General features: G+C 64.1%; 52 protein-coding genes and 1 pseudogene (2 of these 53 only partly in view). 26 read left to right on the forward strand and 27 right to left on the reverse strand.

All coding sequences use genetic code 11. The annotated features are described in order from the left end of the window. Both O7A05_RS21455 and ybaL read left to right on the forward strand, forming a co-directional pair. Positions 1-394 carry the 3' portion of a host attachment family protein gene (locus tag O7A05_RS21455; RefSeq protein WP_337094956.1) on the forward strand. 47 nt of this gene lie to the left of the window's left edge, so only the last 394 of its 441 coding nucleotides appear in the window; its start codon lies off the left edge, out of view; the stop codon is at positions 392-394. A gap of 216 nt (positions 395-610) precedes the next feature. Continuing rightward, positions 611-2,410 (forward strand): YbaL family putative K(+) efflux transporter, encoded by a 1,800-nt coding sequence (gene ybaL / locus O7A05_RS21460; RefSeq protein ID WP_337094957.1) that lies wholly within the window; start codon positions 611-613, stop codon positions 2,408-2,410. Positions 2,411-2,416: 6 nt separating this feature from the next. On the opposite strand, the pseudogene O7A05_RS21465 reads toward ybaL, so the two are convergent. Next, a pseudogene (locus O7A05_RS21465) lies at positions 2,417-3,222 on the reverse strand (AraC family transcriptional regulator). 124 nt (positions 3,223-3,346) lie between these two features. On the opposite strand from O7A05_RS21465, the gene O7A05_RS21470 reads away from it, so the two are divergent. Both O7A05_RS21470 and O7A05_RS21475 read left to right on the forward strand, forming a co-directional pair. Further along, positions 3,347-3,601, forward strand: a complete 255-nt coding sequence (locus O7A05_RS21470; protein WP_337094958.1) for an alcohol dehydrogenase catalytic domain-containing protein — start codon at positions 3,347-3,349, stop codon at positions 3,599-3,601. A gap of 18 nt (positions 3,602-3,619) precedes the next feature. Beyond that, positions 3,620-4,267 carry a zinc-binding dehydrogenase gene (locus O7A05_RS21475; protein ID WP_337094959.1) on the forward strand — a complete coding sequence of 216 codons (648 nt, stop codon included), beginning with the start codon at positions 3,620-3,622 and terminating at the stop codon, positions 4,265-4,267. A gap of 23 nt (positions 4,268-4,290) precedes the next feature. Here the strand turns inward: O7A05_RS21475 and O7A05_RS21480 are convergent, their stop codons facing one another. From O7A05_RS21480 to O7A05_RS21510, 7 genes are all read right to left on the reverse strand, one after another. Continuing rightward, complete coding sequence (locus O7A05_RS21480; RefSeq protein WP_337094960.1) at positions 4,291-5,040, reverse strand: SDR family NAD(P)-dependent oxidoreductase; 750 nt, start codon at positions 5,038-5,040, stop codon at positions 4,291-4,293. 430 nt (positions 5,041-5,470) lie between these two features. Further along, entirely contained in the window at positions 5,471-7,750 is a 2,280-nt protein-coding gene (locus O7A05_RS21485) for a transglycosylase domain-containing protein (RefSeq protein WP_337094961.1), read from the reverse strand. Between the two features lie 199 nt (positions 7,751-7,949). Further along, a complete protein-coding gene (locus O7A05_RS21490; RefSeq protein WP_337094962.1) occupies positions 7,950-9,917 on the reverse strand; it encodes an acyltransferase family protein in 1,968 nt (655 codons plus the stop codon). 48 nt (positions 9,918-9,965) lie between these two features. Then, the gene (locus tag O7A05_RS21495) at positions 9,966-10,112 is read right to left on the reverse strand and encodes a hypothetical protein (RefSeq protein ID WP_140836137.1); all 147 of its coding nucleotides are present in this window, start codon (positions 10,110-10,112) and stop codon (positions 9,966-9,968) included. 48 nt (positions 10,113-10,160) lie between these two features. Next, positions 10,161-10,361, reverse strand: a complete 201-nt coding sequence (locus O7A05_RS21500) for a hypothetical protein (protein WP_337094963.1) — start codon at positions 10,359-10,361, stop codon at positions 10,161-10,163. A 52-nt stretch (positions 10,362-10,413) separates the two neighbouring features. Further along, positions 10,414-11,034: a ribonuclease D gene (locus tag O7A05_RS21505; protein ID WP_140644596.1), complete on the reverse strand. Its 621-nt coding sequence runs from the start codon at positions 11,032-11,034 to the stop codon at positions 10,414-10,416. A gap of 121 nt (positions 11,035-11,155) precedes the next feature. Continuing rightward, the gene (locus tag O7A05_RS21510) at positions 11,156-12,541 is read right to left on the reverse strand and encodes a M20/M25/M40 family metallo-hydrolase (protein ID WP_337094964.1); all 1,386 of its coding nucleotides are present in this window, start codon (positions 12,539-12,541) and stop codon (positions 11,156-11,158) included. Positions 12,542-12,965: 424 nt separating this feature from the next. Between O7A05_RS21510 and polA the strand changes: the two genes are divergently transcribed. Further along, complete coding sequence (gene polA / locus O7A05_RS21515; RefSeq protein ID WP_337094965.1) at positions 12,966-15,926, forward strand: DNA polymerase I; 2,961 nt, start codon at positions 12,966-12,968, stop codon at positions 15,924-15,926. A gap of 155 nt (positions 15,927-16,081) precedes the next feature. Here polA and O7A05_RS21520 read toward each other — a convergent pair whose 3' ends face one another. The 8 genes from O7A05_RS21520 to O7A05_RS21555 all read right to left on the reverse strand — a co-directional run bounded on the left by O7A05_RS21520 (position 16,082) and on the right by O7A05_RS21555 (position 23,965). Continuing rightward, positions 16,082-16,486 (reverse strand): Fur family transcriptional regulator, encoded by a 405-nt coding sequence (locus tag O7A05_RS21520; RefSeq protein WP_127874887.1) that lies wholly within the window; start codon positions 16,484-16,486, stop codon positions 16,082-16,084. Between the two features lie 146 nt (positions 16,487-16,632). After that, the gene (mgrA, locus tag O7A05_RS21525) at positions 16,633-17,679 is read right to left on the reverse strand and encodes an L-glyceraldehyde 3-phosphate reductase (protein ID WP_337094966.1); all 1,047 of its coding nucleotides are present in this window, start codon (positions 17,677-17,679) and stop codon (positions 16,633-16,635) included. 112 nt (positions 17,680-17,791) lie between these two features. Further along, positions 17,792-18,934 carry a Gfo/Idh/MocA family protein gene (locus O7A05_RS21530; RefSeq protein ID WP_337094967.1) on the reverse strand — a complete coding sequence of 381 codons (1,143 nt, stop codon included), beginning with the start codon at positions 18,932-18,934 and terminating at the stop codon, positions 17,792-17,794. A gap of 11 nt (positions 18,935-18,945) precedes the next feature. Then, positions 18,946-19,692: a sugar phosphate isomerase/epimerase family protein gene (locus tag O7A05_RS21535; RefSeq protein ID WP_337094968.1), complete on the reverse strand. Its 747-nt coding sequence runs from the start codon at positions 19,690-19,692 to the stop codon at positions 18,946-18,948. Positions 19,693-19,722: 30 nt separating this feature from the next. After that, positions 19,723-20,823 carry an ABC transporter ATP-binding protein gene (locus O7A05_RS21540; RefSeq protein ID WP_337094969.1) on the reverse strand — a complete coding sequence of 367 codons (1,101 nt, stop codon included), beginning with the start codon at positions 20,821-20,823 and terminating at the stop codon, positions 19,723-19,725. 2 nt (positions 20,824-20,825) lie between these two features. Continuing rightward, positions 20,826-21,758: a carbohydrate ABC transporter permease gene (locus O7A05_RS21545; RefSeq protein ID WP_337094970.1), complete on the reverse strand. Its 933-nt coding sequence runs from the start codon at positions 21,756-21,758 to the stop codon at positions 20,826-20,828. Further along, positions 21,751-22,647, reverse strand: a complete 897-nt coding sequence (locus O7A05_RS21550; RefSeq protein ID WP_337094971.1) for a carbohydrate ABC transporter permease — start codon at positions 22,645-22,647, stop codon at positions 21,751-21,753. Before O7A05_RS21550 ends, O7A05_RS21545 begins: the two co-directional genes overlap by 8 nt. 79 nt (positions 22,648-22,726) lie before the next feature. Next, positions 22,727-23,965, reverse strand: a complete 1,239-nt coding sequence (locus O7A05_RS21555) for an ABC transporter substrate-binding protein (protein ID WP_337094972.1) — start codon at positions 23,963-23,965, stop codon at positions 22,727-22,729. 385 nt (positions 23,966-24,350) lie between these two features. On the opposite strand from O7A05_RS21555, the gene O7A05_RS21560 reads away from it, so the two are divergent. Further along, positions 24,351-25,394, forward strand: a complete 1,044-nt coding sequence (locus tag O7A05_RS21560) for a LacI family transcriptional regulator (RefSeq protein ID WP_337094973.1) — start codon at positions 24,351-24,353, stop codon at positions 25,392-25,394. Here the strand turns inward: O7A05_RS21560 and gndA are convergent. The 6 genes from gndA to O7A05_RS21590 all read right to left on the reverse strand — a co-directional run bounded on the left by gndA (position 25,391) and on the right by O7A05_RS21590 (position 31,294). Beyond that, on the reverse strand, positions 25,391-26,881 hold the full coding sequence (gene gndA / locus O7A05_RS21565) for an NADP-dependent phosphogluconate dehydrogenase (RefSeq protein WP_337095048.1): 1,491 nt from the start codon (positions 26,879-26,881) through the stop codon (positions 25,391-25,393). The genes O7A05_RS21560 and gndA overlap by 4 nt on opposite strands. A 57-nt stretch (positions 26,882-26,938) precedes the next feature. After that, positions 26,939-28,501, reverse strand: a complete 1,563-nt coding sequence (locus tag O7A05_RS21570) for a copper resistance CopC/CopD family protein (RefSeq protein WP_415927039.1) — start codon at positions 28,499-28,501, stop codon at positions 26,939-26,941. A gap of 117 nt (positions 28,502-28,618) precedes the next feature. After that, positions 28,619-29,137, reverse strand: coding sequence for a YcnI family copper-binding membrane protein (locus O7A05_RS21575; protein WP_337094975.1), 519 nt, complete (start codon positions 29,135-29,137; stop codon positions 28,619-28,621). A 30-nt stretch (positions 29,138-29,167) separates the two neighbouring features. After that, complete coding sequence (locus tag O7A05_RS21580; protein ID WP_337094976.1) at positions 29,168-29,725, reverse strand: copper chaperone PCu(A)C; 558 nt, start codon at positions 29,723-29,725, stop codon at positions 29,168-29,170. 88 nt (positions 29,726-29,813) lie between these two features. Further along, positions 29,814-30,161 (reverse strand): hypothetical protein, encoded by a 348-nt coding sequence (locus tag O7A05_RS21585; protein WP_337094977.1) that lies wholly within the window; start codon positions 30,159-30,161, stop codon positions 29,814-29,816. A gap of 230 nt (positions 30,162-30,391) precedes the next feature. Continuing rightward, complete coding sequence (locus tag O7A05_RS21590; RefSeq protein ID WP_337094978.1) at positions 30,392-31,294, reverse strand: GntR family transcriptional regulator; 903 nt, start codon at positions 31,292-31,294, stop codon at positions 30,392-30,394. 254 nt (positions 31,295-31,548) lie between these two features. Between O7A05_RS21590 and O7A05_RS21595 the strand changes: the two genes are divergently transcribed. From O7A05_RS21595 to O7A05_RS21615, 5 genes are all read left to right on the forward strand, one after another. Beyond that, positions 31,549-33,054, forward strand: a complete 1,506-nt coding sequence (locus O7A05_RS21595; protein ID WP_337094979.1) for a UxaA family hydrolase — start codon at positions 31,549-31,551, stop codon at positions 33,052-33,054. A 372-nt stretch (positions 33,055-33,426) separates the two neighbouring features. Beyond that, the gene (locus O7A05_RS21600) at positions 33,427-34,422 is read left to right on the forward strand and encodes an ABC transporter substrate-binding protein (RefSeq protein WP_337094980.1); all 996 of its coding nucleotides are present in this window, start codon (positions 33,427-33,429) and stop codon (positions 34,420-34,422) included. Between the two features lie 157 nt (positions 34,423-34,579). Beyond that, positions 34,580-36,133 carry a sugar ABC transporter ATP-binding protein gene (locus O7A05_RS21605; RefSeq protein WP_337094981.1) on the forward strand — a complete coding sequence of 518 codons (1,554 nt, stop codon included), beginning with the start codon at positions 34,580-34,582 and terminating at the stop codon, positions 36,131-36,133. Beyond that, positions 36,130-37,095, forward strand: a complete 966-nt coding sequence (locus tag O7A05_RS21610) for an ABC transporter permease (RefSeq protein WP_224532065.1) — start codon at positions 36,130-36,132, stop codon at positions 37,093-37,095. Before O7A05_RS21605 ends, O7A05_RS21610 begins: the two co-directional genes overlap by 4 nt. A gap of 69 nt (positions 37,096-37,164) precedes the next feature. Then, positions 37,165-38,181: a zinc-binding alcohol dehydrogenase family protein gene (locus O7A05_RS21615; RefSeq protein WP_337094982.1), complete on the forward strand. Its 1,017-nt coding sequence runs from the start codon at positions 37,165-37,167 to the stop codon at positions 38,179-38,181. A 332-nt stretch (positions 38,182-38,513) separates the two neighbouring features. Here the strand turns inward: O7A05_RS21615 and phnF are convergent, their stop codons facing one another. After that, positions 38,514-39,248, reverse strand: coding sequence for a phosphonate metabolism transcriptional regulator PhnF (gene phnF / locus O7A05_RS21620; protein WP_337095049.1), 735 nt, complete (start codon positions 39,246-39,248; stop codon positions 38,514-38,516). A gap of 134 nt (positions 39,249-39,382) precedes the next feature. Here phnF and phnG point away from each other — a divergent pair, with 134 nt between their 5' ends. The 3 genes from phnG to O7A05_RS21635 are packed head-to-tail and all read left to right on the forward strand — an operon-like array spanning position 39,383 to position 41,572. Further along, a complete protein-coding gene (gene phnG / locus O7A05_RS21625) occupies positions 39,383-39,844 on the forward strand; it encodes a phosphonate C-P lyase system protein PhnG (protein ID WP_337094983.1) in 462 nt (153 codons plus the stop codon). After that, positions 39,844-40,455, forward strand: coding sequence for a phosphonate C-P lyase system protein PhnH (gene phnH / locus O7A05_RS21630; RefSeq protein ID WP_337094984.1), 612 nt, complete (start codon positions 39,844-39,846; stop codon positions 40,453-40,455). Before phnG ends, phnH begins: the two co-directional genes overlap by 1 nt. A gap of 1 nt (position 40,456) precedes the next feature. Next, positions 40,457-41,572, forward strand: coding sequence for a carbon-phosphorus lyase complex subunit (locus tag O7A05_RS21635; protein WP_337094985.1), 1,116 nt, complete (start codon positions 40,457-40,459; stop codon positions 41,570-41,572). A 2-nt stretch (positions 41,573-41,574) separates the two neighbouring features. On the opposite strand, the gene O7A05_RS21640 is transcribed toward O7A05_RS21635, so the two are convergent. Further along, positions 41,575-41,757, reverse strand: a complete 183-nt coding sequence (locus O7A05_RS21640) for a hypothetical protein (RefSeq protein ID WP_224532070.1) — start codon at positions 41,755-41,757, stop codon at positions 41,575-41,577. A 59-nt stretch (positions 41,758-41,816) separates the two neighbouring features. On the opposite strand from O7A05_RS21640, the gene O7A05_RS21645 reads away from it, so the two are divergent. The 9 genes from O7A05_RS21645 (at position 41,817) to phnE (O7A05_RS21685) (ending at position 50,193) form a co-directional block, all read left to right on the forward strand. Further along, complete coding sequence (locus O7A05_RS21645; RefSeq protein ID WP_337094986.1) at positions 41,817-42,785, forward strand: alpha-D-ribose 1-methylphosphonate 5-phosphate C-P-lyase PhnJ; 969 nt, start codon at positions 41,817-41,819, stop codon at positions 42,783-42,785. Then, positions 42,782-43,558, forward strand: coding sequence for a phosphonate C-P lyase system protein PhnK (gene phnK / locus O7A05_RS21650; RefSeq protein WP_337094987.1), 777 nt, complete (start codon positions 42,782-42,784; stop codon positions 43,556-43,558). Before O7A05_RS21645 ends, phnK begins: the two co-directional genes overlap by 4 nt. 2 nt (positions 43,559-43,560) lie before the next feature. Next, positions 43,561-44,268, forward strand: coding sequence for a phosphonate C-P lyase system protein PhnL (gene phnL / locus O7A05_RS21655; protein WP_337094988.1), 708 nt, complete (start codon positions 43,561-43,563; stop codon positions 44,266-44,268). After that, positions 44,265-44,879 (forward strand): DapH/DapD/GlmU-related protein, encoded by a 615-nt coding sequence (locus O7A05_RS21660; RefSeq protein ID WP_337094989.1) that lies wholly within the window; start codon positions 44,265-44,267, stop codon positions 44,877-44,879. Before phnL ends, O7A05_RS21660 begins: the two co-directional genes overlap by 4 nt. 119 nt (positions 44,880-44,998) lie before the next feature. After that, complete coding sequence (locus O7A05_RS21665; protein WP_337094990.1) at positions 44,999-45,709, forward strand: DUF1868 domain-containing protein; 711 nt, start codon at positions 44,999-45,001, stop codon at positions 45,707-45,709. 116 nt (positions 45,710-45,825) lie between these two features. Further along, positions 45,826-46,683 (forward strand): phosphonate ABC transporter ATP-binding protein, encoded by an 858-nt coding sequence (gene phnC / locus O7A05_RS21670; RefSeq protein ID WP_337094991.1) that lies wholly within the window; start codon positions 45,826-45,828, stop codon positions 46,681-46,683. Between the two features lie 140 nt (positions 46,684-46,823). Next, complete coding sequence (phnD, locus tag O7A05_RS21675; protein ID WP_337094992.1) at positions 46,824-47,732, forward strand: phosphonate ABC transporter substrate-binding protein; 909 nt, start codon at positions 46,824-46,826, stop codon at positions 47,730-47,732. 56 nt (positions 47,733-47,788) lie between these two features. Further along, positions 47,789-48,742 carry a phosphonate ABC transporter, permease protein PhnE gene (gene phnE / locus O7A05_RS21680; protein ID WP_337094993.1) on the forward strand — a complete coding sequence of 318 codons (954 nt, stop codon included), beginning with the start codon at positions 47,789-47,791 and terminating at the stop codon, positions 48,740-48,742. A gap of 86 nt (positions 48,743-48,828) precedes the next feature. After that, positions 48,829-50,193: a phosphonate ABC transporter, permease protein PhnE gene (gene phnE, locus O7A05_RS21685; RefSeq protein ID WP_337094994.1), complete on the forward strand. Its 1,365-nt coding sequence runs from the start codon at positions 48,829-48,831 to the stop codon at positions 50,191-50,193. A gap of 309 nt (positions 50,194-50,502) precedes the next feature. On the opposite strand, the gene O7A05_RS21690 is transcribed toward phnE (O7A05_RS21685), so the two are convergent. The 3 genes from O7A05_RS21690 to O7A05_RS21700 all read right to left on the reverse strand — a co-directional run bounded on the left by O7A05_RS21690 (position 50,503) and on the right by O7A05_RS21700 (position 53,956). Beyond that, complete coding sequence (locus tag O7A05_RS21690; protein ID WP_337094995.1) at positions 50,503-51,354, reverse strand: sugar phosphate isomerase/epimerase family protein; 852 nt, start codon at positions 51,352-51,354, stop codon at positions 50,503-50,505. Positions 51,355-51,555: 201 nt separating this feature from the next. Next, on the reverse strand, positions 51,556-52,743 hold the full coding sequence (locus O7A05_RS21695) for a Gfo/Idh/MocA family protein (protein ID WP_337094996.1): 1,188 nt from the start codon (positions 52,741-52,743) through the stop codon (positions 51,556-51,558). Positions 52,744-52,900: 157 nt separating this feature from the next. After that, entirely contained in the window at positions 52,901-53,956 is a 1,056-nt protein-coding gene (locus O7A05_RS21700) for a sugar phosphate isomerase/epimerase family protein (RefSeq protein WP_337094997.1), read from the reverse strand. Between the two features lie 401 nt (positions 53,957-54,357). On the opposite strand from O7A05_RS21700, the gene O7A05_RS21705 reads away from it, so the two are divergent. The 3 genes in view from O7A05_RS21705 to O7A05_RS21715 are tightly spaced (at most 56 nt apart) and all read left to right on the forward strand, a layout consistent with a single transcriptional unit that may run on beyond the window. Beyond that, positions 54,358-55,245 (forward strand): sugar phosphate isomerase/epimerase family protein, encoded by an 888-nt coding sequence (locus O7A05_RS21705; RefSeq protein WP_140644632.1) that lies wholly within the window; start codon positions 54,358-54,360, stop codon positions 55,243-55,245. A 56-nt stretch (positions 55,246-55,301) separates the two neighbouring features. Then, positions 55,302-56,471, forward strand: a complete 1,170-nt coding sequence (locus O7A05_RS21710; RefSeq protein ID WP_337094998.1) for a mandelate racemase/muconate lactonizing enzyme family protein — start codon at positions 55,302-55,304, stop codon at positions 56,469-56,471. 2 nt (positions 56,472-56,473) lie between these two features. Beyond that, positions 56,474-56,592 carry the 5' portion of a FadR/GntR family transcriptional regulator gene (locus O7A05_RS21715; protein ID WP_337094999.1) on the forward strand. It continues 598 nt past the right edge of the window, so only the first 119 of its 717 coding nucleotides appear in the window; it begins with the start codon at positions 56,474-56,476; its stop codon lies beyond the right edge, outside the window.

Here is a 56,592-nt window from a genome sequence, read left to right on the forward strand (position 1 = left end):
CGAAAAGGCGCTCTTCCTGCGCAACCAGGGCGACAACAAGTTCCCGAACCTGGAGGTGGTGCATGAGATGGAGCAGGAGAACCCCCCGACGCGCGAACAAGGCAGCGACAAGCCGGGCCGCCAGAGCAACGAGGGTCCCCGCAGCGCCGTCGAAGAAACCGATTGGCACCGTCTCGGCAAGGAGCGCTTCGCCGTTGAGATCGCCGACCGGCTCTACAAGCTTGCGCATCGCGGCGCGTTCGACGCGGTCGTGCTGATTGCGCCGCCGCAGGTGCTTGGTGAGATGCGCCAGAAACTGCACAAGGAGGTGGGCGAGAAGGTGCAAGCGGAAATCCCCAAGACGCTCACCAACCACACGATTTCCGACATCGAGAACCTGTTGCAGGCGGCATAAGGCGACGAAAAGAGAGCGGCTGCGAGGCTGGATCGCGTCCCGAAGCCGTCTCTTTGTCGGCGCGGCGCCGATTTTCCGGTGCGCGCCGCCTTCAGCGTCGAATTCTGCGCGGCGGCGGTTGCATCATCGCCGCTCCGTCCACCATATTGCCGAAGGCGACGGCCTCGGCGGGCGCCCATCCGACATCGTGAATTTTCGAAAGGCGCTCCATAGACAATGCCGCATGACACGCCCCTTATCGCCACCATCGTCGCCGGTCTGGGGCTTGCATTCGTCTTCGGGGCGTTAGCCAACCGTTTCCGCATCCCGCCGCTCGTCGGCTATCTTGTCGCCGGCGTCCTTGTCGGTCCGAACACGCCCGGCTTCGTCGCCGACGCCAGCCTCGCCAACGAGCTCGCGGAAATCGGCGTCATCCTTTTGATGTTCGGCGTCGGCCTGCATTTTTCGCTGAAGGACCTTCTGTCCGTCCGCGCCATCGCGGTGCCGGGCGCCATCGTGCAGATCGGCTTTGCAACCTTGCTCGGCGTGGGACTTGCCTGGCTGCTCGGCTGGTCGCTGGGCGCCGGCCTGGTCTTTGGCCTCGCGCTTTCGGTCGCCTCGACCGTGGTGCTTTTGCGCGCCATGCAGGAGCGGCGGCTGATCGAGACCGAACGCGGCCGCATCGCCGTCGGCTGGCTGATCGTCGAGGACCTCGCCATGGTGCTGGCGCTGGTGCTGTTGCCGGCACTCGCGGGCGTGCTCGGCGGCCAGCCCCAGATCGAAGACCATGCGAGCGTGCTCTCGCTGCCCGCCAGCTACGGCATTTGGGGCGTGGTCGGCGTCACGCTCGCCAAGGTCGCCGCCTTCGTCGTCGTCATGCTGGTGGTCGGCCGCAGGGTTATTCCGTGGATCCTGCATTACGTCGCTCACACCGGCTCCCGGGAATTGTTCCGGCTCGCGGTGCTGGCCATTGCGCTCGGCGTCGCCTTCGGCGCGGCGAAGCTGTTCGGCGTCTCGCTGGCGCTCGGCGCCTTCTTCGCCGGCATGATCATGAGCGAATCCGAGCTCAGCCACCGCGCGGCGGAAGAATCGCTGCCGCTGCGCGACGCCTTCTCGGTGCTGTTCTTCGTCTCGGTCGGCATGCTGTTCGACTCGTTCAGCCTGATCAGCAACGGGCTGCCGATCCTCGCCACTTTGGCCATCATCGTCATCGGCAAGTCGATCGCCGCTTTCGTCATCGTCATTGTCTTCCGCTATCCGATCGCGACCGCGCTGATGATTTCGGCGAGCCTTGCCCAGATCGGCGAATTTTCCTTCATCCTGGCCGAGCTTGGCGTCGGCCTGAAGCTGTTGCCCGAGCAGGGCCGCGACCTGATCCTGGCTGGCGCGATCCTCTCGATCCTGCTCAATCCGCTGATGTTCCTCGTTGTCGACTGGATGAAGCCGTGGCTGGAAAAGCGCGCCGGCAAGGCCACGCCGGTCGACGAGCAAAGGCCGATCGGCCCGGCGACCGAGCCCGGCCAGGTCGCTTCTGTGTTGGCGGCTCCAGAAAAGGAAGACGGTCCGCCGCCGAAAACGGCGCTTGCCGGCCATTCCATCCTCATCGGCTATGGCCGCGTCGGCAGCCTGGTGGGCGCGGCGTTGAAAGAAGCCGCCCTGCCCTTCCTGGTCATCGAGGATGCCGACAAGACGCTGGCCAAGCTGCGCGACGACGGCGTCGAGACCGTCGCCGGCAATGCCGCCAATGCGGACGTCTTCGCAGCCGCAAATCCGGAGGGCGCCAAGCGGCTGATCCTCGCTATCCCCAACGCTTTCGAGGCGGGGCAGGTTGTGCTCAGGGCTCGCGCGGCCAATCCGGCGATCGATGTCATCGCCCGCGCCCATTCCGACGCCGAGGTCGAGCACCTCAAAGGGCTCGGCGCCGACATCGTGATCATGGGCGAGCGCGAGATTGCCCGCGCCATCGTCGAGGTGGTGACCGGCACGGCCACGCATCCGGCCGGGCGTGCCTTGGAGATCAACCCGCAGCCCGCTTGATGGATGTCAGGCCAGGAATGCGGAACCGCCATTCTGCACGATATCGCTGAGATATTTCGCCGGCGGCTTGCCCAGCGCCTTCTTGAACATGGTGATGAAGGCAGTCACGGATTCATAGCCGAGATCGCCCGACACCTGCTGCACGCTGGCGCCGGCGGACAACTCCCTGAGTGCTACGATCAAATGCAGTTGCTGGCGCCAGCGCCCGAAACTTAAGCCTTTCTCCTTCACGACGAGGCGCGCCAGGCTGCTCTCGCTGAGCGCCAGGCGGTCGGCCCACTCCGCCAGCGTGCTGCGATCGGCGGGTCGTCGGCCAGCGCTTCGGCGATCCGCCGCAACCGCGGCTCGGCCGAGATCGGCAAATGCAATTGCTGAACCGGCATACGCGGCAGTTCCGCGAGCAGCACGCTTCCCAGGAAGTTGCCGCGCGCATCGTCCGGCGCGCAGTCCGACAGTTCGATGATCAGCTCGCGCAGCAGCGGCGAGATCGAAAGCGTGCAGCACCGATCCGGCAGGTCGGCGGCGCCCGGCTCGATATAGACGAAGAAAATCCGCGCATTGGCCGTTGCGATGTTGCTGTGTTCCATGCGGCTCGGCACCCACACGCCGCAATGCGGCGGCACCATCCAAAGCCCGCTCGGAACGCGGCAGGTGACGCCGCCGCCGAAGGCGAAGACGAGCTGCCCCTTGCGATGCCAATGCTCGCGCACCTCGGCTCTGGTCTCGGTGACATCGACGCCAATAGCGATCGCCGGCGCAGCCACGTCATCGACGTCGAAATCCAGCCAGGGCCAACGGAGTGGCTGTCTCATATCTGATGTCTTTTAGCGATTATCTGGCTTTATCTCTAAATTCTTCGAGATCGAAAGTCGATAGGCTCCAGCCGTTCTGTCAATCGATCGCGCCTCCCAAAGCCGATTTCAAGAGGAGGGGCCTGTGCTCGCTCTCGCCATTTCTTCCGACAGCCCCAACCGGCTGAAGCTCACCAGAGCCGAGGAGCCAAGCTGCAATGGAAGTGAAGCATTGGTGGCTGTTCATGCAACATCGTTGAATCGTGGTGAACTGCGCCTGCTCGGCATACGTCCCGACGGCTGGATACCCGGCCAGGACATCGTCGGCATTGTCGAGCGCGCGGCCGCCGATGGTTCAGGCCCGGCCTCGGGCACGCGCGTTGCTGCCTTGGTCGACTAGGCCGGCTGGGCCGAGCGCGTGGCCGTTCCGACCGATCGTCTCGCCATCATGCCGGACGCGGTCAGCTTCGCGTCCGCGGCCACGCTCCCGGTGGCGGGCACGACGGCGCTGAGAACCTTGCGCCATGGCGGCGATCTCGCCGGACAGCGGGTCCTGATCACCGGCGCGAGCGGCGCGGTCGGCCGCTTCCAGATCCAGATCGCCCGCGAACAAGGCGCTTCGGTGACAGCGGTCGCTTCGGCCCGGCACCACGATGATCTTCGCGATCTGGGCGCCGGGCAGCTCGTCGAGTCGATCGAACTGGCCGAGGGATCGTTTTCATTGATCACCGAGTCGGTGGGCGGCAAAAGCCTTGCCGACGCGATCGAACATGTCGCGCCCGGCGGGACTATCGTCATGCTCGGCTCGAGCAGCGGCGAGCTCACGCCGATTGGCTTCCGCCAGTTCGTTCCGGGCCACGAAGGCGCGAGGCTTCAGACCTTCGCCTATTACACGTCCGGTTCAGCCATCGGCGCCGACATCGCCGCGCTGCTCGATCTCGTCGCAGCCGGCAGGCTCGAAACGCGCGTGGCCATGACCGTGCCTTGGACGGACATCGGCCGGGCCCTGGACGCGCTGCGGCAACGCAGCTTCAGCGGCAAGGCCATTGTGACCATGGCCGGATGAGCGGGGTCCTTGGCGCCAGCCGCTCAGACGTGCTGGCCGCCATTGATGTGGATTTCCGAGCCGGTCACGTAGGACGCCTGGCCCGAACACAGGAAGAAGATGATGTCGGCGACTTCCGAGGTGGCGCCGAGGCGCCTGAGGGGGATTGTCTCGACGATCTTGTCGGTGCCGGGCGACAGGATCGCCGTGTCGATCTCGCCCGGCGCGATGGCGTTGACGCGGATGCCGTGCGGGCCGAAGTCATGCGCCATCTCGCGCGTCAGCGAGCCCAGCGCCGCCTTGGATGTGGCATAGGCCGTGCCGGCGAACGGATGCACCCTGGTGCCGGCGATCGAGGTGACGTTGACGATCGAGCCCTTGGCAGCGGCGAGCTCCTTGAACAGACCTCTCGCCAGCATGATCGGCGCGAAGAAATTGACCTGGAACACGTCGCGCCAGACATGCATCGGCGTGTCGATCGAGTTCATCCGGCTGCCGTCCTTCAGCTTCGGCGAGATGCCGGCATTGTTGACCAGCGCGTGCAGCTGTCCGCCATGCGCCTCCAGCCGGTGACGGATTTCCGAAACGGCGATACCGACATCCTCCTGGTCGGCGAGATCGACCTTGATGTGATCCTCGGGGCCGGCCGGCCACGGGCAATCCTCGGAAAAGGCCTGGCGCGAGCACGTGATGACGCGCCAGCCTTCGCGCGAAAACCGCTTCACCGTCGCATGGCCGATGCCCCGGCTGGCGCCGGTGAGCACAATGGTTTTTCTGCTGTCGGTCTCGGCCATGTCGCGGTCTCCGGCGCGTGATCTAGCCGAATATGGTTACAATGACGAGAGGCCGCTAGGAGATCGCAAGATCGGCCGGCAATCGCCATTCAATAGCAAGTCGGGCACGCCGCACGCAGGCCGAGATTGAGAAGAAAAACCAGACCCGACAACGTCCAGAGCACCGCTAGAAAAGTTCCCCGCGACCGTCTGGCTAGGCGCGCAATGCCCCAGGCCAATCCATAAGGCAACAAAACCCCAGGATGACGGAGCCGTATATCGCCCCGACTCTTTCCTGATCGAGGTATCGAGGATCGGGGTAATAGAGATATGGCAGGTGTCGAATGGCCACGACACTGACCGTCATCCCGGCCAGCAAGAGCCACTGCCACGTGCTTAGACGCTTGTATCCTTTCCCATCAGTCGACTCGGCCGGTTCGCCTGCCATTGTCTAACCCCCGCTCAATATATCGAGGATTGAAGTCTGGCGCTTTTTCGTCGGGCCGCCGACATTGCCGGGCGGCACCGGATGCTTGATCGAGGCGGTTTCGCCGCTGTCGCTCGGTATGCCGAAGCCGGCGGCATCGACGGTCTCGGCAGGTCGCGCGGTCCGCACCTGACGCGCGGGCGCCTGGGCGACAGGCTGCGATGGAGTAGCAGGCTGTGACTGGCCGACAGCCGCGGGCGGCACAGGCGGCGTCTGCGAGGCGTCCGCCGACGGGATCTCGTCCGGCACGATCGTATCGGACGGCGTCGACTTCCAGGTGCCGGGCAGCGGCCGCACCGGCACGCCTTCATGCGCGGCCACCATGAATTCATGCCAGGCCTGCGCCGGCAAGGCGCCGCCGGTGACCTTCTTCATCGGGCTGCCGTCGTCATTGCCGAACCACACGCCGGTGGTGAGATTGGCGGTGTAGCCGACGAACCAGGCATCGCGCGAGTTCTGGCTGGTGCCGGTCTTGCCGGCCGAAGGCCAGTTGAACGCCGCCTTCTTGGCGGTGCCGACCTCGACGGTCCCGGTCATCATCGAGTTCATCATGCCGACGATATCGGCCTTGATGACGCGCGGCGCGCTGCCGGTGCTGCCCTCGTAGAGCACCTTGCCGTTGGCTGTCGTGATGCGCTGGATGAAATGGATATCCGGCTTGTAGCCGCCATTGGCGAACGGCACATAGGCCGAGGTCAATTCCAGCGGCGTCACCTCCGACGTGCCGAGCGCGATCGAGGTGTTGGCCTGCAGGTCGGACTGGATGCCCATGCGATGCGCGGCTTCGACCACAGCGTCGGGTCCGACCTCCATGGTGAGCTGTGCCGCGACCGAATTGAGCGACTTGGCAAGAGCCGTGGCCAGCGTGACCTTGCCGTAATATTTGCCGCCGTAATTGTCGGGCGTCCATTTGCCGATTTTGATCGGCGCGTCGTTGCGGATGCTGTCCGGCGTGCGGCCTGCCTCCAGAGCCGCCATGTAGACGAAGGGCTTGAAGGCCGAGCCTGGCTGGCGGCGCGCTTCAGAGGCGCGGTCGAATTGGCTGGTCGAATAATCATAGCCGCCGACCATGGCGCGCACCGCGCCGGAATCGTCGATCGACACCAGCGCGCCTTGGCTGACGTTTAGCTTCTTGCCGCTTTCGTCGATCAGCCGGCGGATCGACTGTTCGGCAATCTTCTGCAGGTTGAGGTCGACGGTGGTGTTGATGACGATGTCGCCGCGCACGTCGCCGATGAGGTCGGGAAGTTCGTCCATCACCGTGTCGGCGACATAGTTTTCAGAGCCGGTCCAGTAGGACGGCGCGCGCGTTGCCGGCGCGCTCAGCGCGGTCTTGTATTCCTTGTCGCTGATCTTGCCTGTCTCGCGCATGGCGGCGAGCACGAGCTGCGCCCGCTCCTCGGCCGCTTTGGGATCGCGCGCCGGCGACAGCTTGGACGGCGCCTTGAGCAAACCCGCAAGGAGCGCAGCTTCCGAAAGCGTCACGTCGCGCGCGCTCTTGCCGAAATAGCGCCGCGAGGCCGCCTCGACACCATAGGCGCCCGAGCCGAAATAGACCCGGTTGAGGTACATTTCGAGGATCTGGTCCTTCGTGTGCTTGTGTTCGAGCCAGAGCGCCAAGAGCACTTCCTGGACCTTGCGTTCCAGCGTGCGGTCCGGGGTCAGGAAAAGGTTCTTGGCCAGCTGCTGCGTCAGCGTCGAGCCGCCTTGGGAGAAATGGCCGCCGACGAGGTTGGTGACCATGGCGCGCGACAGGCCGATCGGGTCGATGCCGAAATGCGAATAGAAGCGGCGGTCCTCGATGGAGACGACGGCCTCCGGGATATAGGGTGACATTTCGTGCAGGCCGACGGCCTCGCCGCCCGACGTGCCGCGATTGGCGATCAGCGCGCCATCGACCGACACGATCTTGATGTTGGGCGCGCGGTCCGGGACCGACCATGTCGTCGCCGCCGGCATCTTGGCGCCGTAATAGACGACGATGCCCGCTGCCGCGATGCCGCCCCAGATGCACAGCACGAAGCACCAGTAGACCAGACGGGTGGCGATGCCGAGCAAGCCCCGCCGGCTGCGGTCGCGGCCGCGACCGCGTGATTTCACCTTTGCGGATCTGCCCTTCGCAGCGGATTTACGGGTGCGCGGCACGACGCGATCCTCCTCGCTCACCGAAAAGCCCTCGGAAGATTTCGCGCGCGGCGATCCCTCGAAGCTCGGTTCGATGCGACTGTCCCTGCGGTTCGCCATGTGCTCTTGCTTGTCTGTCCCCGATGCCGATGGCGTTCGGGTTGCAGAGTAGATGCGGCGGTTTAAGGGCGGGTTAAAGCAGGGTTTATGCAGCGTTTTGAAAACCCTTAGGATTTTCTGAATCCAACGGCATCGCACCGTCCTTCGCTGTCGAATCCATCGCCTGCGGGACGCCGTATTATCGCGGGTGGACGGTTGCTCAAAGTCCCGCTGCCTTGGCCAGGTAGGGAGCCAGCGCCAGCGCGTAGGTTGCCGTGAGATGATGGTTGTCGCGCAGCACGACGATGTTGCCGACCACCGCCGGGCAACTGTCCTTGCCGCAGAGCGCATCGTTCATGTCGACCAAGGTCACCCCCGCGACGGACTGGGCAGCGAGCGCGTAGATGTTTTCCCGTTCGACCTCGCTGCGCGGATTGACGCATTTGCCGGGATCGGTTCCCAGGCAACTGCGTGGATCGAACAGGCTGAAAGGTGTGTTGCGGATGGCGATGACGCGCACGCCCTCACTTTTGAGCTCGCTCCAGACGCTTCGCAATCCCGCAATCATCGCATCTTGCGCAACGCCAGTGTAGTTGCTCTGGCTGGTGATCACGACGTCGGGCTTCAATTTGGCGATTTCGGCGAGAACTTTCTCCCGCCACTGCGCGCATTGCTGATACGGCTTGCCGTCGTCAAGGATGGTGACCCGGGTTACCGGGCATGCCGCCTTGGTGAAGGTGACGAGCTTCCATTTTCTGTCTTTGGCGATTTTGTCGACGGCCGGCACCCATTGCGCCGCGTGGGAATCGCCCATCACGACGATGGTCCTTGTCCCCGCCGGGTCACCAAGCAGGCAACCGGTCGCGTCGGTTCCCTTCTGCTCCTGATGACACTTCATCCTGTAGATGACGGGCACGTCGCTGCCGATCTTGCTCAAGGGCGGCAACGACTTGACGCCCTGGGGGACGACAGCGTTCGCCAGCAAGGCCGCAGGTCCCGGATAATTCGGCGTCCCGATCAAGCTGGTGTCGATGGGCTGCCGATCGACGGCATAGACGAGTCCGCCTGCCACCGCCACGCACACTCCCACCGCCACGGTGCCGTCGATCAGCGGGCGCCATGCCACGGACGAGCGCGAACGGCGATAGGGCTGTTCGACGAAGCGATAGGAGAGTTCGGAAACCAGCAGCGTAGAGATGATCAGCAGAAGACCATCGGCAAGGCCGATCGCGCCGCGCTGCGCGGCGTAAAAAATGATCAGCGGCCAATGCCACAGATAGATCGAATAGGAGCGATCGCCGATATAGCGCAGCGCCGCGACATCCAGGCCGCGGAAGCCGCCCATGCGTACGCTGCCGGCCCCAATGATCAGAGCCGCGCCGAGCGTCGGCAATAGCGCCTTGAAGCCTGGAAAATCGGTCGACCTTGAAAACAGCATCGCCGATGCAAGCGCCGCCAACATGCCCGCGACAGCCATCGCTGTCCGCGCGCGCCTGTTCGGCTGGAACCGGTCCAAAGTCAGCGCCAGCAGCCCGCCGAGGGCCAGCTCCCAAACTCGCGTGTGGGTGACGAAATAGGCCCATGCCGGATCGGATCGGGTGAGAACGACGGAAGTGCCGAGCGAGCCCGCCATGACCACGCCGAGCACGACGATGAGCATTTGCACGGGCGAGTGCCCGCGACGCCTGGCCCACCACAGCGCCGCCATCATCAGCAACGGCCAGACGATGTAGAACTGCTCCTCGATCGACAGCGACCAGAAATGCTGCACGGGGCTCGGCGCGTCCTCGGCGCCGAGATAGTCCACGGCCTGCTCGGCAAGTCGCCAGTTCTGCACATAGAGCGCGCTTGCGATCACCTGTTTGGCGGTTTCTTCCCACCATGCGTCCGACACGAACAGCAGCGTTCCCGCGAGCGTGACCAGGAGCGCGACGATCGCCGCCGGCAGCAGCCGCCTGACCCGGCGCGTGTAAAAGCCGACCAGAGAGATGCCGTCTTCGCTGAGCGCCATGCGCGTGAGCAGGCCGGTGATGAGGAAGCCGGAGATGACAAAGAAGATGTCGACTCCGCCATAGCCGCCGGGAAGCGCTGCCGGCCAGATGTGGAAAATCACCACAAAGGCTACGGCAAGCCCGCGCAGCCCCTGTATCTCCGGCCGAAATCCCCCCGGCGCAATGTCGTCTCGCAAAGCCGGTCTAGCCCCTCACGGCGCCGGTCTCCCGGCTGGCCACCATAGTCAATTCTGCTGGATCGAAATGCCCTTGTCGTCGATTTTGAGCTCAACGCCTTTCGGCTTGGTCTGCTCGCGATAGACATAGATGCCGAGCGCGATGACAACCGCGACCAGCGCCCCGATGATGAGATAGAGCGTGTTCTGCCTCATTGCGTCCCCTTGTTTCGGTCAAGGCCCGCTTTGAAGCCTGCAGGCAGCCTACTGGTCGCCGTCATCTGATGCTGGGCGCCAGCTCGTCGGATCGACCTTCTTTTGCGTGTCGCTGTCGGTGTAGACCCACCAGCCGCCGTCGCGATACTGGCCGATGGATTCATTGACGACGCCGTCGCTGCCTTTCCACAGGATGGTGACCTTCGAGCCGTCCTTCGGCGCGCTTTCTATCGGTTTGCGCTCTGCCATCTCACTCCCTCCACGAACCGGTCCCAACGTCCCTTCGACGCGCCGGGTTCCGTCAGCTATGCGCGAAGATGTCTTCCTCCGCCCAGCCCATAAGGTCGAGCTTGGCGCGCGTCGGCAGGAAACGGAAGCAAGCATCCGCCTCCTTGGTGCGGTTTTCGCGCGCCAGGCGCGCGCCCAGCACCTCGTGCAGCCTGTGCAGGTAGAGCACGTCCGAGGCGGCATATTCGAGCTGTTCGGGCGAGAGCGTTTCGGCCGCCCAGTCGGAGGATTGCTGCGCCTTGGACAGGCCGATGCCGAGCAGTTCGTTGCAGAGATCCTTCAGCCCATGCCGATCGGTATAGGTGCGGGTGAGCCGCGAGGCGATCTTGGTGCAGAACACCGGCTCGGCCATCACGCCGAAGGTGTGGTAGAGCACGGCGATGTCGAACCGGCCGTAGTGAAACAGCTTGGTGATCGTGTTGTTTCTCAACAGGCTGGCGAGGTTCGGCGCCTCTTTCTGGCCTGGAGCGATCTGGATGACGTCGGCGCTCCCGTCGCCGGGCGAAATCTGCACCACGCAGAGCCGGTCGCGATGCGGGTTGAGTCCCAGCGTCTCGGTGTCGATGGCCACCGCGCCGACATTATAGCGCGACAGGTCAGGCAGATCGTTCTTGTGGAAACGGATGTCGGTCATTCTCTTCTCCGGATCGCGGCCGCAATACCGCGCATCGCCTGGGATGCGCCAGCAGGCGGCGCGTTGCGCTGGTCATTCGTCCTCGCCGCGATCCGGAGAAAAATCAACAGAAAGTTGAATTTCAACGCGTCAGCGCGTCGAGGATGCGCGCCCAGGACCGCTGACCCTTGTGGAACGAAGTCAGCTCGTATTTCTCGTTCGGCGAATGGATGCGGTCGTCGTCGAGGCCGAAGCCGACCAGCAGCGATTCCATGCCGAGATAGGTCTGGAAATCCCCGACCACGGGAATGGAGCCGCCGCCGCCGGTGGTGACCGCCTGCTTCTCCCATTCGTCGGACAGCGCATCCTTGGCTTTGGCCAGGAAAGGCGAGTCGTAGGAAAGCTGGATCGCCGGCGAACCGCCATGCGGGTGGAATTCGACCGAGCAATCGGCCGGGATGCGCTCGCGCACGAAGGCCTGGAAAGCAGCGCGGATCTTCTTCGGATCCTGCTTGTGTACGAGCCGGAACGACACTTTCGCCGAGGCCTCCGCCGCGATCACCGTCTTGAAACCCTTGCCGGTATATCCGCCGATAATGCCGTTGAATTCCGCGGTCGGTCGCGCCCAGGTGAGTTCAAGCACCGAGCGGCCCTTTTCGCCGGCCGGAATGGAGAGTCCGACCGGTCCGAGGAAGGTCTCGGCCGTCTCGCCAAGTCCCTCCCAGGATTTCAGCACCTGCGAGGGCGTCTCCTCGACGCCGTCATAGAAGCCCGCAATGGTGACGCGGCCGTCCTTGTCGTGAATATCGGCCAGCACCTTGGCCAGGATCCGGATCGGATTGGCGGCCGGACCGCCATAGAGGCCAGAATGCAGGTCGCGGTTGGCCGCCTTGACGGTGACCTCCTCGCCGACCATGCCGCGCAACGATACGCAGATCGACGGCGTCTCGCGGTTCCACATGCTGGTGTCACAGACCAGCGCGAAATCCGCCTTCAGCTCGGCCGCGTTGGCTTCCAGGAACGGCTTCAGCGACGGCGAGCCGGATTCCTCTTCGCCTTCGAACAGGATGGTGACGCGGCAGGGTAGAGTGCCATGCACCTGCTTCCACGCGCGGCAGGCCTCGACGAAGGTCATCAGCTGCCCCTTGTCGTCGGCCGAGCCGCGGCCGGTGATCACCTTGCGGCCGGGCTTGATCTCCTTAATCGAAGGCGCGAACGGATCGGTTTCCCACAATTCGATCGGATCGACCGGCTGGACGTCGTAGTGGCCGTAGAACAGCACATGCGGCGCGCCCGCCGGTCCCTCGTGATGCGCCACCACCATCGGATGTCCGGGCGTGTCGCGCACACGCGCGTCGAAACCGATCAGCTTGAGCTCGGCGACCAGCCATTCGGCGCCCTTGCGGCAGTCGGCGGCAAAGGCCGGATCGGTGGAGATCGACTTGATGCCGAGCAGGCCGAACAGCCGCTCCAGGCTTTGGTCGAGATTCTGGTCGAGACGCTCGAGGACGGGGGCGATTCTGGACATGCGGAAGCCTTTCAAGTTTCGGCCGACCCTAAAGGGCCACGCCGAAAACGAAAAGCCGTGATTGTTGGACCAACGCCGGCATCGCTATCGCCAAATAAAAGAAGACCGCCGTGGTGGAGGGGGAACCACGGCGGTCTCTACTCAAAACGTTGCGGCAGCCCGGAGAGGGGGGATAGGCTGCCGCAGTTTGCCCGGGATAGGCGGGGGACGGGCCTTACTCCGGACTTCGGCGAAAAACTGCCGATGACATCTATTTGGGTCTGTGAACATGGCGATTCAAGGGCACGAGAATTACACTTTTGTAACATGCCCGTGAGCGGCAAATTTCCAGCCGGACAGGATGTGTCAGGGGTGTTGCCCGAACCGGTGGGTTCCACAGCCTTAGCCATGGACCGCGAAGCCCGGCCGCGCTATCCCTGCCGGCATGAAAAAAGGCGATCACCTGTTCCTCGTCGACGGCTCCGGCTACATTTTCCGCGCCTACCACGCGCTGCCGCCGCTCAACCGCAAATCCGACGGCCTGCCGACCAGCGCCGTGCTCGGCTTCTGCAACATGGTATGGAAGCTGATGCAGGACGCCCGCAACACTGATGTCGGCGTGGTGCCGACGCATTTCGCCGTCATCTTTGATTATTCGTCGAAAACCTTCCGCAGCGATCTCTACCCCGAATATAAGGCCAACCGCTCTGCGCCGCCGGAAGACCTGATCCCGCAATTCGGCCTGATCCGCCAGGCGACCGCGGCCTTCAATGTCCCTTGCATAGAGACGGAGGGTTTTGAAGCCGACGATATCATCGCAACTTATTGCCGGCTGGCTTGCGAAGCCGGCGCCGACACCACCATCATCTCTTCCGACAAGGATCTGATGCAGCTGGTCGGTCCGACCGTCGGCATGTACGACCCGATGAAGGATCGCCAGATCGGCATTCCCGAGGTGATCGAGAAATGGGGCGTGCCGCCGGAAAAGATGATCGACCTGCAGGCGCTCACCGGCGACTCGGTCGACAATGTTCCGGGCGTGCCGGGCATCGGCCCGAAGACGGCGGCGCAATTGCTCGAACAGTTCGGCGACCTTGATGGGCTGCTCGCGCGTGCTTCGGAGATCAAGCAGGAAAAACGGCGTGAGACCATCATCGCCAACGCCGACAAGGCCCGCATCTCTCGCGAGCTGGTGACGTTGAAGAACGACGTGCCGCTGAAGGAAGGCCTGGACGACCTTGTCCTGCATGCGCCTGACGGCCCGAAGCTGATCGGGTTCCTGAAGACGATGGAATTCACCACGCTGACCCGCCGCGTCGCCGAAGCGACCGGAACGGACATTGGCGATGTCCAGGCCACCGCCGTCACCGTCGAGCGCGCCGATACCGCGCATGGCCCCGATGTCGGCGCCGGCGCGCCGCCGGTGCCAAGGCCGACCGCGCCGAACGACGCCGGAAAACCGGCTGCGCCGGTCAGGGGCGAGGATGCGCCGCCGCAAGGCGATACCCCATCGCTCCTCTCGGCGCTGCGGCTGGAACAGGCGTCGGCGCGCAAGATCGACATTTCGGCCTATGCGCCCATCCGCGATACGGCCGCGCTCGAGGCCTGGATAGCCGAAGCCCGCGACGCCGGCATCCTTGCCTTCGACGCCGAGACCACCTCGTCCGACCCGATGCAGGCCGATCTCATCGGCCTGTCCATGGCGCTCGCGACGGGCCGCGCCGTTTATGTGCCGCTCGCCCACAAGAGCGGCAATGGCGATCTGCTTGGCGGCGGCCTTGTGGAGAACCAGATCCCGGTCCGCAAGGCGCTGGCGCTGCTCAAGCCGCTGCTTGAGGACCGATCGGTCCTCAAGATCGTGCAGGACATGAAATACGATATCGTCGTGATGAGCCGGCACGGCATCGAGGTCACTCCGTTTGACGACACGATGCTGATCTCCTACGTGCTCGATGCAGGCACCTCCGGCGGTCACGACCTCGCTTCCCTGTCGGAGAAGTGGCTGGGCCACGCGCCGGCCACGAAAAAGGAGCTTGCCGGCTCGGGCAAGAGCGCCATCGGCTTCGACCAGGTCGATATCGATCGTGCGACCGCCTATGCCGGCGAGCAGGCCGACCTGGCGCTCCGGCTCTGGCAGGTGCTGAAGCCGAGGCTTGCCGCCAAGGGCCTCGTTTCCGTCTATGAGCGGCTGGAAAGGCCGCTGGTGCCCGTGCTCGCACGCATGGAGCAGCGCGGCGTCTCCGTAGACCGCCAGATCCTGTCGCGGCTGTCAGGCGAATTGGCCCAGGGTGCTGCCCGCGTCGAGGAAGAGATTTACGGGATCGTCGGCGAGCGCATCAACATCGGCTCGCCGAAGCAGCTCGGCGACATCTTGTTCGGCAAGATGGGGCTGCCCGGCGGCTCGAAGACCAAGACCGGCCAATGGTCGACCTCGGCGCAGCTTTTGGAAGATCTCGCCGCCGAAGGCCACGAGCTGCCGCGCAAGATCGTCGACTGGCGCCAGCTCACCAAGCTGAAATCGACCTACACCGACGCGCTGCCCGGCTTCATCAACCCCGGCACCAACCGCGTGCACACCTCATATGCGCTGGCAGCGACCACCACCGGGCGGCTGTCGTCCTCCGATCCCAATTTGCAGAACATCCCGGTGCGCACGGCCGAAGGGCGCAAGATCAGGAGCGCCTTCATCGCCGAAAAAGGCCACAAGCTGGTCTCGGCCGACTACAGCCAGATCGAATTGCGCGTGCTTGCCCATGTGGCCGAAATCCCCCAGCTCAAACAGGCCTTCGCCGACGGCGCCGACATCCACGCCATCACCGCGTCGGAAATGTTCAACGTGCCGGTCGAGGGCATGCCTTCGGAAGTGCGCCGGCGCGCCAAGGCGATCAATTTCGGCATCATCTACGGCATCTCGGCCTTCGGCCTCGCCAACCAGCTGTCGATCCCGCGCGAGGAGGCGGGCGCCTATATCAAGCGCTATTTTGAACGCTTCCCGGGCATCCGCGACTATATCGAGGAAACCAAGGCCTATGCGCGAGAGAACGGCTTCGTCGAGACCATCTTCGGCCGCCGCATCCATTATCCGGAGATACGATCCTCCAACCCGTCGATCCGCGCCTTCAACGAGCGCGCCTCGATCAACGCCAGGCTCCAGGGCACCGCCGCCGACATCATCCGCCGCGCCATGGTGCATATGGAAGCAGCGCTGGAGAAGGCGAAGCTCTCGGCTCGCATGCTGTTGCAGGTCCATGACGAACTGATCTTCGAAACGGTGGAAGCGGAGGTCGAGGCGACGATCCCCGTGGTGCGCAAGGTGATGGAGAACGCGCCGATGCCGGCAGTCTCGATGTCGGTGCCGCTGCATGTCGACGCTCGCGCCGCCAACAACTGGGACGAGGCGCATTAGGCACCACCACGCTGTAAGAGCGTCGAGATTCAGGTCAGGTCGAGTCGAAAATGGTGGGTCCCGAGAACCGGAGCGGAGCGTACTTAAAGTACGTGAGCACCGGAAGCGCAGGGAGCCGCCATTTGCAGGCCGACCTCACCTGAATATCGGCGTTCTTACGCCGCTTCGGCCCTGCACTTTGCACACACACCGCGAAACTCGATCACCGCCTTCTTGGCCGCGAATCCCGTCGAGCGCACCCATTCGTCCAGCCGGTGGTCGACGTCATGGTCGGACATCTCTGTGACCTGGCCGCAATTGTCGCAAATGGCGAAGGCCGTCATCGAATGGCTGTGGTCATGCGGCTCGGCGCAGGCGACGAAGGAGTTGAGGCTTTCGAGCCGATGCACGAAGCCGGACTTCACCAGCGTGTCGAGTGCCCGGTAGACCTGCAGCGGCGCCCGGAAACCGCGATCGCGAAGTTGGTCGAGCAGCGTATAGGCGCTGAGCGGCCCGCTGGACGCCTCGAGCTTCTCGAGCACGCAGAGCTGGTTCTTGGTCAGCGCATCTCTTGCCGTCATCTTGTTCGCCCAATCGACGTCCGCACGCGATCTCGCATGCGCACGACATCAATTTCCCTGAGATAGCGACGAACGAATGATTTTGCCACCGTTTCCGCAGCGCGTCCCTGCAAGCACGGGCCGGACGGAGATGGTTCGCCTAATCGCTACTTGCGCGGCGGTCCCTTGCGTTCGGCCGAAGCCGCCCAGAGGTTGATGTCGGACTCGCGCGCGTAAGTGTCGATCTCGGCGAGCTCGGCATCGGAGAACTCGAGCGCCTTGAGCGCGCCGACGCAATCCTCGACCTGTTCCGGCCGGCTGGCGCCGATCAGCGCCGTGATAACCCGGCCCTTGCGCAGCACCCAGGCCAGCGCCATCTGCGCCAGCGTCTGGCCGCGCCGTGCGGCAATGGCGTTAAGCGCCCTGATGTTGGCGATAGACTTGTCGTTGATGAAGGCCGGTCGCAAAGACTTGCCCTGGCTGGCGCGGCTGCCTTCGGGGATGCCGCCGAGATATTTGTCGGTCAGCATGCCTTGCGCCAGCGGCGAGAACACGATCGAGCCGATGCCCAGCCCCTCCAGCGTGTCGAGCAGCCCGTCTTCCTCGACCCAGCGGTTGAGCATGGAATAGCTCGGCTGATGGATCAAGCAGGGCGTGCCGAGCCGCCTTAATATGTCGGCTGCTTCCCGCGTACGCTGCGAATTGTAAGACGAGATGCCGGCATAGAGCGCCTTGCCCGAGCGCACCGCGTGGTCGAGCGCGCCCATGGTTTCCTCCAGCGGCGTCTCGGGATCGAAACGGTGCGAATAGAAGATATCGACATAGTCGAGCCCCATGCGCTTGAGGCTCTGGTCGAGGCTGGCCAGCACATATTTGCGGCTGCCCCATTCGCCGTACGGGCCGGCCCACATCTCGTAGCCGGCCTTGGTCGAGATGATCAGCTCGTCGCGATAGGCGGCGAAATCGGTGCGCAGTATCTCGCCGAACGCGGTTTCCGCCGAGCCGGGTGGCGGACCGTAATTGTTGGCAAGGTCGAAATGCGTGATGCCGAGGTCGAAAGCCTTGCGCACGATCGCCTGTTTGGTCCTGTGCGGCGTGTCGTTGCCGAAATTGTGCCACAGCCCGAGCGAGATCGCCGGCAGCTTCAGGCCGGAGCGCCCGCAGCGGTTATAGATCATCTTCTCGTAGCGGTTCTCGGCGGCGACATAGGGCATGGGAATCCTCGGGATCGAAAGGGCGCGGCGATCACCGCCAACCTGAATTGAATCGATGCTTGCCCTAACCTTTTACCCTCTCCCCGCCGAAACGGGGAGAGGGGGTTGCCACCTAGTTTTTCTTGGCCAGCAGCGCCTTCGCGTCCTTGACGCCGAGTGCGGCCGGCCGTTCGCAGGTCGTCTGCATGGCGACATATTTGCCGCTTTCGCCGGAGCGCAGGATGCCGGTCATGACGTCGACGGCGTGCAGCGCCAGCTCCATCGAGCAGCGATGCGGCCGCCCTTCGGCGATCGCGATTGCCATGTCGGCCAGGCCGGCGGTGCGATAGTTCGCCATCATGCCCTGGCCGTGCATCTCGTTCGGCACGCCGAACGGATGGTTCCATTTCGGCAGTTTCTTCACCGGCTTGGCGCTGTCCGTAAAGCGCACCTCGCCGCCGAAGAAATTAGGGTCCGGCACGAAGACGGTGCCCAATTCGCCATAGAGCTCCATCGGCGCGTGGCCGTGGCTCCAGACGTCCCAGGAGGTGTTGAGCGTGATCACCGCGCCATTGGCGAATTCAAGCAGTGCGTGGATGGTGGTCGGCGTGTTCACCGGGATCTTCTCGCCCGCCCGCGGCTTCGACGAGATCGTCCGCTCCTTGGCCGGCGTCGTCGCGAAGGCCGCCACCTGTTTTACCGGTCCGATCAGCTGGATCAGGTTGGTGACATAATACGGCCCGATGTCGAGCACCGGACCGGCGCCCGGCTGGAAGAAGAAATCCGGATTGGGGTGCCAGTGCTCCATGCCATGGCCCATCACATGGCAGGTGCCGCTGGTGATCGCGCCGAGCTTGCCGCTGTCGATGAGATTGCGGACCAGCTGGTGCGCGCCGCCGAGGAAAGTATCCGGCGCCGAGCCGATGCGCAGGCCCTTCTTCTCGGCCCGCTTCTTCAGGTCCAGCCCTTCCTCGATCGACAGCACGAACGGCTTTTCCGAATAGACATGCTTGCCGGCGTCGAGCACCGCCTTCGACACTTCATAGTGCACCGCCGGGATCGTCAGGTTGACGATGATGTCGATCTCTTCGTCCTTGAGCAGGTCGATGACCGTCTCGGCGCGAAGCTTGAATTCCTTCGCCCGCGCCTTCGCGGCCTCCATGTTGATGTCCGCGCAGGCGCGCATCTTGATGCCGCGGAACAACGGCGCCAGCGAGAAATACGCCTTCGAGATGTTGCCGCAGCCGATGACGCCTACGCCAAGTTTGTTTGCCATGATGATATGTCCTAGTAGTTCTTGACGGATTCGATCGAGCGACGGGCGAAGCGCTCGATGTCGTTGGGGTTATCCTGCTCCATGACGAAATACTTCGTCGCGCTTTTCGCGCGCAATGTCTTGAACAGGCCCGCCCAGTCGATCGTGCCGCGACCGACGTCAGACCAACCGTCCTCATCGAGCCCCTCGCCCGGCTTGGCGATATCCTTGACGTGGACGGCGCTGATGCGCTTGCCGTGTTTTTCGATCCAGGGCAGCGGATCGGCGCCGCCGCGGATCACCCAGGCCACGTCCATTTCCCAGCCGATATCGGGCGCGGCGGACAGGATGTGATCCTGCGGCAGCGAGCCGTCGGCAAGCGCCTTGAATTCGAAATCGTGGTTGTGCCAGGCAAAGCCGTAGCCGGCGTTTTTCGCCACCTCGCCGACCTTGGCGAGACGCTCGCCGAAACCGCGCCAGCCGGCGGCGTCGGACGGGCGCTGATCGGGCATCAGATAGGGGCAGATCAGCAGCGTGATGCCAAGCGCGTCGGCGATTTTGCGCACGCCGTCGAAATCGTTTTCCAGCGCATCGATCGAGAAATGCCCGGTCGGCATCGCAAGCCCGTTCTTGTCGAGCTCGGCGCGGAATGCCTTCGGGTCGTCATAGACGCCGCCGAAGCCCTCGACTTGGGCATAGCCGAGTTGCCCAAGCATTTTCACCACGCGGTTCCATGGCTGGAAATTGCGGGCGCTGTAGAGTTGGAATGACCAGTTCATCTGTCCTGTCCGTTCATTGGTCTTGGGAGGTTAAAGGCGGTTGCCGGTTTGAGCGTCGAAGAGCGAGGCGCGCATCGGATCGAAACCGACGCTGACCGCATCCCCGTTTTTCGGCGTGCGTTCGGAAGTGACGCGCACGGTGAAGTTCTGCTGGCCGAGCTTCAGCCAGACCAGCGTGTCGGAACCCATCGGCTCGACGACCTCGACATTGGCCGTCGCGGTGAAGGGCCAGCCCGTTCCGCTGTTGAAGGCGACATGCTCGGGCCGGATGCCGAAGACCGCAGGCCCCGGCGCCGGTTCCTTCTCGAAGGCATAGGTCGCAAGCGGGATGCGCACCTCCTCGACGGCAAACAGCCAGTCGCCGCCCGCCTTCTCCAGCCTTCCGTCTAAGAAATTCATCGCCGGCGAGCCGAGGAAGCCGGCCACAAAGCGGTTTACGGGGCGGTTGTAGATCGTCTGCGGTGCGTCGAGCTGCTGGATGACGCCGCCCTTCATCACCGCGATGCGGTCGGCCAGCGTCATGGCTTCGATCTGGTCGTGGGTGACGTAGATCATGGTGTTCTGAAGCCTTCGGTGCAGAAGCTTGATCTCGACGCGCAGCTCCGAACGCAGCTTGGCATCGAGATTGGAGAGCGGCTCGTCAAACAGGAAGACGTCGACGTCGCGCACCAGCGCGCGCCCGATCGCCACGCGCTGGCGCTGACCGCCCGACAGCGCCGAGGGCTTCCTCTGCAGCAGCGGCTCGATCTGCAGGATCTCGGCGGCGCGCGCGATGCGCTTGGCGATCTCGTCCTTCGGCACGCCGGCGACGCGCAGGCCGAAAGAGAGGTTCCTCTCCACCGTCATCTGCGGATAGAGCGCATAGGACTGGAACACCATGCCGATGCCGCGGTCCTTCGGCTCCTCCCAGGTGACGTTCTTGCCTTTAATGAAGATGCGGCCTTCCGAAATGTCCAGCAGTCCGGCGATGCAGTTGAGCAAGGTCGACTTGCCGCAGCCGGACGGGCCGAGCAACACGATGAATTCGCCGTTGGCGACATCCAAGTTGAGCGTCTGCAGCACCGAGACGGCGCCGAAATTGAGCGACAGGTCCTGGATCGAAACGCTGGGATTGGCGATTTCAGCTGCCATCATCATCCTTTCACCGCGCCGGCGGCGATGCCGCGCACGAAGAGCTTGCCGGAAATGAAATAGACGATGAGCGGAACGAGGCCGGTAAGAATCGTCGCGGCCATGTTGACGTTATATTCCTTCACGCCCTGGACAGAGTTGACGATGTTGTTGAGCTGCACCGTCATCGGATAGGTGTCGGGACGCGTGTAGACGACACCGAACAGGAAGTCGTTCCAGATCCCGGTCACCTGCAGTATGATGGCGACGACGAAGATCGGCAGCGACATCGGCAGCATGATGCGCAGATAAATGCCCCAGAAACCGGCGCCGTCGACGCGAGCGGCGCGGAACAACTCCTCCGGCATCGACGTGAAATAGTTGCGGAACAAGAGCGTCAGGATCGGCATGCCGAAGATCGAATGCACGATCACCAGCCCGGTCAGCGTGCCGTATATGCCGATCTCGCGCAGGATGATGACGATCGGATAGATCATCACCTGATAGGGGATGAAGGCGCCGACGATCAGGATGATGAAGAAGGTGTCGGCACCCTTGAAACGCCAGTTGGCCAGGGCATAGCCGTTCACCGAGGCGATCGCGATCGACAGGATCACCGATGGCACGGTGATGCGCACCGAATTCCAGAAGCCGCGCGAGAGCCCGTCGCAGTTGAGGCCGGTACAGGCGCTCGCCCAGGCTTTCACCCAGGGTTCGAAGGTGATTTCCACCGGCGGCGAGAAGATGTTGCCGAGGCGGATTTCCGGCATGCCTTTCAGCGACGTGACGATCATCACGTAGAGCGGCAAGAGGTAATAGATCGCCACGACGATCAGCGTGCCGTAGAGGAAGATGTTTCGGCGCGACAGCACATGCCGCGGCTTTGGTCCGCTCGGGCCAGTGGCATTGCGCTTGAGCGCGTGCGCACCGGTGGACAGGGAGGCGACGTCAGCCACGCTTCTTGCCTCCGAATTCGAGATAGGCCCAGGGCACGATGACGATCACCACCGACAACAGCATCATGGTCGAGGCGGCGAAACCCTGGCCGAGATTCTGGGCGAAGAACATGTAATCGTAGACATATTTCGCCGGCACTTCCGACGCGATGCCGGGGCCGCCGCTGGTCTGCGCCACGACCAGGTCATAGACCTTGACGATGCCGGCGGCGATGATGACCAGCGTGGTGATGAAGACCGGCCGCATCATCGGGATGACGATGAAGAGGTACGTCTTCCACATAGGTATCCCGTCCACCCTTGCCGCCTTCCAGATGTCTTCGTCGATGCCGCGCAGGCCAGCGAGCATCAGACACATGACCAGGCCCGTGCCCTGCCAGAGCGCCGCGATCGAAATGCCGTAGATGACGAGGCTGGAATTATAGAGCGGGTCGAAGCTGAAGCTTGTCCAGCCGAGATCGCGCACGACGCGCTGGACGCCGAAATCCGGGTTGAGCAGCCATTGCCAGACCAGCCCGGTGACGATGAAGGACAGCGCGAAGGGATAGAGGAAGATGGTGCGGAACGTGTCTTCGAAGCGGATCTTCTGGTCGAGAAGGGCTGCAAGCAGGAAGCCGATGGCCAGCGAGAACACCAGCGAGATCGCGCCATAGATCAAGAGGTTCTCGATCGAGACCAGCCAGCGCGACGTCGACCAGAGCCGGTGATACTGGTCGAGCCCGACGAAGTTGAGCCGAGGCAAAAGCTTCGAATTGGTGAAGGAATAGAGCACCGTCCAGGCCGTGCCGCCGACGAACACCACAAGCGCCGTCAGGATCATCGGGATCGATGCGACCTTGGCATTCAGGTTGCGGAAAAGCTTACTGGGGCGTTTGCTGCTGCTGCTCATCTCGGCCGGCTGGGCAATGAGGACATCGAGCTCCCGACCCCGATAGGCTGGGGTCGGAAGCCGGCGGGGGCGCCGGTTGTCAGTCCGCCGAGGCGATGATGTCGGCGAAGCGCTTCTGCGCCTCTTCGAGCGTCATGTCGGGCTTGGCGAAGAATTCGGAGAACAGGTCCTCCTTCTGCTTCTGACTGTCCTGCGAAAGCAGCTGGTCCGTCCAGGGCATGACCGCGCCCTTGGCGAGGATGGCGAGACCCTTCTTCATGCAGTCGTTCGCCGTGTTGAGGTCGACGTCGCCGCGCACCGGCAGCGAGCCCTTCTTGAGATTGAAGGCGACCTGGGTCTTAGGATCGAGCAGCGTCTCCGCCAGCACTATCTGCGCCTTGGACTTCGCTTCATCCTTGAGCAGGGGAAAGTAGAAGGCGTCGCCGCCGGTCGCGATAACTTCGTTGAGCCCAAGGCCAGGCAGGCAGGTATAGTCCTTGCCGGCGGTCTTGCCGGCGACCTGGAACTCGCCCTGCGCCCAGTCGCCCATAATCTGGCCGGCGGCCTTGCCGGTGATGACCAGGTTGGTGGCCTGATTCCAGTCCTGCACATTGGTGTTCTTGGCCATCTTGCGGGCGTCGTCGGCGGCCTTGAACACCTTGGCGATCTCGGGACCGGCGGCAAACTTGGCGTCCTTGTCCTTGTAGACCTTGAGGAAGGTGTCGGTGCCGCCGACAGCGGCCATCAGCACGTCGAAGGCGCCCGATGCCTGCCAGGGCTGGCCGCCCACGGCGAGCGGGATGATGCCGGCCTTTTCCAGCGCCGGCGCGTCCGCGACGAACTCATTCCAGTCCTTCGGCACCGGCAGGCCGGCCTTCTGGAAGGCCTCGCTGGACAGCCACAGCCATTGCCAGGAATGAATGTTGACCGGCACGCAATAGATCTTGCCGTCGATCGTGCAGCTGTCGAGCAGGCTCTTCGGCCGCACGATCTCCGTCCACTTGTCCTTGGTGGCAATGTCGGTGAGGTCGCGCATCAGCCCGGCCTGCACCAGCTCTTCCGCCTGGCGGCCGTGGTTGAATTGAGTGGCGCCCATCGGGTCGCCGCCGGTGATGCGGCTGATCATGATCGGGCGCGCCGTACCGCCGGAGCCGGCAATGGCGCCGTCGACCCAGTGATTGCCCGTCGCGTCGAATGCCTTGGCAAGCTCGGCCACCGCGGCCGCCTCGCCGCCGGAAGTCCACCAGTGGGTGACCTCCAGGTCGGTCGCGGCGGCCGGACCGGCGAAGTTGAGCGCAACCGTCGCGGCGAAGGCGGCAGTCAGGAATTTATTTCGCATTTCGGCTTCCTCCCAGAATCTGAAACGTTACAGATTTTCGATACGGCAAATGATCCGCCTCGGCAACCCCTCGCTTCAGAGCCCGGACCGATTTTTTCGAGCCGCGAACAAAATCTTTCTGCCGAGGCGACGAAACTACCGTGGAGGCGCTCGATTGGTGTCCAATTCGCGCGAAAGCCGATATTTCTTTGCGATTCCAGTGGCTTCCAATTGTCCTCCATACTCGGAGTGCAGAGGTTGCGGTCTCGCTTGCCAGTCACGAATCTTGGCAACCTGTAACGTTTCAGTATACTGAGCAAGTTACGGGCTAAAGGACGCGCAAAAGTCAACACCGCGCGATTGCCGGCCAGCCCCGCGGCTGCTATGCGCCTGACGGGCGGGACGAATGGATAGACGGGTAACGAAGAAGGACGACGACGCGTCGCGCACGGAGCGGCCGACGCTGAAAACGCTCGCCTTCATGACGGGGCTTGGTGTCACGACGGTCTCGCGCGCGCTGAAGGATGCGCCCGAGATCGGCGCCGAGACCAGGCGTCGCGTCCAGCTTGTCGCCAAGCAGATCGGCTATCGCCCGAACCGAGCCGGCGTCCGCTTGAGAACCGGCAAGACCAACGTCATCTCGCTCGTGCTGAACACCGAGCACGAGCTGATGAGCTTCGTCTCGGACATCATCTACGGCGTCACCGAGGTGATCGCAGACACGCCCTACCATCTGATCGTCACGCCCTATTCGCGCTCGCAGGATCCGCTGGACCCGGTGCGCTATCTGGTCGAGACGGGCTCGGCCGACGGCGTCATCATCTCACGCACCCAGCCCAACGATCCGCGGGCGCGCTACATGCTGGAGCGCGGCATTCCCTTCGCCACGCATGGCCGCACCGACATGGGGCTGGTGCATCCCTATCACGACTTCGACAACTACACCTTTGCCGGCGAAGCCGTGCGCTATCTCGCCGGCAGGGGTCGCAACCGGCTTGCGCTTGTGACGCCGCCGGTTGGCCTCACCTATTACGGCCATACGGTGAACGGCTTTGCCGATGCGCTGAGCGAGGTGGGCGCCAGCGAGGTGCCGTTCAACACCGTCTCCATCGACCAGTCGATCGAGCAGATCAGGATGCGCACAGCGCAATTGATGCGGCGCAAGGACCGGCCGGACGGCTTCGTCAGCAGCGCCGCCGCCGCGACGCTCGCCATCGTGGCCGGTATCGAGGACGCCGGGCTGGAGCTCGGTCGCGACGTCGACGTGGTGTCGAAACAATCGTCGGAGCTGCTGCATCTGTTCCGGCGGGAGCTGCTCGTCGTCAACGAGAACTTCCGGCTGGCCGGCTCCGAACTCGCCCGCGCGGTGCTCGGCTGGATCGGCGGCGCCGACCCCGGCTCGCTGCAATCGCTGAGTACGCCGAGCGAGGTCCTGCCCTATCGGGGTTAGTGTCCCGCCCCACTGCCCCAAGGTCCATGGAACGCCCCCTGCTCGCCGATACGCTCGAAGCCGTGCGCGCCAAAGAAATCGCGTTGCGCCTGGATCAGGTTCGAGGTGCCGCGGCCCTGGCGGTAGCTGTCGAAATAGGCAAGCGCCGAGGACAGCGCCGGCACCGGCGAGCCGGCCTCGGATGCGCGCGCCACGATGCGCCTGAGCGACGGATGCGCCTCCTTCATCATGGCGATGAAGGCCGGCGCCATCAGCAGGTTGGTGGAAGCGCCGCCCGAACCGAACGCCTCGGCCATCGTGTCCAGCATCTGCGAGCGGATGATGCAGCCGGCGCGCCAGATCTTGGCGATGGTCGGCATCGGCAGGTTCCAGTTGAATTCCTTGGAGGCGCCGCTCATCACCGCGAAGCCTTGGGCGTAAGCCGCGATCTTGCCGGCGAACAAGGCGAGCTCCAGATCCTTGAGCAGCGCGGCCTTGTCGCCGGAGATCTTTTCGACACCCATATCGCCATAGGCCTTTTCCGCCGCCTGCCGCTCGTCCTTGAGCGACGACAGCACGCGCGCCGCGACCGCGGCCTCGATCGCCGTCGCCGGAATGCCGAGCTGCTGCGCCTCGATGACCGACCATTTGCCGGTGCCCTTCTGCCCGGCGCGATCGAGGATGATGTCGACCACCGGCTTGCCGGTCTTGGGATCGTCGGCGGCGAGAACTTTTGCGGTGATCTCGATCAAGTAAGAGTTGAGCCGGCCTTTGTTCCACTCTTCGAAGACCTTGCCGATCTCCTTGGGCGCCATGCCGAGGCCGTCGCGCAATATGCCGTAGATCTCGGCGATCATCTGCATGTCGGCATATTCGATGCCGTTGTGGATGGTCTTGACGAAATGGCCGGCGCCGTCATGTCCGAGCCAGGCGGCGCAAGGCTCGCCCTTGAACTTGGCGGAGATCGCGGTCAGCACCTTTTCAACGCGCTTCCAGGACTCTTCCGTGCCGCCGACCATGATCGACGGACCATGGCGCGCGCCCTCTTCACCGCCCGACACGCCCATGCCGATGAAGGTCAGGCCCGAGCCGGACAGCTCCGAGAAGCGGCGCATCGTGTCGCGGAAATTGGCGTTGCCGGCATCGATGACGATGTCGTTGTCGGAAAGCACGCCGCGCAGCGCCGCGATCTGCTCGTCGACCGGCTTGCCGGCCAGCACCATGATGATGATCGGCCGCGGCGGGCGGATCGCCGCGGCGAGTTCCTCCAGGCCGTAGCAGGGAACGACCATGTCCTTCAGCGAACCGGCGCTCTCGACGAAGGCATCGGTGCGCGACGGTGTGCGGTTGAAGACGGCGATGCGGTGCCCATGCTCGGCGATGTTGAGCGCCAGGTTGGAACCCATCGTGCCAAGGCCGATCAGGCCGATTTCGGCTTTTTCCATCGTTTCTTCCCTGCGTTCGGATGCTTGTTGTGGGTTGCGTTCTGGAGAACGCCTTTCCCAGATGAATGACGGGCCTTGGCGGCTGCGTCAACCGTCTCGGAGGCCGTCCTCACCTGAATGTCACTCACCGCGGATATCGATCGGCGCCTCGATCTTCACCATCTCGAAGTCCGAAACGAGGATATCTAGCCGGGCGTTCCAGCGGCCGGTGAGCGGGATGACGAGATTGTCGATACGCCAGGTGCCGTCGCCGGGTTTTCTCGCCGGCCGTTTGATCGGCTCGATACCGGAATCCGGCTTCGACAGCACTAGCGTCACCGCCTTGGCGTCGAGAGGCCCGAAATCGCCGGTCATGATCATCATTGAAGCGGCGACCTCGCCGGCATGGCCGGGCGTGATGCTGAGATCGGCCATCGCCTTCAGCGTGTGGATGTGGATCGACACCGGCTGCGCGGCGGCGATCGCCAGCGCGCGTGGCGGCGGGGTGAAGCGCCAGCCGGCGGCGACGCCGAAAATGGCAAGCACGATCACGATCTCGATGCCGATCGAGCGCACCATCCGCCGCTGCACCTCGGTGTCGCCGGCTTCGGCGGGAGCCGTCAACGTCCAGCGGTTGATGGCGGCCAACGTGAACAGGAAGAGCAGCAGGGTGAGCTTGAGCAGCAGCAGCCGGCCATAAGCAGTATGGATCAACGCTGCCGGCTGCTGCACCTGGATGATCGCCAGCACGATGCCACTGGCGGCAAGCGCGATGACGACCGGCAGGATCGCGAGGGAGAAGCGCCGCAGAAAGGCTTTTGCTTCCGCCGGCTGCTGCCGCAACGCCAGCCCGAGCGGCGCCAGCGAACCGGCCCAGAAGGCGATTGCGGTGCCGTGCAGGAACACCAGTGGCCGCGTCAGCCATTGCGGTTGGGCGGCGCTGGCATGGCCGCTGACGGCAAGGGCGGCGCCGACACCGAGCAGTGCTGCGCTTGCCGAGAGCTTGCGAAGGCCTGATGGACCGGAAAGCGAAAGCAGCGCGAGACCGAGCGCGATCAGGCCGATCAGCACCGTCCAGACGAAGCTCGTTTCCAGCGCGGTCTTCCAGACCGTCGGCGCCGCAAACCGGACGAGCGGCGCGCCAAGACCGTCCAGCCCCTGCAACCCAAGCGACAACGGCGCGCCGGCGAGGCCGAAAAGCAGTGCCGCGGCGACGAAGCGCTGGCCGCAGCGCCGGTCTTCGGCCAGCCAGGCGAGCGCGAATGCGCCGCCGACGCCAAGAAAGAGGCCGGCATAGAGAAACAGCCTGGCCGCCCAGATCACCGCGCGCAGCGTCCAGTCCACGGCTTCGCCCGCCACCGGCGCGGCACTTGGCGCGCCGATGGAAAAAAGCGCCGAACCGCCGACCGGATGGCCGTCGACCGACACCACCCGCCAGCTCAGCACATGCGTGCCGGATTTGAGCGTTTCGGGATTGTCGATCTCGACCGTCTGGTCCTTGAGACGGAAGGATGCCAGCGCAAGCTGCGAGCCGTCCGGCCGCACAAGCGTCAGCACCAGCGGCGAGACAGGCTCGCTGAAGGTCAGCGAGAATTTGCCGGGACCTTGCGTCAGCACGGCGCCGTCGGCCGGGTCGGTCGCGACAAGCGCCGCATGCGCCAATGCGCGGCCGGGTATTACCAACACCACCATCGCCACGAGCATTGCCACCAGCCAGGAAAGCGAGCCGGCAAGCATGCGGTTCATCGAGGAAGGCAGTGCTGCGTTCATGCCGTCTTACAGGAAATGTTGGCGCGCCCCGAGGGAGCGCGCCAACAGAGATCATTTCTTCGGCAGCAATTTGATGCCGGGCGCCGGCGTTTCCAAGGAGTCCTCATCCTGGCCCGCCGCCGGGATCTCAATCCAGCGCTCGGCGGCATCGCCGCATTCCTGCACCACCGGGAAATAGAGCATTTGGCCGGCCGGCAGATCGGCCGCCAGCGAAGCGCGGAAGACGAACTCGTCATAGAATTCGTCGGGCAGATTGCCGCCGCTCCAGTCCACTTCCTTGACGCCGGCGGTCAGAGTCTCGCCATAGAGCTGGTAGGATTTCTCGTATTTGCCCTTCTTGACCTGCGGCGTCCAGCCGGGCTTGGGCATCGGCTTCACCGCGATGATGCCTTCGGGGATCTGCACGCGCACCGCGGTCGTCGCCTTGCCCTCGCAGCCATGTGGCACGCGCAAGACCGCCTTGTAGGTCGAGCCGACGGCCGCTTCCTGCGTTTCGAGCGTAATGTGGGCGAGCGCGGCATTGGTCCCGAGCGCGCAAAGCACGCCCGCCGCCAAAAGATACTTCTTCATGAATTGTCCCTCTGATTTCGAATTGGCGGATTATTCGGCGTGATCCATGTCGCCCATGTCGCCACTGCCCGTCTCGCCCATGCCTTCGACGGCGAACTCGACCTTGACGCTGCCGGCCTTCTCGAAGGTCAGCATCGCCGGGAATTTCTCGCCCTGCTTCGGCTGCCGCTTGAGGCCGGTAAACATCAGGTGGTAGGCGCCTGGCTTCAGCGCGACCTTGCCGCCGGCCGGGATCTCCAGGCCGCCCTCGACCGGCCGCATGATCATGACGCCGTCCTTGACGCCCATCTCATGCAGTTCGGCTTTTTCTGAGATGTCGGAGGAAATCGACAGCAGCCGGTCCGGCACGCTGCCTTTGTTGACCACGGTGAAATAACCGCCGGCCACCTTGGCGCCGGGCGGCGTCGCCCGCGACCAGGGATGCTCGATCTCGAGATCGCCGACCTTGAACTCATGCGCGAGGGCGGCGGGAATGCAGGCGAAGAGCAAAAGCAGGCTGAGCACGGCAAGGCCAACGCGCAGCTGGAGGTGGAAGGGCGGCGCGCCGCGAAGGGTGAAGGCTTGCGCCTTGGGAAGAAGATTGGACATGATTGCTCCATGAGTACGGGATCGTGCCGGAATGCGGCCGCGAACAGTCTGATCTTTGGATGAATAGGCCCGCGGAAGGTTCCGCGGATCAAACCATTGCCGGCGGCGCGCGCGGATTGGCCGGAGAGCGGTCGCGGGCGAAATCCTGGTGCCGGAAGGCCGGAAGCTGGAAGGCGACGGGCTCGAAAAGCCGGGTTCCGGCCAGCGTGCCTGCTTCAGGCGGCGGCAGATGCGCCGGCGAAACCATGCTGCAGCCGAGCGAGCAGCAGGCCGGCATATGCTGCTGGTGGGGATCGCCGCCGGGGAGTTTTACGGCACCTTCATGCGTGCAGATGACGTTGCCGAAAGCGTCGAGCTGCGAAGGCGCGCCGAAGGCGAAAGCGCCGAGAGAGGACTGAAGCAATAGAAGCAGCGCCGCGACGAACGCGGCCGGCATGCTCCATCGTCTCAGCCGGATATCCAACGCAAAGCCACTCTCGGAAACGCGTCGACGGTAGCACGGGGAATGCGGGCGGGAAATCGGCAAAACCGCGCTGCGGCAACGCGGCGCGACGCGCTTGTTTTTATGCATGTCGTTATCCCAGAACCGCTGCACGCTTCTGGACGACATCCGCTGGGATCTGTCGAGTTCAGGTCAGGCCGGCATCAGCTGAATATCAACAGACCCTAGGCGGGCTGCGCCTGCCGCCCTTCGGGAATGGAGCTCAGCAGCGTCTGGCGCGCCGACTTCAGATGCTTGCGGCAGGCGGCGTCCACCTTGCCGGGATCGCGCGATCTCAGCGCCGCGATATAGGCAAGATGCTCCTGCACGGCGACCTCGTTGCGCTGGCGCTCCTCGGCCTTGTTCCACTGATAGTGGTAATGGAAGATCATCGCGATCACATCGTAGAAGTCGACGATGAAGCGGTTGTGCGAGGCGCGGTGAATCAGCCGGTGGAAGCGCTCGTCGAGCTCGGAGAATTCGTTGAAGCGCGTGGCGATTTGGCTGGCGAGCTGTCGATGCTCGCCCTCCAGCCGGTCGAGATCGGCCCACACCGCGCTGTCCTCCGGCAGCGCGGCGAAAGCCGCCGCCGAGCGCAGCTCGAACATCTCGCGGATCTCGGTCAGCTCCAGCGCGAAGGCGCGCGTGAAACCCTTCAGCACCCAATGGCTGTTGCGCCTTTTCTCAATCAGGCCGAAGCGCGAGAAGCGGATCAGGAATTCGCGCACGCTGGTGGTGCCGACGCCGATCTCGCGCGCCAGCTCCAGCTCGTTGATCTGCATGCCGGCTTCGGCGCCCCCCGCAAGCAGACGCCGCATGAAGGAGCGCTCGATGATCTCGGCCAGCGAGTCGGTCTCTTCCTCGGGGAAGAAATCCTCGGGCCGCGGCGCCCTGAGCACCGTCTTGTTGCGCTTGTTCCAGTCGATCAGCCCGGTTTCTTCCATGCGCGCAAGGATGCTGCGCACCGTGGTGCGGCTGACGCCGAGCAACGTGCCGAGCTCCGGTTCCGACGGCAGGCTCTTGGTCTCGTCGAGCAGCCGCAGACAGCGGTTATAGGCGTCCTTGTAGACGTTGTTGCTCTTCGACATGCCCCGTATCCCCAACGCTTGCGGCGGCCTGCCGGAAGCGCGATATGATCGGTGTACCTAGCGCAAGCTTCCGAAAAGCAGAACGCCTTTCGCCGGTTTGCCAGAAGGACAATCATGCACGTCCCTGCGACGCGCATTGCCCGCGACGAAAAAACAATTGACGCAAAAATGTTTTTTCCCGATAAAAGACATTACCTTTAAACGGGCGCAAGTCAATCCGCCCGCATTCCCAGGATCACCCAGGACAGCCGCCCGTGAACGTTGCAAACACCATCCTCCTTTCTCCCGCCGACAATGTCGCCGTCGCCAATGGCCGTCTCGAGATCGGCGCCGCATTGCCGGGCGGCGCCAAGGCTATTGCGGTGATCGAGCCGGGCCACAAGGTCGCGATCAAGCCCATTGCTGCAGGCGAAGCGGTGGTGAAATACGCGCAGGCTATCGGTCGCGCCACGCAAGACATCGCGCCCGGCGAGCACGTCCATTCGCACAATCTGGTTTTCGAGAGCGGCCGCTTGCCTGTGGTGCCGCCGAGCGAGGCCGAGCACGCCACCGAGGCCGACCGCAAGCGCACCTTCATGGGCTACCGCCGCGCCGATGGCCGGGCCGGCACGCGCAATTTCATCGGCATCATCGCCAGCGTCAATTGCTCGTCTACCGTCTGCCACGCCATCGCCGACGAAGCCAACCGCACGCTGCTGCCGAAATATCCCGGCATTGACGGTTTCGTGCCGATCGTGCACGGCCAGGGCTGCGGCATGAGCGCTACCGGCGACGGCATGATGGTGCTGCACCGCACGCTAGCCGGCTATGCGCGCCATCCGAATTTCGGCGGCGTGCTGATGGTCGGGCTCGGCTGCGAGGTCAACCAGCTCACGCTGTATGGTCAGAAGGGCGTGGCTGCGGGAAAGCGGCATTTCAACATCCAGGAGGCCGGCGGCTCGCGCAAGTCGGTCGAGAAGGCGATGGGCGTGTTGGCCGAGATCGCCGAGGAAGTCGGCCAGTTGCAACGCGAGCCGATCCCAGTCTCGGAGATCGTCGTCGGACTGCAATGCGGCGGCTCGGACGGCATGTCCGGCATCACCGCAAACCCGGCGCTGGGCGCCGCCGTCGATATCCTGGCCGGCTGCGGCGGCATCGGCATCCTGTCGGAGACGACCGAGATCTACGGCGCCGAACATCTGCTTGCCTATCGCGCCGCCTCGCCCGAGATCGCCGCCAAGCTCGACGGCTTTGTGAAGTGGTGGGAGGACCACACCGCCAAGCACGGCGCCTCGATCGACAACAATCCCTCGCCGGGCAACAAGCGCGGCGGCCTGACCACGATCCTCGAGAAATCGCTGGGCGCGGTCGCCAAGGGCGGCCAGACGCCGCTCAACGGCGTCTTCGGCTATGCCGAGAAGGTTTCGGGGAGCGGTCTGGTGTTCATGGACACGCCCGGCTACGACCCGGTCTCAGCGACCGGACAGGTGGCCGGCGGCGCCAACGTCATCGTCTTCACCACCGGCCGCGGCTCCTGCTTCGGCTGCCGGCCGACGCCTTCGATCAAGGTCGCCACCAATTCGACCATGTATCACCAAATGGAAGAGGACATGGACGTCAATTGCGGCGTCATCGCCTCGGGCGAGAAGACGATCGGCGGCATGGGCCGCGAGCTCTTCGAACTGATCATCGAGACTGCGTCCGGCCGAAAGACCAAGAGCGAGGCGTTCGGCTACGGCGACAACGAATTCGTGCCCTGGCATCTCGGCGCAACGCTTTAGAGCATGATCCCGAAAAGTGGGAACGAAACGTCATCCTGCAGGCTGGTCGCCGCGAGGGAAGCGCTGGCGCCAGCAAGGACGTCTGCTTTCACAATTGCGCGACCTCGTGGTGGAATGAATATTCCACATTGACAGTGCCGTGAAATTATCGTTCCATAGCAACAAGGAGGAACGGAAGCGCCGATATGTAGCCAGGGAGGAGCAAACCTCGTCCCGGATCACATGAACGGCACCAGACACCGCTTGCATCGATCATGGCGATGCATTATCAACAAAAGGCATCTGTTTTTTATTGATAAAGTTCTGTTTTGGACTCGCCTATCCAAACGGAGCTTCCGCAACCTTCACCAGGCGACCTTAGGGAGGAACCTAATGAAATTCGTGACCAGCCTTCTCAACCGCCGCGCCTTCGTGGCCTTGGCCGCAGCTTCGATGCTTGCCGGCGCAATGCATTCCGCGCCCGCTTCGGCAGCCGACGTGACCATTCCGATCATCGTCAAGGACACCACATCCTTCTACTGGCAGATCGTGCTGGCCGGCGCGCGCAAGGCCGGCAAGGATCTCGGCGTCAACGTGCCTGAGCTCGGCGCGCAGGCCGAAACCGACGTTAACGGCCAGATCTCGATCCTCGAGAACGCCGTCGCCAGCAACCCGGCGGCCGTCGTTATCTCGCCGACCGAGTTCAAGGCGCTCGGCAAGCCGATCGATGAGGCGGCTTCCAAGGTCAAGGTCATCGGCATCGATTCCGGCGCCGACTCCAAGGCCTTCACCTCCTTCCTGACCACCGACAACGTGCAGGGCGGCCGCGTCGCCGCCGACGGTCTCGCCGCGGCGATCGGCGCTGCCAATGGCGGCAAGGTGGAAGGCAAGGTCGCGATGATCACGGCGCTTCCCGGCGCCGGCTCGCTCGAGCAGCGCAAGCAAGGCTTCATCGAACAGATCAAGGCCAAGTATCCGGGCCTCCAGCTTGTCGCCGACAAATATGCCGACGGCCAGGCCACCACGGGCTTGAACATCGCGACCGACCTGATCACCGCCAATCCTGACCTCAAGGGCATCTTCGCCTCGAACCTGATCATGGCGCAAGGCGTCGGCCAGGCGATCGCCGAAAACAATCTCGGCGGCAAGGTGGCGCTGATCGGCTTCGACAGCGACGAAAAGCTCATCAAGTTCCTCAATGACGGCGTCATCTCGGGCCTGGTGGTCCAGGATCCGTACCGGATGGGCTATGACGGCATCAAGACCGCTCTGGCCGCCTCGAAGGGCGAGAAGGTCGAGGCCAATGTCGACACCGGCGCGAACCTCGTCACCAAGGACAACATGAAGGATCCGAAGATCGACGCTCTGCTCAACCCGAAGCTCAAGTGAGCAGCGTTGCGACAGTCGTTTCCGGGGCCTTGCGCCCCGGAAACATCCATCGGGGCGATTTGGAAATTCGCCGGCCTGATTTAGGCTCCGACTTCAAGATGCGCGTCAGACGCATCGCTGCGTGCCCAACGGTTGAGACCAATCTGGGAGGATTGTCATGACGTCGACGGCGCAGGACCTGCACCCCGCCCCCACGCTGGCCCCGGGCAGGACGATCCTCGAGCTCAACGGGCTGGAAAAGCGCTATCCCGGCACGCATGCGCTGAAGCCCGTGCATCTTGCCTTCAAGGCGGGCGAGATCCACGCCATCGTCGGCGAGAACGGCGCCGGCAAATCCACCCTCATCAAGCTCCTGACCGGCGTCATGCCGCGCACATCCGGCGAGGTGATCTGGGAAGGCAAGCCGACCGCCTTGGCCACGCCGCATGAGGCGATGGCGCTGGGCATCAACGCCGTCCACCAGGAGGTGGTGCTGTGCCGCCATCTCACCGTCGCCGCCAACATGTTCCTCGGCGAGGAGGAGTCACGCTTCGGCCTGCTGCAGCAGCGCGCCATGGTGAAGGACGCGCAGAAGATCATTGACGGGCTGGGCTTCGACTTGCCGGCGCATGTCATGCTCGGCGATCTCACCATCGGCCAGCAGCAGCTGATCGCCGCCGCCCGCGCTACGGTGCGCGGCACGAAGTTTCTGATCTTCGACGAGCCGACCGCCTATCTCACCCGCAAGGAGGCCGACCAGCTCTTCAAGCTGATCCGGCGGCTCAAGGGCGAAGGCGTCACCATCATTTATATCAGCCACCGCATGGAGGAAGTGTTCGAGCTCGCCGACCGCGTTTCCGTGCTGCGCGACGGCACTCTGGTCGGCACCCGCAACATCGCCGAGACCGACGAGCCCGAGCTGGTCAAACTGATGATCAACCGCTCGATCGAGCAGATCTACCACAAGGAGCATTTTACACCGGGCGCGACCATCGTCGAGACGAAGAACCTCTCCGGCAAAGGCTTCGAGAATGTCTCGGTGACCGTCCGCGCCGGCGAGATCGTCGGCCTCTACGGCCTGATCGGCGCCGGGCGCAGCGAGTTCGTCACCACGCTTTACGGCCGCCACAGGAAATCTGCGGGCCAGATCCTGTGGCAAGGCAAGGAAGTGGAGGTCAATTCCGAGCACGACGCGATCCGGCTTGGCATGGCGCTGGCGCCGGAAAGCCGCCGCGACCAGGGCCTGTGCCTCAATTTGCCGGTCGGCATGAACCTCAACCTGCCGATCTACAAACGCATCTCCAGCAATTTGCTGATCTCGGGCCCCAAGGAGAAGGCCGAGGCCGACCGCCAGATCGCCGATCTGCGCATCAAGACGCCGACGCGCCATGCGCTGGCTTCCAGCCTTTCGGGCGGCAACCAGCAGAAGATCGTCATCGGCAAATGGCTGGCGCATGGCGCCAAGCTGTTCATCTTCGACGAGCCGACGGTGGGCGTCGACGTCGGCACCAAGGCCGAGATCTACCGCCTGTTCTCGACGCTGCTGTCCAAGGGCGCCGGCATCATCCTGATCTCGTCCTATCTGCCGGAAGTCTATGAGCTTGCCGATACGCTGCACGTGTTCCGGCGCGGCAAGCTGGTCGCGACCCATGGTTTCCGGACCGCCAGCCACGAGGATATTTTGGGTCAGGCACTGGCCGAGAAACAAGAAAAGTCGGGAGGACAAAAATGAGCACCGAGGCGATCCCCGCCGAAAAACCCAAGCGCAATTTCAACGCCCTCTTCGGCCTGACGCTGCTTGGCCTTTTGCTCCTGATGTGGATCGTGCTGGCCGTCGCCACGCCGTCCTTCGCCACGACGCTCAACATCACCAACCTTCTGCGTCAGGGCTCGCTGATCGCCATCCTCGCCGTCGGCCAGACTTTCGTCATCATCACCGGCGGCATCGATCTGTCGGTCGGCGCGGTGGTCGGCTTCACCACCGTCATTGTCGCGCTTTTGATCAACGCCGGTTGGCCGATCTGGGCCGCGGTGCTGATCACGCTGCTGGTGGGCGTCGCCATCGGCCTCTTCCACGGCTTCGGCATCGTCAAGATGGGCCTGCCGCCTTTCATCATCACCTTGGCCACCATGACCTCGCTGCGCGGCATCGGCCTCCTGATGACGAACGGCAACTCGATCTCGATCAACAGCGACTCGTTCCAGGCTTTCTCGCGCGGCTCGCTCGCAGGCATTCCCTACCTGTTCTGGATGGTGATCCTGGTCGCCATCCCGTCCTATGTCTTCCTGCACCACACGCGCTGGGGCCGTTACCTGTTCTCGGTCGGCTCCAACGCCGAGGCCGCGCGCCTGTCCGGCGTCAACGTGCCGCGCACCATCTTCATGGCCTATATCCTGTCCGGCCTTCTGGCGGCCATTGTCGGCGTGCTCCTGGCCTCGCGCATCGGCATCGGCAACCCGACGCAGGGCGACACCTATGAGCTGCAGGCCATCGCCTCGTCGGTGATCGGCGGCACCTCGCTCTTCGGCGCAATCGGCTCCGTGCACGGTCCGCTGATCGGCTCTTTCATCCTGTCGACGATCAACAACGGCGCCAACCTGCTCAACGTCAACACCTTCTGGCAGCGCGTTATCACCGGTCTGCTGATCATCGTCATCGTCTACTTCGACGGCCTGCGCCGTCGCGGCAAATGACTCCTCCCTGAAACTAACGCGCCGGCCCCGCTCGAGCGAGGCCGGCGCTCTTTTGCTTGGATTTGCGATATGAAAGCCGTTGTCTGCCGTTCGCCCGGCGAGCTTGTCCTCGAAGACCGCGCCGACCCAGGCGCGCCGCCGCCCGGCTGGGCGCGCGTGGCGGTGAGCCATGTAGGCATCTGCGGCACGGACTATCATATCTTCGAAGGCAAGCACCCGTTCCTGGCCTATCCGCGCGTCATGGGCCACGAGGTCTCGGGCACGATCGTCGAGAAGGGCGAAAGCGTCGATATCGCCGTCGGCGAGCAGGTGATCATCAACCCTTATCTTTCATGCGGCAAATGCATCGCCTGCCGGCACGGCAAGCCGAATTGCTGTGTGAAGATCGAAGTGCTCGGCGTTCACCGCGACGGCGCCATGTGCGACGAGATCCTGGTGCCGGCCCAGAACCTTTATCCGGCGAACGGCCTGTCGCTCGCCGATGCCGCGGCGGTCGAATTCCTGGCGATCGGCGCGCATGCGGTGCGGAGATCGCTTAGCATACCCGGCCAGCGCACGCTGGTCATCGGCGCCGGCCCGATCGGCCTCGGCACGGCGATCTTCGCGCGCATCGCCGGGCTGGATGTCAGTCTGCTCGACATGAGCGCCGAGCGGCTCGATTTCGCCGAAAAGCAACTCGGCTTTGCCGCGCTGGACGGCTCGAAGGCAGCGGCCGACGAACTGGTGCGGCAGGCAACCGCCGGCGAAGGGTTCGACCTTGTGTTCGACGCGACCGGCAACACGCAATCGGTGCAGTCGGCCTTCGCCCATGTCGCGCATGGCGGCACGCTGGTGCTGGTCAGCGTCGTCAAGGACGATATCACCTTCTCCGACCCCGAATTCCACAAGCGCGAGATGACGCTGGTCGGCAGCCGCAATGCCCTCAAGGCCGATTTCGAGCATGTCGCCGCATCGATCCGCAACGGCGCCGTGCCATTGAACAAGCTGGTCACCCATCGCACGACGCTCGCCGGAACGCCGCGCGACCTCGCCAGATGGACACATGAGAAGTCGGGTCTGATCAAGGCGGTCATCGAGGTCGGGTGATAACAGGACAGGCGGTGAACTCGGCCCGAATTGACGGAGCGCCGCACAAGTCGACCCCCACTCCGTCTCGGCTTCGCCGAGCCACCTCTCCCCCGATCGACGGGGGAGAGGAAGGGTGCGAGCCTTGCAGCCAACGCTCTTCAACCGGACACACTGCTTCTCCGGTCGCCAGCGTGCTCCTTTCCTCTCCCTCCGGAGGGGAGAGAGGTGGCTCGGCGAAGCCGAGACGGAGTGGGGGAAGGCGAGTCTCAAACGCCAAGCCGCTGACAAGTAAGCGACCTGACATCAGCGTAAAGCAGATCAATCACGGGCTCGTACAAGGCTGGCACTCCCTACAACACCGACAACTTCAGCTCCACCCGCTCTGCCGGAAAGCGCGACTCCGCGAACTGGATTGGCTCACCGTCGAGCGTCACGTTGATTGCAATTGTGACCAGCACGATGGCGCCGGGCTGCAGATCGAGGGCTGCAAGGTCGTCGGCATCGGCGTGGCGCGCCGACAGCACGGTCGAATGCCTCAGATAGTCATTGATGCCAAAGCGCTTCAGTGAGGCGGTGATCGACCCCGTCTCGGCCATCGCGGCCTCGATGCCGGCGAAGCGCTTTGCGTCGAACCAGGTCGTTGCGCGCGACACCGCATGGCCATCGGCCTCGCCGCGGGTCTCCAGGCGGATGACGGCCGCGCCCTCGGCGATGCCCAGCGCCTCCGCGATGCGCCGGCTGGCCGGCTCCGTCGATGACGACAAGAGCGCAATATGCCGCTCGCTCGTCTGCCCCTGCAGTCCGGTCGAGAAGCGCGTGCGCGCGCCGATCGGATAGGACAGCCGCTTGCGCGACAACACGAAGGTGCCGCGTCCCTGCTCGGCCTTCAGCACGCCTTCCTGCACAAGGGCTGCAATAGCGCTGCGCACCGTGTGGCGGTTGACCCCGTAGCGTTCCGCCAGCGCGACCTCGGGCGGCAGCGCCACATTCTCTTGGAAATCGCCGCTCGCAATCCCCTGCAGGATCCTGTCGGCGATCTGCCGCCATAGCGACACGCCGTTGCGCCGTTCGATGCTGCTCGCCAGTCCGGTCACCCATCGCCCCCAAGCATTTTTCCCGGGTTGTCATTCACCCGTCATGGACTCTCGTTAGGAGGTAGGTATAATTTGTATAGTTGCCTATATCAATAGACAAATTTATGCAGGCAAGGAGCGGTGCGATGCGAGGACAGGAAGCGCGCGAGCAGGCCGGGCGGAAAGCCTTGATGGCGACGCTGGCGCACGCCGAAGCCGATGAGATCGCCCGCCTATGGAACGAGTCGGGCCTGCCCTCCGAAGCTGAGCTTTTGCGCGGCCCCGAAACCGGGCTGGTGACGGTGCGCGGACGGATCGGCGGCGGCGGCGCTCCCTTCAATGCCGGCGAGGCGACGGTCACCCGGGCCACGGTGCGGCTGCCCTCCGGCCAAGTCGGCCATTCTTATGCGCTCGGCCGCGACAAGGGAAAGGCCAAGCTAGCGGCGATCGCCGACGCGCTCTGGCAGGACCCGGCGCACCGCGAAGCGGTCGAGGCGAAGCTCGCCGCGCCTTTGCGCGCGGCGCTCGATGCGGCGCGCGAGACAAAGCGTGTCGAAACGGCGGCCACGAAAGTGGATTTCTTCACGATGGTGCGCGGAGAGGACTGATGGATATCGCCACGCAATCGATCGACGGCGGCTTCGCCGAGCCGGTCTTCAACGCCCAGGGAGTGTTCCGCGCCATCATGGACGCGATGGCGCGCCCCGGCACGGTCCAGCCGTTGCCGCAGCTCGCTCGCCCGCCGGCGCCGTTGTCGGCGACGGCCGGCGCCGTGGCGCTCTCGCTCTGCGACAACGACACGCCGGTCTGGCTTGATCCGCCGCTGCAGGCCGAAGCCCCGGTCAAGGCATGGCTCGGCTTCCACACCGGCGCGCCCTTGGCCAACACGCCCGCCGACGCGCATTTCGCCTTGATCGCTAATCCGAAGGAGATGGCGGCGCTCGACGGTTTTGCGCAAGGCACGCAGGAATATCCCGACCGCTCGACTACGCTGGTCCTCCTGGTCGACGACCTTGCCTCGGGCCCGTCGCTGTTGCTCGAAGGTCCGGGGATCGAAAAGACGGCGATGATCGCGCCTCCAGGCATGCCGCGCCATTTCGTCGAGCAGTGGAAGCAGAACAACCAGCGTTTCCCACGCGGCGTCGACATCATCCTGGCGGCGCCCGGCAGCCTTGCCTGCCTGCCGCGCACCATCCGCATCAAATCGATGGAGGCATGACATGTATGTCGCGGTGAAAGGCGGCGAAGCCGCTATTGCCAACGCGCACCGCCTGCTTGCCGATCGCCGCCGGGGCGATCGCTCGGTGCCGGCGCTGCGCCTCGATCAGATCGTCGAGCAGCTGGCGCTCGGCGTCGACCGGGTCATGAGCGAAGGCTCGCTCTACGACCGCGAGCTTGCGGCTCTCGCCGTCGTCCAGGCGCGCGGCGACATGATCGAGGCGATCTTCCTGGTGCGCGCCTACCGCACCACTCTGCCGCGCTTCGGCTACACCAATCCGGTCGATACCGGCGCCATGCAGGTCGAGCGCCGTGTCTCGGCCACCTATAAGGACCTGCCCGGCGGACAGGTGCTTGGGCCCACTTTCGATTACACCCATCGCCTGCTCGATCCGGAGCTTGCCGCCGGCGCCGAGGTCGAGATGCCCGCGCAGCGTCCGGTCGAGCCGGAGGCCATGCCGCGCGTTTCGGCGATCCTCGCCCATGAAGGCCTGATCGAGGCCGATGGCGACATGCCGCTGGACCATGTGCCCGGCGACATCACGCGCGAGCCGCTGCAATTCCCGATGGCGCGCGACATCCGCCTGCAGGCGCTGTCGCGCGGTGACGAAGGCTTTCTCCTGGCGCTTGGCTATTCGACGCAGCGCGGCTACGCCCGCAACCATCCCTTCGTCGGCGAGATACGCATCGGCGAGGTCGAGCTGGAGCTCGACGTGCCGGAGCTACCCTTCGCCGTGCCGCTCGGCTCCATCCGCGTCACCGAATGCCAGATGGTCAATCAGTTCAAGGGCTCGGCCAAGGCGCCGCCGCAGTTCACGCGCGGTTACGGCCTCGTCTTCGGCCAGAGCGAGCGCAAGGCGATGGCCATGGCGCTCTGCGACCGGGCGCTACGCGCGAGCGAGCTCGGCGAGGACGTCGTCGCCGCGGCGCAGGACGAGGAATTCGTCATCTCGCATTCCGACAATGTCCAGGCGACCGGCTTCGTCGAGCATCTGAAGCTGCCGCACTATGTCGACTTCCAAGCCGAGCTCGGCCTGGTTCGCCGCATGCGCGCCGAATACGAAGCGCGGCAAAACGAGGACAAGGCCGCTGAGGAGAAGCGCGAGGCGGCGGAATGACTTCAGTGTCCGCTACCGGAATGCCCGCCGCCGTCGAAGCCGCCAGTATAGTCGCCGCCACCGAAGGACTCGCCGTACGGAGGTTCCCTTGGCGCGGGGAGAACCATTTTCCGCAGCGCAAAGGTCGCGAAGCCGGCGAACACCAGCAGCAGCACGCCAAGATGCAACCAACCGGTAGAGTCCATTCGGGCGTCCTTCCGCGTCTTGGGCGCCAATTTCATAGCAGAGAGCGGACGTGATCGCCATGACCGACATCGCCACCTACAACTTCGCCTATCTCGATGAGCAGACCAAGCGGATGATCCGCCGCGCCATCCTCAAGGGGATCGCCATCCCCGGCTACCAGGTGCCTTTCGCCTCGCGCGAGATGCCGATGCCTTATGGCTGGGGTACCGGGGGCGTCCAGGTCACCGCCTCGATCATCGGCCCGGATGACGTGCTGAAGGTCATCGACCAAGGCGCCGACGACACCACCAACGCCGTCTCGATCCGCGCCTTCTTCAAGAAGGTCGCCAATGTCGCCGTCACCACCGACACGGCAACCGCCACCATCATCCAGACCCGCCACCGCATCCCCGAGCATGCGCTCAACGCGGGACAGGTGCTAGTCTTCCAAGTGCCGATCCCCGAGCCGCTGCGCTTCCTCGAGCCGCGCGAGACCGAGACGCGCAAGATGCATGCGCTGGAGGAATACGGCCTCATGCATGTGAAGCTCTATGAGGACATTGCCAGGCACGGCCGCATCGCCACCACCTACGCCTATCCGGTCAGGGTCGAGGGCCGTTACGTGATGGATCCTTCGCCGACGCCGAAATTCGACAATCCGAAGATGCACCGCTCGCCCGCCTTGCAGTTGTTCGGCGCCGGCCGCGAGAAACGCATCTATGCGGTGCCGCCCTTCACCGACGTCGTCAGCCTCGATTTCGAGGACCATCCCTTCGAGGTCCAGACCTTCGACCAGCCCTGCGCGCTCTGCGGCGCCGAGAATGTCTATCTCGACGAGGTCATCCTCGACGACCATGGCGGCCACATGTTCGTCTGCTCCGATACCGACCACTGCGAGAAGCGCCGCGGCGGTTCTACCTCCCCCTCGTGGGGAGGTAGCGCCGAAGGCGCGGGTGGGGGGAACGGCCAATCTTCTCTTTCTTCAATCCCCACCCCGGCGCTGCGCGCCGACCCTCCCCACAAGGGGGAGGGTAAGGAGGCCGAATGACCGACGAACCGCTGCTGCGCGTTTCAGCGCTGTCCAAATTCTACGGCTCGCGCGTCGGCTGCGAGAACATCACCTTCGACCTCTGGCCAGGCGAGGTGCTGGCGGTGGTTGGCGAGTCCGGCTCCGGCAAGACGACGCTGCTCAACTGCCTGTCGACCCGCCTGCTGCCCTCTTCCGGCACGGCCAGCTACCGCATGCGCGATGGCCAATGGCGCGAGCTCTACCGCATGAGCGAGGCCGAGCGCCGCTTCCTGATGCGCACCGACTGGGGCTTCGTCCACCAGAACCCGGCGGACGGCCTGCGCATGACGGTGTCGGCCGGCGCCAATGTCGGCGAAAGGCTGATGGCGGTCGGCGACCGCCACTACGGCAGGATCCGCGCCACCGCCGTCGACTGGCTGTCGCGCGTCGAGATCGACGAGGACCGCATCGACGACGAGCCGCGCGCCTTTTCCGGCGGCATGCGCCAGCGCCTGCAGATCGCGCGCAATCTGGTGACCGGACCACGGCTCGTCTTCATGGATGAGCCGACCGGCGGCCTCGACGTCTCGGTGCAGGCCCGCCTGCTCGATCTGCTGCGCGGGCTGGTCACTGACCTCGGGCTGGCGGCGATCGTCGTCACCCACGACCTCGCGGTGGCCAGGCTTTTGTCGCAGCGCATGATGGTGATGAAGGACGGCCGCGTCGTCGAAAGCGGCCTCACCGACCGCGTGCTCGACGATCCGCGCGCGCCTTATACCCAGCTTCTCGTTTCTTCCATCCTGCAGGTGTGATGATGGCTACGCCTCTCGTTGTCTCCGATGTCGCCAAAAGCTTCACCATGCATCTGCGCGACGGCGTCACGCTGCCGGTGGTGGCGGGGGTCTCCTTCTCGATCCGCGCCGGCGAATGCGCCGTGCTCGGCGGCCCGTCCGGCGCCGGAAAAAGCTCGATCCTGAAGATGCTTTACGGCAACTACGCCGTCGATGAAGGCCAGATCATCGTCCAGCATGGGGGCGGGTTGATCGACCTCGCCTCCGCCAGCCCGCGCACCGTGCTTTCCGTGCGCCGCCATACCATCGGCTATGTCAGTCAGTTCCTGCGCACCGTCCCGCGCGTTTCCGCGCTCGACGTCGTCGCCGAGCCGCTGGTCGAGCGCGGCGAGGACAGGGAAAGCGCGCGGGCGAGAGCGCGTGCCCTGTTGGCGCAGCTCAACCTGCCGGAAAAGCTCTGGGCCTTGCCGCCCGCGACCTTCTCCGGCGGCGAGCAGCAGCGCGTCAACATCGCGCGCGGCTTCATTACGGAGCATCCGATCCTGTTGCTGGACGAGCCGACGGCCTCGCTCGACGCGAAGAACCGCGATGTCGTGGTCGAGCTCATCGCCGCCAAGAAGGCGGCGGGCGTTGCCCTGCTCGGCATCTTTCACGACCTCGACGTGCGCGAGGCTGTCGCCGACCGCGTTATCGACGTAACCGCCTTCGCCGCCGGAAAGATCGCCGCATGAAGAAGCTTTCGGAGGCGCCGCTGATCCATCCGACGGCGCAGGTCGAAAACTCGACGCTCGGCCGCTGGACCGAGATCGCCGAGCGCAGCCGCGTCGCCGAATGCGAGCTCGGCGACTATTCCTATATGATGCAGGACTGCGCCGTGTGGTGCGCGACCATCGGCAAGTTCTCCAACATCGCGGCAAGCGTGCGCATCAACGCCACCAACCATCCGACATGGCGTCCGACGCTGCACCACTTCACCTACCGCGCCTCCGACTATTGGGACGACGCCGAACATGAAAGCGCGTTCTTCGCCGAGCGCCGCGCCAAACGCGTTACCATCGGCCACGACACCTGGCTTGGCCATGGCTCGACCATCCTGCCCGGCGTCACCGTCGGCGACGGCGCGGCGGTCGGCGCGGGCGCCGTGGTGTCGAAGGACGTCGCGCCCTACACCATCGTCGGCGGCGTGCCGGCCAAACCGATCCGCGAGCGCTTCGACCGTCGGACCGCCGAACGCTACCAGGCTTTAGCCTGGTGGGATTGGGATCATGCAAGGCTGCGCGCCGCCCTCGACGATTTCCGCGAGCTGGAGGCCGAGGCTTTCCTGGAGAAATATGGCGGCTGATGATTGTGAACGGTGAATAGTGAATTGTGCTGACGAATAGGGCTCAGGGAAGCCTTCTTCACCATTCACACCGTTGACACATGACTCGGACAGGACGTCATCTCTCCAAGGAGATCGCGATGCTCGCCACAACCAGACCCTCGCTCGCCGGATTTTTCGAAGGCAGCAACCCGATAGCGCCCGTGCATCTCGGCACCCGTTACGACATGTCGGGCAACTTCCTCCCCGAACCCGGCAACACGGTCGTCAGTCACCTCGTCGGCGGCTCGCTTTCCGAAGCGGCGATCATCAAGGTACGCGAGCGCATGCTCGCCATGCCGGATGCCGATCGCCTCGCCTTTACGCCGATCTCCAGCCTGCACATGACGCTCTTCCAAGGCATCATCGAATACCGGCGCCGCCTCCTCTACTGGCCCTCCGACGTGCCGCTCGACACCGGCATCGACGCCATGACCCGCCTCTATCTGCAGCGCCTGGAGGGCTTTGAGGCCTGCCCTCCGTTTCGTATCAAGACCATCGGCGTCACGCCAAACGGCTTGACCGTCGCCGGTGCAACGGAAGAGGACCGTGCTGTCCTCAAGGCCTGGCGCGACGCGCTATCTGTGCCGTTCGGCTACCGCCATCCGGACCACGATTCCTATGTCTTCCACATCACCTTCGCCTACCAGATCCGCCGCCTCGCCGATGAGCGCGCCGCGGCCTGGCAGGAATTGTTCGACGAGAGCCTGTCGTTCCTCGAGCGCGAGGCTCCGGTGATCGAACTCAGGCCGCCGGCCTTCTGCAGCTTCAAGGACATGAAGCATTTCGAGGAATTGCTGGTGCTTGGTTGAATCTCCAAGGCTGTGGGACGTAACAAAACTGACATCAATCCGACACCCCAGCTTCATCGGCCTGCGCTAGCGAAGGTTAACAGACCTGCAAGAGCGCGACGGACTGGAGTTTTGGTATGTCAGCATCATCGGCCACGCTTGAGATCCGCGGCGTAACCCGACGATTTGGCAAGAACACCGCCGTCAGCGACATCAACATCTCGATCCCGCGCGGCCAGATGGTCGGGATCATCGGCCGTTCGGGCGCCGGCAAGTCGACGCTTTTGCGCATGATCAATCGTCTCATCGATCCCAGCCAGGGGTCGATTTTTTTTGAGGGCGCGGAGGTTTCCAGCCTGCAGGGCTCGCCGCTGCGCCGCTGGCAGCGCGACTGCGCCATGATCTTCCAGCAGTTCAACCTCGTGCCACGTCTCGACGTGCTGACCAACGTGCTGCTCGGGCGCCTCAACCATCGCTCGACGATTTCCAATCTGCTCGGCATGTTCACGCGCACCGAATGCGCCGAGGCGGTGGCCGCGCTCGAGCGCCTCGACATCGCCCGCACAGCGCTGCAGCCGGCCGGCACGCTGTCCGGCGGCCAGCAGCAGCGCGTCGCGATCGCCCGCGCCATGATGCAGCAGCCGAAAGTGCTTCTGGCCGACGAGCCGATCGCCTCGCTCGACCCGCTCAACGCCAAGGTTGTGATGGACTCGCTGCGCGACATCAATCTGCGCGAAGGCATCACCGTCGTGACGAACCTGCACACGCTGGACACCGCGCGCGCCTATTGCAACCGTATCATCGGCATGGCCGCCGGCAAGGTCGTCTTCGACGGCGCTCCGGAAGATCTCGACCGCGATGCCGTGCGCACCGTCTACGGCGCCGACGCCAGCGGCACCGAGATCTCCGAAGCCATCACGTCGACCAGCGTGACGATCAAGCCAAAGATCATCGCATCCGCCGGACCGCTCGAACCAGCCTTCCCCGGCTACTGACTCCGCCGCCCGACCCAGCGGGTCCGGGCAAATCGCGGATGTCGGCCGAGCAACCCGGATCGCCCGCCAGCGTCAAAGGCAAGACTTGAAAAATCAGAACGCCGCCGGCGCGCAGCCGGAACAACAGGAGAGAGAGCAAAATGTTCAGGAAGATGATTTTTGGGGCGGTTTCGCTGCTCGCCATGGCGGCAAGTGCCGCGCACGCCGCTGACATCAAGGAATTCCGCGTCGGCATTCTCGGCGGCGAGAACGAGACCGACCGTCTGCGCAACTACCAGTGCCTCGCCGATCACCTGAAGTCCGAATTCGGCTTCGAGAAGGTGTCGCTGTTCCCGGCCGCCGACTATGACGGCGTCATCCAGGGCCTGCTCGGCGGCACGCTCGACTTCGCCGAGCTCGGCGCTTCCGGTTACGCCAGCGTCTATCTCAAGGATCCGAAAGCGGTAACGCCGATCCTCACCACCAAGCAGACAGACGGCTCGACCGGCTACTACTCGATCGGCCTGGCGCTGAAGTCTTCCGGCATCACCGACATCAAGTCGGCTAAGGGCAAGAAGCTCGGCTATGCCGATCCGGATTCGACCTCCGGCTATCTGATCCCGCTGACCCAGATTCCGAAGGACACCGGCGCTTCCAACGAAACCTACTTCGCCTCGACGCAGTTCAACGGTGGCCATGAGAACAACGTGTTGGCCGTGCGCGACGGCAAGGTCGACGTAGCGGTGGACGATTCCTCCGGCATCGGCGACTTCAAGAACGGCTACACCTCCGGCACCTTCCACAAGGAAGTCGCCAAGGGCGCCGTCGACCCGAACGACTTCGTCGAAGTGTGGCGCTCGGGCCTGATCCCGAACGGCCCGCTGGTTGTCCGCACCGCGCTCGGCGACGACATGACCGCCAAGCTCACCGCGTTCTTCACCGCCCTGCCGGCCAAGGACAAGGCTTGCTTCGAAGGCGTCGAAGGTGGCGATTTCACCGGCTACGTCCCGGTGAAGCCCGACTTCTACAGCGTCATCGTCGAAGCCCGCAAAGCAGCCATCGGCGGCTAAAGGCATCAGGAAAAAGGGCGGCGTTCGAAACGCCGCCCTTTTTGCATGTCCCGATCATGACATCAGCGACACTCCATTCCGACGCCACCCGCCAGCAGGCCGATGCCTGGCGGCGCCAGACGTCGCTGCGCCGCTTCTACACTGCGCTTGGCGTCGCCCTGCTGCTCGTCGCCATGTGCGCGACCATGTGGTTCGCCGACGAGGCCAATGCCGGCCATTTCTTCGACCGGCTGCCGCACATCCTCGATTTCCTGAGCTGGCTGGTCCCGAAGGACTGGAATGATGTCTGGCGGGCGCTGTTCGACATCGCCTCGCCCAACGACAAGGGTACGCAGGAATTCAATTTCCCGCTTGGCCGCGTCTACATCTGGGGCGGCTTCTACATCCCCGAATATTTCGAGCTGATGCTGACCACGGTGAACGTCGCGCTGGTCTCGACCTTCATCGGCTTCGTCTTCGCGGTTCCCTTCTCCTTCATTGCCGCGCGCAACCTGACGCCGAACCCGATCCTGCGGCTCGTCGTCAAGCGCTTCATGGAACTGCTGCGCGCCTTCCCCGAGATCGTCATCGCCGGACTGTTCGCGGCCATCGTCTCGATCGGCCCGGTCGCCGCCATCATCGCCATCGGCCTGCATTCGATCGGCGCGCTGGGCAAGTTGTTCTATGAGATCAACGAGAACATCGACATGCGCCCGGAAGAGGGCCTGCGCGCCGTCGGCGCCAACTGGTTCGAGCGCGTGCGCTTCGCCGACCTGCCGCAGGTGCTGCCCAATTTCATGTCCTATACTCTGCTCAGGATCGAGATCAACGTGCGCATCTCGACCATCATGGGCGCGGTCGGCGGCGGCGGCATCGGCGAGGAGCTGAAGCTTTCCATTTCACGCGGCTTCGGCGCCAAGACCCTGGCGCTGGTGCTCCTGCTCTTCGTCACCATCTTCCTCGTCGACCAGTTCTCCGCCTGGCTGCGCCGCAAGCTCGTCGGCGAGCAAGCTTTTTTGATGAGCGCTTGACCATGATCCCGAACCGAAGGACCGCGTTAGCGAAAAGTGGATGCCGGTTTTCGGACGAGATCATGGTCAGGACCAAAGAGTAAGCTATGGCTATGACCGCCTCCGAACTAAGCGCCATCGAAGACCGCCATCCGCAGATATTCCAGCGGCCGGCCTACAAGCGCTTCTGGCCGCTGCTGCTGATCGCGGGCACCGTGCTCTATCTTGGCTATGCCTTGTGGTTCTTCAGCCTGCCGCAAGTGCTGCGCGAGTCGCATTGGGAGCGCCTGCCGCTCTTCCTATCGCAATGGATCAGCTACGACCTGCAGCCGGAATTCCGTCTCGATCAGCCCGAGATCACGCCGAAATATCCGCGCTTCTCGGCGCTCGGCGAGAACCCCAATCCCGATTGGGTGATCAAGAACCCCGACGGCACCTTCACCGTCCGGATCGACGGCGATGCGAAATCCATCACCTTCGACAAGACAAGGGCGGCGATCACGGCCAACGGCGTGACCGTCCCGATATCGCTGACCGGCGGCAAGCCGGTGGTCACAGGTCCGGTGCCCGACTGGGTGACCGTCCATGACGACGAGATCGTCGCCAAGATGGGCTTTGTCGGCGAGGTGCGCGTCACCGTCGACCGCGTCAAGGTGCGCAAGCGCTTCCTCGGCTGGGCCAATTTCGTCTTCGATACGCGCTCGCCCTTCTTCGGCAAGTCGGCCGGCGAGGTCATCTCGCTCATCGCCTCCGGGCCAGAGCTCAAGCCCGGCACCTCGAACCTCGCCTTGGCCGCCGACAATATCTGGAACAACGCCCAGTGGCAGCATGGCGATGTCTGGACGAAGCTGTTGCAGACCATCGTCATGGCCTTCCTGGGCACGCTGCTCGGCGGCATCGTCGCCTTCCCGCTCGCCTTCTTCGCCGCCCGCAACATTACGCCGAGCGGCGTGCTCAGCCAGGTGCTGAAACGCTTCTTCGACTTCATGCGCTCCGTCGACATGCTGATCTGGGCGCTGTTCTTCACCCGCGCCTTCGGCCCCGGACCGCTGGCCGGCAGCGCCGCGATCTTCTTCACCGAGATCGGCACATTAGGCAAAACCTATTCCGAGGCGCTGGAGAACATCGACGACAAGCCGCGCGAAGGCGTGCTTTCGACCGGCGCCAACGGCCTGCTCGTGCAGCGCTACGGCGTGCTGCCGGAAGTGGTGCCGGTCTTCATCAGCCAGACGCTCTACCAGTGGGAATCCAACACCCGCGGCGCGACCATCATCGGCGCCGTCGGCGCCGGCGGCATCGGCCTGAAGCTCTGGGAAGCGATGCGCACCAATTCCAACTGGGCCAACGTCTTCTACATGGTGCTGCTGACGCTGCTCGTCGTCTTCATCTTCGACAACATCTCGAACTTCCTGCGCCGAAGGCTGAGCCGCACGCTGCACGATTACAATCGGCTGCAGGCTGCGCAGGGGTAACCTTGTGATGCAGAAGCGCAAGCATCGTCTCGCCTGCGCCAAGGTCGACCCCCACTCCGTCGAGCTGCGCTCGACACCTCTCCCCCGATCGACGCGGTAGAGGAAAGGCGCCAAGATGTCCGAGTCGCGCCTGTCCTCGAAGGCCGAGGCTTCCTTCCTCTCCCGGCGCCACCATGCTCCCTTTCCTCTCCCTCCGGAGGGGGGAGAGGTGGCTCGGCGAAGCCGAGACGGAGTGGGGGAACCACTTGGCAATTGCCGCGAACGCAAATAGGAAATGGACAAGGGGTCACTGTCGCGCGATCAGGGCGCTTACGCCGCCCTCTTCCACCCATCCCTGATATGCCGATACCCCTCGCGGTAAACCGCCTCCGGGCTCTCGGCGAAATCGCGCCAAACCTTGGTCGCCGCCGCCAAATCCTTCAGCGAGCGCCCGAACGACTCGATGGTCAGCCAGTCGTCATAGCCGCTCTTGCGGATAGCGGAAAAAGTCTCCTTCCACGGGATGTTGCCGCGCCCCGGCACGCCGCGATCATTCTCCGAAATATGGATATGGACGACATTGCGGCGATGCTTCGTATAGGCGCCGATCGGGTCGGCTTCCTCGATATTGGCATGAAACGTGTCGTACATCGCCTTGATGTGTGGCCGGTCGATCGCGTCGATATGCTCCGACAGATCGGCCATGGTGTTCACCAGATAGCATTCGAAGCGGTTGAGCGCTTCCAGCCCGATGGTCACGCCCCTCTTGCCGGCATGGTCGCCGATCGCGCGCTGCGAGGCGACCGAGCGCTTCTTTTCGGCCGCCGTCGGCCCGCTGCCGGAAAAGGCGCCGAGCGTCGAATGCAGCGGCCCGCTGAGGGTGTCAGCGCCGAGGGCCGCGCTGCAGTCGATCGCCCATTTCATATACTCGATGCCGGCCTTGCGCGTCGCGGCGTCCGGCGAGATCAGGTTCATCGCCGGATCGCCCATGGCCGAGACAGCGGTGCGCTCCAGGCCGATGCGGTCGAGCATCGCGCCGAGTTTTTTATAGTCGTCAGGTACTCCGACAAAGACCGGTATTTCGACGCCGTCGAAGCCGGTCGCCTTGATGTCCTTGAGCAGCGCCTCGTGCTTCTTCGAGACGCTGGTGGTCCACAAGAACATGCACATGCCGATTTTCATCAACACCCCCCTCCCTCTGACGGCCGGCTGATTGCACCGCCGATCTCGCCACTCCCCCTCATCCGGCCGCTTCGCGGCCACCTTCTCGCCGCTGGGGAGAAGATAGGCGCCAACGCCTCCTCTCCCCTCGGGGAGAGGTCGGATTGCCCCGAATTGCTGTTGCAATTCGGCTGGCAATCCGGGTGAGGGGCGCGTCGCCAACTACAGCTTCGTCCACGCCCCGTTTTTCTTCGACGACCTCACGCAGGCTTCGATGAAAGCCATGCCTTCGACGCCGTCCGCGACAGTTGGGAAGACCACATCCTTAGCCGGCTTGCCGCCTTTCCTGCGCGCCGCCCGAATGGCGCGCGCGGCCTCCTGGTAGATGTTGGCAAAGCCTTCGAGGTAGCCCTCCGGATGGCCCGACGGCACGCGGCTGACGCGCGCCGCCACGGGCATCGCGCCGGCGCCGGCCCGTGTCAAAAGCTGCTTCGGCTGGCCGAACGGCGTGTACCAGAGATAGTTCGGGTCGGCCTGCACCCATTCCAGCCCGCCCTTGGAGCCGTAGATGCGCAGCTTCAGCCCATTCTCGTGGCCGGGCGCGACTTGGCTGGCCCAGATCATGCCCTTGGCCGGATGCTTGTTGCCGACGGGCTTGAAGCGCAGCATGACATTGACGTTGTCGTCAAGCTGGCGCCCCGGCACGAAGGCATCCAGATCGGCCGACAAAGAGTCCAGTTCCAGCCCGGACACGAAGCGGGCGAGATTGTAGGCATGCGTGCCGATGTCGCCCAGCGCGCCGCCGGCGCCGGCCTGTTTGGGGTCGGAGCGCCAGGAGGCCTGCTTCTGGCCGGTGGCGGCAAGGTCCTCGGTCAGCCAGTCCTGCGGATATTCCGATTGCACGATGCGGACGTCGCCGAGCACGCCCTTGGCCACCATCTCGCGTGCCTGCCGGATCATCGGATAGGCGGTGTAGTTGTGGGTCAGCACGAACACCTTGCCGGTCTTTTCGACCAGGTCGGCAAGCTTCTTTGCCTCGGCCAGCGACGTCGCCAGCGGCTTGTCGCAGATGACATGGATGCCTGCCTCGAGGAAGGCTTTCGCCGCCGGCACATGGACGTTGTTTGGCGTCACGATCGCCACCGCCTCGATGCCGTCGGGACGCTTGGCTTCGGCCTTGGCCATCTCGGCATAGGAGCTGTAGCTGCGCTCCGGATCGAGCCCGAGTTCGGCGGCCGACGCCTTGGCCCGCGCCGGATCCGACGATAGCGCGCCGGCCACCAGCACGAAATCATTGTCCATGCGCGCCGCGATGCGGTGCACCGCGCCGATGAAGGCGCCCTGCCCACCGCCAACCATGCCATAGCGGATCGGGCCGCCTCCCGCTTCCGACTTCGATGCGCCGACCATTTTTGTCCCTCCATTGTCTGAGATATCCCTTCCCCTCCCTGAGGGGAGGGTGGCCCGCAGGGCCGGGTGGGGTCGGTAGGTGCCGAGCTCTACGCCCGGCGACCCCTCCCCGATCCGCTGCGCCGATCGACCCTCCCCTCAAGGGGGAGGGCAAGCGTCAAATCCCCATCATCGCGCGCAGCAGCTTCTTGTCAGTCGTGCCGGCGGCGAAATCATCGAAGGCCTTCTCGGTCACCCGGATGATGTGATGCTGGATGAAAGGCGCGCCTTCGGCCGCTCCGTCCTCGGGATGCTTCAGGCAGCACTCCCATTCCAGCACCGCCCAGGAATCGTAATCGTACTGGGTGAGCTTGGAAAAGATGCCGCCGAAATCCACCTGGCCGTCGCCAAGCGAGCGGAAGCGGCCTGCCCGGTTCACCCAGCCCTGGTAGCCGGAATAGACGCCCTGCCGCCCGGTCGGGTTGAACTCGGCGTCCTTGACGTGGAAAGCCTTGATCCGCTCGTGGTAGATGTCGATGAATTCGAGATAGTCGAGTTGCTGCAAGAGGAAATGCGACGGGTCGTAGTTGATGTTGCAGCGCTTATGGCCACCGACCGCGTCGAGGAACATCTCGAAAGTCGCGCCGTCGAACACGTCCTCGGAGGGATGGATCTCGTAGCCGACGTCGACGCCATTGTCCTCATAGACATCGAGGATCGGCTTCCAGCGTTTGCCGAGTTCGCTGAAGGCTTCTTCGATCAGCCCGGCCGGCCTCTGCGGGAAGGGATAGAGATAGGGGAAAGCCAGCGAGCCGGTGAACGACACCGAGGCGTTCAGCCCGAGATTGCGCGATGCCTTGGCGCCGAACTCCATCTGTTCGACAGCCCATTTCTGCCGCGCCTTCGGGTTGTTGTGCACCTCGGCCGGCGCGAAGCCGTCCATCTGGGCGTCATAGGCGGGATGCACCGCCACCAGTTGCCCCTGCAGATGCGTCGACAATTCTGTGATCTCGACGCCAGCGTCCGCGCAGATGCCTTTCACCTCGTCGCAATAGGCCTTCGACGACGCCGCTTTCTTGAGGTCGAAAAGGCGCGCGTCCCAGGTCGGGATCTGCACGCCCTTGTAGCCCAGCCCTGCCGCCCATTTGGTGATCGAAGCCAGTGAATTGAACGGCGCGGCGTCGCCCGCGAACTGCGCCAGAAACAGGCCGGGACCCTTCATCGTCGTCGGCATCGGCATCCTCCCTCGTTTGTTTTCGCGACCAAGCATAGCGCCGATTGAAGTGAGGGCCAGCCTATTTGGTCAATCCTGTCGGCGTCCATGCGTTGCGCCATTCTGGTATTACCAAATCCCGGAATTCGGTCAAGCGGCCGAAAACCGCTAACGCGAGGCGAACTTCCAAACAGGTAAGCGAAATTACCTCATAAAATCAGTTTATTGCTTGGTTGGTGAAGCTTCAGCCGGCCACTTCTTGCTGCGCAGTAAAATTTGCTGTAGAGGTCATGGCAGGCCCAATTGGTCGAACCAGTTTGGAGGAAAATGCTGGCAACGCCTTGGGGAGGAAATCATGCGGCTCACCTCTGCCGGAGGCGCCGCGGCAAAATGTGACAGGCGAATTCTGGGAAGGATAGACCATGCATCTTTCGACGCACAATTGGATGCGGGCGGAGCCGCTGGAGGTGACGCTCAAGCGCATCAAGAAATTCGGCTACGAATCGATCGAGATTTCCGGCGAGCCCGAGCAGTACAAGACCAAGGAGACGCGCGCGCTCCTGAAGGAGCACGGCATTCGCTGCTGGGGTTCGGTGACGCTGATGCTGGGCGAACGCAACCTCGCCGCCAAGGACCAGGGCCAGCGCGAGCGGTCTGTCCAATACGTCAAGGACGTGCTCACCATGGTGAGCGAGCTCGATGGCGAGATCATCACGCTTGTGCCCGCGACCGTCGGCAAGGTCGTGCCGGACGGCACCGAGGCGGAGGAATGGGGCTGGGTGGTCGACGCCACGCGCGAATGTTTCACGCACGCCAAGAAGGTCGGCGTCAGGATCGCCGTCGAGCCGCTCAACCGCTTCGAGACTTATCTCTTCAACCGCGGCGCCCAGGCGCTGGCGCTCGCCGATGCGGTGAGCCCCGAATGCGGCGTCTGCCTCGACGCCTACCATATCCACATGGAGGAATTTAACGTCTATGACGCGATCCGTCAGGTCGGAAAGCGCCTGTTCGATTTCCATGTCGCCGACAACAACCGCTTCGCTGCCGGTCTTGGCCAGATCGACTGGCCGAAGATCGTGCGCACGCTGAAGGAGGTCGGCTATGACGGCGCGCTGACCAACGAGTTCGTCGCGCCCGTCGACCGCACGCCGGCGGCGCCCTATCCGGAGATGGTCGAGCGCAATCCGGTCGACATCTCGCCCGAGCAGCTCAAATTCATCCAGGACCACGGCTCCAGCGTGCTCACGGAAAAATTCTACACCGACCAGATGCGCATCACCGCCGAAACGCTGCTGCCGCTGATCAAGTAGGCCTCCGATTGAAACCTGTGCCTTCCACCGGTGGGCGGAGGGGCCGAAGGGACAAAATGCGCATCAAAAGCGTCCAGGCCTGGTGGGTTCGTATCCCGATCGAAGTCGCGAAGCAGCATCGCAGCGACTTCGGTCAGGTGACGACGTTCGACGCCGCCATTCTGCGCATCGACACCGACGACGGCCTTGTCGGTTGGGGCGAGGGCAAGAACGCCGCCGGCAGCGCCGGCAGCTATGGCGCGCTCGTCCACATGCTCAACCATGAGATCGGCCCGCAGCTCATCGGCCGCGATCCGGCCGACATCGGCATCATCTGGGAGATGCTCTACAACGGGGTGCGGCATGAGACGGCGGCGCATGCCGGCCATGCCATGCCGCAGCTGGCGCGGCGCGGCATGAGCGTGGCGGCGATCAGCGCCGTCGACATCGCGCTCTGGGACATCCTCGGCAAATCGCTCGGACAGCCGGTGTGGCGGCTGCTCGGCGGCCGCAAGGTCGAGCGCATGCAGGCCTATGCCTCGGGCGGCTGGGCCGCGGCCGATGCGATCGGCGAGCAGTTGAAATCCTACGTCGCCAAGGGCGGCTTCAAGGCACTGAAGATGCGCATCGGCGCCATGGACGGCGCCCCGCATGTGTCGGCCGCGCGCGTGCGCGCCGCGAAGCAGGCGATCGGGCCGGATGTCGATCTGATGGTCGACGCGCACGGCACCTACACCGTCGCCGAGGCCAAGCGATTCATCAAGCTCACCGCCGATCTCGACCTTGCCTGGTTCGAGGAACCGGTGGTGGCCGACGATAAGCCGGGCATGGCCGAGGTGCGCGCCTCGGGCTCGACGCCGATCGCCACGGGCGAGAGCGAGGCGACGCGCTACGCCTTCCGCGATCTGGCGGTGCTGAAGTCGGCCGACATCTTGCAGCCGGATCCCGCCTTCTGCGGCGGCATCAGCGAGGCGATGAAGATCGGCACCATCGCCAGCGCCTTCAACCTGCGCTTCGCGCCGCATCTGTGGGCTGGCGCGCCCTGCTTCTTTGCCGGGCTGCATGTGTGTGCCGCCTCGCCCGCCAGCTTCATCATCGAATATTCGCTCGGCGCCAACCCGATGATCCACGACCTGGTCGAGGAGACTGTCGAAGCGAAGGACGGTATGATAGCGATCCCTGAAAAACCTGGCTTGGGATTCACCATCTCCGAGCGATACCTGGAGGCGCACGCGCAACGTATCTGACGATGAAAGAAAAGAACCTTCTCGCGGAACTCGCCGCCTATCTCTTCTCCAACTCGGACAAGGAGTCCGGCCGCACGCCGTCGGAGCGCGAGCTGGCGGAACATTTCGGCGTCAGCCGCGG

This window comes from Mesorhizobium argentiipisi (SeqCode), assembly GCF_037179585.1.
In the GTDB taxonomy this organism is placed as follows: Bacteria; Pseudomonadota; Alphaproteobacteria; order Rhizobiales; family Rhizobiaceae; genus Mesorhizobium; species Mesorhizobium argentiipisi.

Excerpts from the sequence above, each read along its gene's own strand:
- ybaL (WP_337094957.1), top strand. The coding sequence starts at position 611 with ATGCCGCATGACACGCCCCTTATCGCCACCATCGTCGCCGGTCTGGGG.
- O7A05_RS21480 (WP_337094960.1), bottom strand. The coding sequence starts at position 5,040 with ATGGCCGAGACCGACAGCAGAAAAACCATTGTGCTCACCGGCGCCAGC.
- O7A05_RS21485 (WP_337094961.1), bottom strand. The coding sequence starts at position 7,750 with ATGGCGAACCGCAGGGACAGTCGCATCGAACCGAGCTTCGAGGGATCG.
- O7A05_RS21495 (WP_140836137.1), bottom strand. The coding sequence starts at position 10,112 with ATGAGGCAGAACACGCTCTATCTCATCATCGGGGCGCTGGTCGCGGTT.
- O7A05_RS21500 (WP_337094963.1), bottom strand. The coding sequence starts at position 10,361 with ATGGCAGAGCGCAAACCGATAGAAAGCGCGCCGAAGGACGGCTCGAAG.
- O7A05_RS21505 (WP_140644596.1), bottom strand. The coding sequence starts at position 11,034 with ATGACCGACATCCGTTTCCACAAGAACGATCTGCCTGACCTGTCGCGC.
- O7A05_RS21510 (WP_337094964.1), bottom strand. The coding sequence starts at position 12,541 with ATGTCCAGAATCGCCCCCGTCCTCGAGCGTCTCGACCAGAATCTCGAC.
- polA (WP_337094965.1), top strand. The coding sequence starts at position 12,966 with ATGAAAAAAGGCGATCACCTGTTCCTCGTCGACGGCTCCGGCTACATT.
- O7A05_RS21520 (WP_127874887.1), bottom strand. The coding sequence starts at position 16,486 with ATGACGGCAAGAGATGCGCTGACCAAGAACCAGCTCTGCGTGCTCGAG.
- mgrA (WP_337094966.1), bottom strand. The coding sequence starts at position 17,679 with ATGCCCTATGTCGCCGCCGAGAACCGCTACGAGAAGATGATCTATAAC.
- O7A05_RS21530 (WP_337094967.1), bottom strand. The coding sequence starts at position 18,934 with ATGGCAAACAAACTTGGCGTAGGCGTCATCGGCTGCGGCAACATCTCG.
- O7A05_RS21535 (WP_337094968.1), bottom strand. The coding sequence starts at position 19,692 with ATGAACTGGTCATTCCAACTCTACAGCGCCCGCAATTTCCAGCCATGG.
- O7A05_RS21540 (WP_337094969.1), bottom strand. The coding sequence starts at position 20,823 with ATGGCAGCTGAAATCGCCAATCCCAGCGTTTCGATCCAGGACCTGTCG.
- O7A05_RS21550 (WP_337094971.1), bottom strand. The coding sequence starts at position 22,647 with ATGAGCAGCAGCAGCAAACGCCCCAGTAAGCTTTTCCGCAACCTGAAT.
- O7A05_RS21555 (WP_337094972.1), bottom strand. The coding sequence starts at position 23,965 with ATGCGAAATAAATTCCTGACTGCCGCCTTCGCCGCGACGGTTGCGCTC.
- O7A05_RS21560 (WP_337094973.1), top strand. The coding sequence starts at position 24,351 with ATGGATAGACGGGTAACGAAGAAGGACGACGACGCGTCGCGCACGGAG.
- O7A05_RS21570 (WP_415927039.1), bottom strand. The coding sequence starts at position 28,501 with ATGCTCGTGGCGATGGTGGTGTTGGTAATACCCGGCCGCGCATTGGCG.
- O7A05_RS21575 (WP_337094975.1), bottom strand. The coding sequence starts at position 29,137 with ATGAAGAAGTATCTTTTGGCGGCGGGCGTGCTTTGCGCGCTCGGGACC.
- O7A05_RS21580 (WP_337094976.1), bottom strand. The coding sequence starts at position 29,725 with ATGTCCAATCTTCTTCCCAAGGCGCAAGCCTTCACCCTTCGCGGCGCG.
- O7A05_RS21585 (WP_337094977.1), bottom strand. The coding sequence starts at position 30,161 with ATGCCGGCCGCGTTCGTCGCGGCGCTGCTTCTATTGCTTCAGTCCTCT.
- O7A05_RS21590 (WP_337094978.1), bottom strand. The coding sequence starts at position 31,294 with ATGTCGAAGAGCAACAACGTCTACAAGGACGCCTATAACCGCTGTCTG.
- O7A05_RS21600 (WP_337094980.1), top strand. The coding sequence starts at position 33,427 with ATGAAATTCGTGACCAGCCTTCTCAACCGCCGCGCCTTCGTGGCCTTG.
- O7A05_RS21605 (WP_337094981.1), top strand. The coding sequence starts at position 34,580 with ATGACGTCGACGGCGCAGGACCTGCACCCCGCCCCCACGCTGGCCCCG.
- O7A05_RS21610 (WP_224532065.1), top strand. The coding sequence starts at position 36,130 with ATGAGCACCGAGGCGATCCCCGCCGAAAAACCCAAGCGCAATTTCAAC.
- O7A05_RS21615 (WP_337094982.1), top strand. The coding sequence starts at position 37,165 with ATGAAAGCCGTTGTCTGCCGTTCGCCCGGCGAGCTTGTCCTCGAAGAC.
- phnG (WP_337094983.1), top strand. The coding sequence starts at position 39,383 with ATGCGAGGACAGGAAGCGCGCGAGCAGGCCGGGCGGAAAGCCTTGATG.
- phnH (WP_337094984.1), top strand. The coding sequence starts at position 39,844 with ATGGATATCGCCACGCAATCGATCGACGGCGGCTTCGCCGAGCCGGTC.
- O7A05_RS21635 (WP_337094985.1), top strand. The coding sequence starts at position 40,457 with ATGTATGTCGCGGTGAAAGGCGGCGAAGCCGCTATTGCCAACGCGCAC.
- O7A05_RS21640 (WP_224532070.1), bottom strand. The coding sequence starts at position 41,757 with ATGGACTCTACCGGTTGGTTGCATCTTGGCGTGCTGCTGCTGGTGTTC.
- O7A05_RS21645 (WP_337094986.1), top strand. The coding sequence starts at position 41,817 with ATGACCGACATCGCCACCTACAACTTCGCCTATCTCGATGAGCAGACC.
- phnK (WP_337094987.1), top strand. The coding sequence starts at position 42,782 with ATGACCGACGAACCGCTGCTGCGCGTTTCAGCGCTGTCCAAATTCTAC.
- phnL (WP_337094988.1), top strand. The coding sequence starts at position 43,561 with ATGGCTACGCCTCTCGTTGTCTCCGATGTCGCCAAAAGCTTCACCATG.
- O7A05_RS21660 (WP_337094989.1), top strand. The coding sequence starts at position 44,265 with ATGAAGAAGCTTTCGGAGGCGCCGCTGATCCATCCGACGGCGCAGGTC.
- O7A05_RS21665 (WP_337094990.1), top strand. The coding sequence starts at position 44,999 with ATGCTCGCCACAACCAGACCCTCGCTCGCCGGATTTTTCGAAGGCAGC.
- phnC (WP_337094991.1), top strand. The coding sequence starts at position 45,826 with ATGTCAGCATCATCGGCCACGCTTGAGATCCGCGGCGTAACCCGACGA.
- phnD (WP_337094992.1), top strand. The coding sequence starts at position 46,824 with ATGTTCAGGAAGATGATTTTTGGGGCGGTTTCGCTGCTCGCCATGGCG.
- phnE (WP_337094993.1), top strand. The coding sequence starts at position 47,789 with ATGACATCAGCGACACTCCATTCCGACGCCACCCGCCAGCAGGCCGAT.
- phnE (WP_337094994.1), top strand. The coding sequence starts at position 48,829 with ATGGCTATGACCGCCTCCGAACTAAGCGCCATCGAAGACCGCCATCCG.
- O7A05_RS21690 (WP_337094995.1), bottom strand. The coding sequence starts at position 51,354 with ATGAAAATCGGCATGTGCATGTTCTTGTGGACCACCAGCGTCTCGAAG.
- O7A05_RS21695 (WP_337094996.1), bottom strand. The coding sequence starts at position 52,743 with ATGGTCGGCGCATCGAAGTCGGAAGCGGGAGGCGGCCCGATCCGCTAT.
- O7A05_RS21700 (WP_337094997.1), bottom strand. The coding sequence starts at position 53,956 with ATGCCGACGACGATGAAGGGTCCCGGCCTGTTTCTGGCGCAGTTCGCG.
- O7A05_RS21705 (WP_140644632.1), top strand. The coding sequence starts at position 54,358 with ATGCATCTTTCGACGCACAATTGGATGCGGGCGGAGCCGCTGGAGGTG.
- O7A05_RS21710 (WP_337094998.1), top strand. The coding sequence starts at position 55,302 with ATGCGCATCAAAAGCGTCCAGGCCTGGTGGGTTCGTATCCCGATCGAA.